At 64.7% G+C, this 56,523-nt stretch carries 50 protein-coding genes, 2 tRNA genes, 1 pseudogene and 1 riboswitch (1 of these 54 only partly in view); of the genes and pseudogenes, 34 read left to right on the top strand and 19 right to left on the bottom strand.

What is annotated here, in order from left to right; all coding sequences use genetic code 11:
• The 3 genes from ABLE86_RS02370 to ilvC form a co-directional block, all read left to right on the top strand.
• Positions 1-1,036, top strand: partial view of a potassium transporter Kup gene (locus tag ABLE86_RS02370; RefSeq protein WP_348777302.1) — the 3' portion only. It extends 881 nt beyond the left edge of the window; only the last 1,036 of its 1,917 coding nucleotides appear in the window; its start codon lies off the left edge, out of view; it ends in the stop codon at positions 1,034-1,036.
• A 246-nt stretch (positions 1,037-1,282) separates the two neighbouring features.
• On the top strand, positions 1,283-1,888 hold the full coding sequence (locus ABLE86_RS02365) for a TetR/AcrR family transcriptional regulator C-terminal domain-containing protein (protein WP_348777727.1): 606 nt from the start codon (positions 1,283-1,285) through the stop codon (positions 1,886-1,888).
• 26 nt (positions 1,889-1,914) lie between these two features.
• Positions 1,915-2,934 (top strand): ketol-acid reductoisomerase, encoded by a 1,020-nt coding sequence (gene ilvC / locus ABLE86_RS02360; protein WP_348777301.1) that lies wholly within the window; start codon positions 1,915-1,917, stop codon positions 2,932-2,934.
• Between the two features lie 125 nt (positions 2,935-3,059).
• Here ilvC and ABLE86_RS02355 read toward each other — a convergent pair whose 3' ends face one another.
• Together ABLE86_RS02355 and ABLE86_RS02350 are read right to left on the bottom strand one after the other, a co-directional pair.
• Positions 3,060-3,353 carry a PilZ domain-containing protein gene (locus ABLE86_RS02355; protein WP_348777300.1) on the bottom strand — a complete coding sequence of 98 codons (294 nt, stop codon included), beginning with the start codon at positions 3,351-3,353 and terminating at the stop codon, positions 3,060-3,062.
• Between the two features lie 135 nt (positions 3,354-3,488).
• Positions 3,489-4,400 (bottom strand): BA14K family protein, encoded by a 912-nt coding sequence (locus ABLE86_RS02350; protein WP_348777299.1) that lies wholly within the window; start codon positions 4,398-4,400, stop codon positions 3,489-3,491.
• A gap of 329 nt (positions 4,401-4,729) precedes the next feature.
• Between ABLE86_RS02350 and ABLE86_RS02345 the strand changes: the two genes are divergently transcribed.
• The 5 genes from ABLE86_RS02345 (at position 4,730) to ABLE86_RS02325 (ending at position 9,646) form a co-directional block, all read left to right on the top strand.
• Positions 4,730-5,446 (top strand): hypothetical protein, encoded by a 717-nt coding sequence (locus ABLE86_RS02345; protein WP_348777298.1) that lies wholly within the window; start codon positions 4,730-4,732, stop codon positions 5,444-5,446.
• Between the two features lie 129 nt (positions 5,447-5,575).
• A complete protein-coding gene (locus tag ABLE86_RS02340) occupies positions 5,576-6,487 on the top strand; it encodes a PhzF family phenazine biosynthesis protein (RefSeq protein ID WP_348777297.1) in 912 nt (303 codons plus the stop codon).
• A gap of 109 nt (positions 6,488-6,596) precedes the next feature.
• Positions 6,597-6,672: transfer RNA gene (locus ABLE86_RS02335), tRNA-Lys, on the top strand.
• Positions 6,673-7,604: 932 nt separating this feature from the next.
• Entirely contained in the window at positions 7,605-8,786 is a 1,182-nt protein-coding gene (locus ABLE86_RS02330; RefSeq protein ID WP_348777296.1) for an NAD(P)/FAD-dependent oxidoreductase, read from the top strand.
• 68 nt (positions 8,787-8,854) lie between these two features.
• A complete protein-coding gene (locus ABLE86_RS02325) occupies positions 8,855-9,646 on the top strand; it encodes an SH3 domain-containing protein (RefSeq protein WP_348777295.1) in 792 nt (263 codons plus the stop codon).
• Between the two features lie 21 nt (positions 9,647-9,667).
• On the opposite strand, the gene ABLE86_RS02320 is transcribed toward ABLE86_RS02325, so the two are convergent.
• From ABLE86_RS02320 to cobA, 5 genes are all read right to left on the bottom strand, one after another.
• The gene (locus tag ABLE86_RS02320; protein ID WP_348777294.1) at positions 9,668-10,003 is read right to left on the bottom strand and encodes a hypothetical protein; all 336 of its coding nucleotides are present in this window, start codon (positions 10,001-10,003) and stop codon (positions 9,668-9,670) included.
• Between the two features lie 87 nt (positions 10,004-10,090).
• Entirely contained in the window at positions 10,091-11,101 is a 1,011-nt protein-coding gene (gene cobT / locus ABLE86_RS02315) for a nicotinate-nucleotide--dimethylbenzimidazole phosphoribosyltransferase (protein WP_348777293.1), read from the bottom strand.
• Positions 11,102-11,120: 19 nt separating this feature from the next.
• A complete protein-coding gene (gene cobS, locus ABLE86_RS02310) occupies positions 11,121-11,885 on the bottom strand; it encodes an adenosylcobinamide-GDP ribazoletransferase (protein WP_348777292.1) in 765 nt (254 codons plus the stop codon).
• Positions 11,886-11,888: 3 nt separating this feature from the next.
• Positions 11,889-13,202, bottom strand: coding sequence for a cobyrinate a,c-diamide synthase (locus ABLE86_RS02305; RefSeq protein WP_348777291.1), 1,314 nt, complete (start codon positions 13,200-13,202; stop codon positions 11,889-11,891).
• Complete coding sequence (gene cobA, locus ABLE86_RS02300; RefSeq protein WP_348777290.1) at positions 13,199-13,984, bottom strand: uroporphyrinogen-III C-methyltransferase; 786 nt, start codon at positions 13,982-13,984, stop codon at positions 13,199-13,201. Before cobA ends, ABLE86_RS02305 begins: the two co-directional genes overlap by 4 nt.
• Positions 13,985-14,037: 53 nt before the next feature.
• On the opposite strand from cobA, the gene ABLE86_RS02295 reads away from it, so the two are divergent.
• Positions 14,038-15,168 carry a cobalt-precorrin-5B (C(1))-methyltransferase gene (locus tag ABLE86_RS02295; RefSeq protein ID WP_348777289.1) on the top strand — a complete coding sequence of 377 codons (1,131 nt, stop codon included), beginning with the start codon at positions 14,038-14,040 and terminating at the stop codon, positions 15,166-15,168.
• Here the strand turns inward: ABLE86_RS02295 and cobM are convergent.
• From cobM to cbiE, 3 genes are read right to left on the bottom strand one after another with little or no spacing between them, the layout of a single operon-like run.
• Entirely contained in the window at positions 15,135-15,899 is a 765-nt protein-coding gene (cobM, locus tag ABLE86_RS02290) for a precorrin-4 C(11)-methyltransferase (RefSeq protein WP_348777288.1), read from the bottom strand. The two genes, ABLE86_RS02295 and cobM, sit on opposite strands and share 34 nt — an antisense overlap.
• Positions 15,896-16,300 carry a cobalamin biosynthesis protein gene (locus ABLE86_RS02285; protein WP_348777287.1) on the bottom strand — a complete coding sequence of 135 codons (405 nt, stop codon included), beginning with the start codon at positions 16,298-16,300 and terminating at the stop codon, positions 15,896-15,898. The genes cobM and ABLE86_RS02285 overlap by 4 nt, the downstream gene beginning before the upstream one ends.
• On the bottom strand, positions 16,279-17,514 hold the full coding sequence (gene cbiE, locus ABLE86_RS02280; protein WP_348777286.1) for a precorrin-6y C5,15-methyltransferase (decarboxylating) subunit CbiE: 1,236 nt from the start codon (positions 17,512-17,514) through the stop codon (positions 16,279-16,281). Before cbiE ends, ABLE86_RS02285 begins: the two co-directional genes overlap by 22 nt.
• Before the next feature lies 1 nt (position 17,515).
• Here cbiE and ABLE86_RS02275 point away from each other — a divergent pair, with 1 nt between their 5' ends.
• Entirely contained in the window at positions 17,516-18,283 is a 768-nt protein-coding gene (locus ABLE86_RS02275) for a cobalt-precorrin-6A reductase (protein WP_348777285.1), read from the top strand.
• Here the strand turns inward: ABLE86_RS02275 and ABLE86_RS02270 are convergent.
• From ABLE86_RS02270 to ABLE86_RS02235, 8 genes are all read right to left on the bottom strand, one after another.
• Positions 18,247-19,011, bottom strand: a complete 765-nt coding sequence (locus ABLE86_RS02270) for a precorrin-3B C(17)-methyltransferase (RefSeq protein WP_348777284.1) — start codon at positions 19,009-19,011, stop codon at positions 18,247-18,249. The genes ABLE86_RS02275 and ABLE86_RS02270 overlap by 37 nt on opposite strands.
• Entirely contained in the window at positions 19,008-19,745 is a 738-nt protein-coding gene (locus ABLE86_RS02265; protein WP_348777283.1) for a precorrin-2 C(20)-methyltransferase, read from the bottom strand. Before ABLE86_RS02265 ends, ABLE86_RS02270 begins: the two co-directional genes overlap by 4 nt.
• Positions 19,742-20,374: a precorrin-8X methylmutase gene (locus ABLE86_RS02260; RefSeq protein ID WP_348777282.1), complete on the bottom strand. Its 633-nt coding sequence runs from the start codon at positions 20,372-20,374 to the stop codon at positions 19,742-19,744. Before ABLE86_RS02260 ends, ABLE86_RS02265 begins: the two co-directional genes overlap by 4 nt.
• 2 nt (positions 20,375-20,376) lie before the next feature.
• Positions 20,377-21,732, bottom strand: a complete 1,356-nt coding sequence (cobG, locus tag ABLE86_RS02255; protein ID WP_348777281.1) for a precorrin-3B synthase — start codon at positions 21,730-21,732, stop codon at positions 20,377-20,379.
• 44 nt (positions 21,733-21,776) lie between these two features.
• Positions 21,777-25,502 (bottom strand): cobaltochelatase subunit CobN, encoded by a 3,726-nt coding sequence (cobN, locus tag ABLE86_RS02250; protein WP_348777280.1) that lies wholly within the window; start codon positions 25,500-25,502, stop codon positions 21,777-21,779.
• 15 nt (positions 25,503-25,517) lie between these two features.
• Positions 25,518-26,555: a cobalamin biosynthesis protein CobW gene (gene cobW / locus ABLE86_RS02245; protein ID WP_348777279.1), complete on the bottom strand. Its 1,038-nt coding sequence runs from the start codon at positions 26,553-26,555 to the stop codon at positions 25,518-25,520.
• On the bottom strand, positions 26,552-26,950 hold the full coding sequence (locus ABLE86_RS02240) for a DUF1636 family protein (protein WP_348777726.1): 399 nt from the start codon (positions 26,948-26,950) through the stop codon (positions 26,552-26,554). The genes cobW and ABLE86_RS02240 overlap by 4 nt, the downstream gene beginning before the upstream one ends.
• Positions 26,951-27,014: 64 nt before the next feature.
• Positions 27,015-27,217: riboswitch (cobalamin riboswitch) on the bottom strand.
• Between the two features lie 29 nt (positions 27,218-27,246).
• Positions 27,247-28,446, bottom strand: a complete 1,200-nt coding sequence (locus tag ABLE86_RS02235; RefSeq protein WP_348777278.1) for a winged helix-turn-helix domain-containing protein — start codon at positions 28,444-28,446, stop codon at positions 27,247-27,249.
• A gap of 343 nt (positions 28,447-28,789) precedes the next feature.
• On the opposite strand from ABLE86_RS02235, the gene ABLE86_RS02230 reads away from it, so the two are divergent.
• The 21 genes and pseudogenes from ABLE86_RS02230 to ABLE86_RS02130 all read left to right on the top strand — a co-directional run bounded on the left by ABLE86_RS02230 (position 28,790) and on the right by ABLE86_RS02130 (position 50,957).
• Complete coding sequence (locus ABLE86_RS02230; protein ID WP_348777277.1) at positions 28,790-29,155, top strand: NADH-quinone oxidoreductase subunit A; 366 nt, start codon at positions 28,790-28,792, stop codon at positions 29,153-29,155.
• Positions 29,146-29,727, top strand: a complete 582-nt coding sequence (locus ABLE86_RS02225) for an NADH-quinone oxidoreductase subunit B family protein (RefSeq protein WP_348777276.1) — start codon at positions 29,146-29,148, stop codon at positions 29,725-29,727. The genes ABLE86_RS02230 and ABLE86_RS02225 overlap by 10 nt, the downstream gene beginning before the upstream one ends.
• 6 nt (positions 29,728-29,733) lie before the next feature.
• Positions 29,734-30,339 (top strand): NADH-quinone oxidoreductase subunit C, encoded by a 606-nt coding sequence (locus ABLE86_RS02220; protein ID WP_348777275.1) that lies wholly within the window; start codon positions 29,734-29,736, stop codon positions 30,337-30,339.
• A gap of 9 nt (positions 30,340-30,348) precedes the next feature.
• On the top strand, positions 30,349-31,539 hold the full coding sequence (locus tag ABLE86_RS02215) for an NADH-quinone oxidoreductase subunit D (RefSeq protein WP_348777274.1): 1,191 nt from the start codon (positions 30,349-30,351) through the stop codon (positions 31,537-31,539).
• Between the two features lies 1 nt (position 31,540).
• Positions 31,541-32,176 (top strand): annotated as a pseudogene (nuoE, locus tag ABLE86_RS02210) (NADH-quinone oxidoreductase subunit NuoE); the annotation flags it as partial.
• A gap of 28 nt (positions 32,177-32,204) precedes the next feature.
• On the top strand, positions 32,205-33,509 hold the full coding sequence (nuoF, locus tag ABLE86_RS02205) for an NADH-quinone oxidoreductase subunit NuoF (RefSeq protein WP_348777273.1): 1,305 nt from the start codon (positions 32,205-32,207) through the stop codon (positions 33,507-33,509).
• Positions 33,510-33,676: 167 nt separating this feature from the next.
• Positions 33,677-35,758 carry an NADH-quinone oxidoreductase subunit NuoG gene (nuoG, locus tag ABLE86_RS02200; RefSeq protein ID WP_348777272.1) on the top strand — a complete coding sequence of 694 codons (2,082 nt, stop codon included), beginning with the start codon at positions 33,677-33,679 and terminating at the stop codon, positions 35,756-35,758.
• Between the two features lie 7 nt (positions 35,759-35,765).
• Positions 35,766-36,809 carry an NADH-quinone oxidoreductase subunit NuoH gene (gene nuoH, locus ABLE86_RS02195; protein WP_348777271.1) on the top strand — a complete coding sequence of 348 codons (1,044 nt, stop codon included), beginning with the start codon at positions 35,766-35,768 and terminating at the stop codon, positions 36,807-36,809.
• Positions 36,810-36,993: 184 nt separating this feature from the next.
• Complete coding sequence (gene nuoI, locus ABLE86_RS02190; protein WP_348777270.1) at positions 36,994-37,485, top strand: NADH-quinone oxidoreductase subunit NuoI; 492 nt, start codon at positions 36,994-36,996, stop codon at positions 37,483-37,485.
• 133 nt (positions 37,486-37,618) lie between these two features.
• Positions 37,619-38,233, top strand: a complete 615-nt coding sequence (locus ABLE86_RS02185; protein WP_348777269.1) for an NADH-quinone oxidoreductase subunit J — start codon at positions 37,619-37,621, stop codon at positions 38,231-38,233.
• Positions 38,234-38,235: 2 nt separating this feature from the next.
• Entirely contained in the window at positions 38,236-38,544 is a 309-nt protein-coding gene (nuoK, locus tag ABLE86_RS02180) for an NADH-quinone oxidoreductase subunit NuoK (protein WP_348777268.1), read from the top strand.
• Positions 38,545-38,556: 12 nt separating this feature from the next.
• Positions 38,557-40,551, top strand: coding sequence for an NADH-quinone oxidoreductase subunit L (gene nuoL / locus ABLE86_RS02175; RefSeq protein WP_348777267.1), 1,995 nt, complete (start codon positions 38,557-38,559; stop codon positions 40,549-40,551).
• A gap of 3 nt (positions 40,552-40,554) precedes the next feature.
• Positions 40,555-42,060: an NADH-quinone oxidoreductase subunit M gene (locus tag ABLE86_RS02170; RefSeq protein ID WP_348777266.1), complete on the top strand. Its 1,506-nt coding sequence runs from the start codon at positions 40,555-40,557 to the stop codon at positions 42,058-42,060.
• 13 nt (positions 42,061-42,073) lie between these two features.
• Positions 42,074-43,510, top strand: a complete 1,437-nt coding sequence (gene nuoN / locus ABLE86_RS02165) for an NADH-quinone oxidoreductase subunit NuoN (RefSeq protein ID WP_348777265.1) — start codon at positions 42,074-42,076, stop codon at positions 43,508-43,510.
• A 4-nt stretch (positions 43,511-43,514) separates the two neighbouring features.
• The gene (locus tag ABLE86_RS02160) at positions 43,515-44,339 is read left to right on the top strand and encodes a biotin--[acetyl-CoA-carboxylase] ligase (protein ID WP_348777264.1); all 825 of its coding nucleotides are present in this window, start codon (positions 43,515-43,517) and stop codon (positions 44,337-44,339) included.
• A gap of 96 nt (positions 44,340-44,435) precedes the next feature.
• On the top strand, positions 44,436-46,106 hold the full coding sequence (locus tag ABLE86_RS02155) for a ribonuclease J (protein ID WP_348777263.1): 1,671 nt from the start codon (positions 44,436-44,438) through the stop codon (positions 46,104-46,106).
• Between the two features lie 20 nt (positions 46,107-46,126).
• On the top strand, positions 46,127-46,531 hold the full coding sequence (gene mce / locus ABLE86_RS02150) for a methylmalonyl-CoA epimerase (RefSeq protein ID WP_348777262.1): 405 nt from the start codon (positions 46,127-46,129) through the stop codon (positions 46,529-46,531).
• Positions 46,532-46,535: 4 nt separating this feature from the next.
• The gene (locus ABLE86_RS02145; RefSeq protein WP_348777261.1) at positions 46,536-46,805 is read left to right on the top strand and encodes a DUF1467 family protein; all 270 of its coding nucleotides are present in this window, start codon (positions 46,536-46,538) and stop codon (positions 46,803-46,805) included.
• Positions 46,806-47,665: 860 nt separating this feature from the next.
• Positions 47,666-48,991: a proline--tRNA ligase gene (proS, locus tag ABLE86_RS02140; RefSeq protein ID WP_348777260.1), complete on the top strand. Its 1,326-nt coding sequence runs from the start codon at positions 47,666-47,668 to the stop codon at positions 48,989-48,991.
• On the top strand, positions 48,991-50,274 hold the full coding sequence (locus ABLE86_RS02135) for a lipoprotein-releasing ABC transporter permease subunit (protein WP_348777259.1): 1,284 nt from the start codon (positions 48,991-48,993) through the stop codon (positions 50,272-50,274). Before proS ends, ABLE86_RS02135 begins: the two co-directional genes overlap by 1 nt.
• Positions 50,274-50,957 (top strand): ABC transporter ATP-binding protein, encoded by a 684-nt coding sequence (locus ABLE86_RS02130; RefSeq protein ID WP_348777258.1) that lies wholly within the window; start codon positions 50,274-50,276, stop codon positions 50,955-50,957. Before ABLE86_RS02135 ends, ABLE86_RS02130 begins: the two co-directional genes overlap by 1 nt.
• A gap of 859 nt (positions 50,958-51,816) precedes the next feature.
• Here the strand turns inward: ABLE86_RS02130 and lipB are convergent.
• Complete coding sequence (gene lipB, locus ABLE86_RS02125) at positions 51,817-52,557, bottom strand: lipoyl(octanoyl) transferase LipB (protein WP_348777257.1); 741 nt, start codon at positions 52,555-52,557, stop codon at positions 51,817-51,819.
• Between the two features lie 211 nt (positions 52,558-52,768).
• Here lipB and ABLE86_RS02120 point away from each other — a divergent pair.
• From ABLE86_RS02120 to ABLE86_RS02110, 3 genes are all read left to right on the top strand, one after another.
• A tRNA-Leu gene (locus ABLE86_RS02120) sits at positions 52,769-52,853 on the top strand.
• 85 nt (positions 52,854-52,938) lie between these two features.
• Positions 52,939-54,624 (top strand): hypothetical protein, encoded by a 1,686-nt coding sequence (locus tag ABLE86_RS02115; RefSeq protein WP_348777256.1) that lies wholly within the window; start codon positions 52,939-52,941, stop codon positions 54,622-54,624.
• A gap of 951 nt (positions 54,625-55,575) precedes the next feature.
• Positions 55,576-56,496 (top strand): Shedu immune nuclease family protein, encoded by a 921-nt coding sequence (locus tag ABLE86_RS02110; RefSeq protein ID WP_348777255.1) that lies wholly within the window; start codon positions 55,576-55,578, stop codon positions 56,494-56,496.
• Positions 56,497-56,523: the final 27 nt, after the last annotated feature.

The raw sequence follows: 56,523 nt of genomic DNA, 5'->3' as shown, positions 1-56,523 counted from the left end.
CGAGATGACGGAAGGCTGGGCGCTGGTGCCGATGGTGGCGCTGGCGACTGTCGCCACAGTGATTGCCAGCCAGGCGGTGATATCCGGCGCCTTTTCGCTGACCCGTCAGGCGGTGCAATTGAACCTGCTGCCGCGCTTCACCATTCTGCATACGTCGGAAACGCAGTCCGGCCAGATCTATATGCCGCGGGTCAACTTCCTGCTGGCAATGGGGGTGATGCTGCTGGTGCTTGGCTTCGAGCAATCCAGCAACCTGGCCTCAGCCTATGGTATCTCGGTGACCGGCAACATGCTGGTGACGACGACGCTGCTGTTCGTCGTGATGCGGCGCATCTGGAAATGGCCGCTGGGCGTGGTGATTGGCCTTACACTGGTGTTCGGCCTGATCGATCTTGGTTTCTTCGCCTCCAACGTGGTCAAGGTCAGGGAAGGCGGCTGGGTCTCGCTGGTGGTCGCCAGCGTGGTCATACTGGTGATGTGGACCTGGGTGCGCGGCAGCCATCTGCTGTTTGAAAAGACACGGAAAAACGAGGTGCCGCTCGATTTCCTGGCGGATAATATGGCCAAGCACCCGCCGCAGATCGTGCCCGGAACTGCGGTGTTCCTGACCAGCGACCCGCACAGCGCGCCCACCGCAATGATGCACAGCCTCAAGCACTACAAGGTGCTGCACGAGAACAATGTCATCCTGTCGGTGGTTACCGCTCAGGCACCCTACGTACCGCCGAGCGCACGGGTGAAGATGGAAAGGATCAACGACCTGTTCATGCGCGTGTCGTTGACCTTCGGCTATATGGAGCAACCCAACATACCCAAGGCCCTGGCCATCTGCCGCAAGATGGGCTGGAAGTTCGACATCATGGAAACCTCGTTCTTCCTGTCGAGGCGCTCGCTGAAGGCTTCGCCAAGTTCGGGCATGCCGCTATGGCAAGATCGGCTTTTCATCAAGCTGGCGCGCTCGGCTTCCGACGCGACCGAGTATTTCCAGATTCCCACCGGGCGTGTGGTGGAAATCGGAACGCAGGTGGCGGTGTAGGCGCCTTCGGCGCAGCCCGCCGGCTGGCCGCCGCGCCGGCCGGCCGACGCGTCTCCTCGAGCCCGCGTGGTTGAGGCCCCCGCGCGCGAATAGCTGATGATGCCCGGGAAATGCGCTTGCCAAGACCGCGGCGTTTGGCCATAACTACCGAACCGTAACGTACGGTACGGTTCCTGAGTGGAAGAGCGGATCAGGTTGCAGACGGGCCTCGACATCAATGGCGGCGAAGAGCTGACGGAGCGTCAGATGGACGTTCTGAACGCGGTTCTGCGCCTCTTGGTGGAGGAGGGCGACCGGCTGACGATGACCGCTGTCGCCCGCCGGGCCAGTTGTTCGAAGGAAACGCTGTACAAATGGTTCGGCGATCGCGACGGGCTGCTGACCGCCACGGTGCAGTGGCAGGCTTCCAAGGTGCGCGTCGCCCCCGTCGATCGGGCCAGGCTGGACATGGCCTCCCTGACGGCAAGCCTTGAGCGCTTCGCCTCGGACTGGCTGCATGTGATTTCCAGCGACACCTCGATTGCGCTGAACCGCGTGGCGATCGCCCATGCGGGCGAGGAGAAACGCAATCTCGGCGCCATTGTGCTCGAGAATGGGCGCTTGGCCATGGGCCGCCGCCTGAAGCCGGTGCTGCTGGCCGGCCGCGAGGCAGGGCTGCTTGCCTTCGGGGACGATGAGCAGGCCTTCAGGACCTTTTTCGGGCTCGTCGCCCGGGATGTGCAGATCCGGTTGCTGCTTGGCGACCGGGTGAAACCGACTGACGCGGAGATCGGCCGGGATGCGGCCGAGGCGACGCGGCAGTTTCTCGCTCTTTACGGAGCACAAACCGGGGCGGCCACAGCCGGCCTCTGAAACACCCCATGGGAAGGAAGACCGCAATGCGCGTTTATTACGATCGTGACGCCGATCTCAATCTGATCAAGGGCAAGAAGGTCGCCATCATCGGCTATGGCAGCCAGGGCCGTGCGCACGCCCTGAACCTGAAGGATTCGGGCGCCAAGGAAATCGCCATCGGCCTCAAGGCCGGTTCGGCGACCGCCAAGAAGGTCGAGGCCGATGGCCTGAAGGTCATGACGGTTGCCGAGGCTGCCAAGTGGGCCGACCTGATGATGATGGCGACGCCCGACGAGCTGCAGGCCGACATCTACAAGGACGAGATTGCCCCGAACATCCGCGACGGTGCTGCGATCGCCTTCGCCCACGGCCTCAACGTGCATTTCGGCCTGATCGAGCCGAAGGCGACCGTCGACGTCGTCATGGTCGCGCCGAAGGGCCCGGGTCACACCGTGCGCGGCGAATACCAGAAGGGCGGCGGCGTGCCGTGCCTGGTGGCCGTGCATCAGGACGCCTCGGGCAACGCTCTCGACCTCGCGCTCTCCTACGCCTGCGGCGTGGGCGGCGGCCGTTCGGGCATCATCGAGACCAACTTCCGCGAGGAGTGCGAGACCGATCTGTTCGGTGAGCAGGTGGTTCTGTGCGGCGGCCTGGTCGAGCTCATCCGCGCCGGCTTCGAGACGCTGGTGGAAGCCGGCTACGCGCCGGAAATGGCCTATTTCGAGTGCCTGCACGAAGTGAAGCTGATCGTCGACCTCATCTACGAGGGCGGCATCGCCAACATGAACTACTCGATCTCCAACACCGCCGAGTGGGGTGAGTACGTTTCCGGCCCGCGCATCATCACCGCCGAGACCAAGGCCGAGATGAAGCGTGTGCTGAAGGACATTCAGTCCGGCAAGTTCACTTCCGAGTGGATGCAGGAATACCGTTCGGGCGCGGCCCGCTTCAAGGCCACCCGCCGCCTCAACGACGAGCATCCGATCGAGCAGGTTGGCGAAAAGCTGCGCGGCATGATGCCGTGGATCTCGAAGAACAAGCTGGTCGACAAGGCCAAGAACTAAGCCGGTTGCTGCGGCGCCTGCCTTGCGCAGGTGCCGGAGCCGACTTTGGACGAAACGCAAAAGGCCGGCGGAGCGATCCGCCGGCCTTTTGATTTTCCGAAACCGTTCAGGAGGAGGCGATCTGCCTAGCCGTAATGCCAGCTCGGCTTTGGCCTGGTGCCGGTGAACTGGACGCCGATGCGGTCTTGCTTGCGCCAGCGCACAGTCGCTTCGTAGCCGATGCCGTCGACCGGGACGTAAAGCAGGAATTCCTGCGGAACATGGGCGTCGATCGAGACCTTCAGCTCCGCGCCATTCTTGTGCATGTTGCGAATGGTGCATTTGACCTCGGAATTCGAGATGCCGGTGAGGATCGAAGCTCCCTTCAGGACGCGCTGGCGATGTTCCCTCCGCTGTTCGGATGGTTCTTGTTCCGCCATGCGCCACTCCCAAGTCTCTTGCCGGGCGCAGTCATAAGCAGGTCAGGTCAAGAAAATCTTTAAAGGCTGGGACAAAAGGCGGATGGAAAAAGGGCGCCGCGTGGCGACGCCCTTCCCAAATCTCAGTTCTGCCGCTCAAGGCGATACGCACTGACGACGCGGTCCATTGAAAGGCTGGAACGTGTTGTCGGAAACGCGATACGACCGATAGCGCGCGGCGCACCAGGCGACGTGCGACGAGGGAGAGTATGCGGCCGGGTAGTAGGCGGGGTTGTACGCGCCGTAGAAATTCCCGCCGTAGTAGTCGTCGTAGTAGGGATATAGGAGAGGCAGTCCTATGCCCCACCAGCCGCCGTCGCCACCGCCCCAGCCGCCATTCCAGGCACCCATCCCATGCCAGCCGCCGCGCCATACGCCGCCGCGCCAGCCTGGGCCGCGCCAACCAGCGCCCCGCCACACGCCGCCGCGCCAGCCGGGCCCGCGCCAGACACCAGCGCCGCGCCAGCCGCCGCGCCAGACGTTGCCGCGCCAGACGCCGCCATTCCAGGCACCCACGCCATGCCAGCCGCGGCCGCGCCACACGTTGCCGCGCCATCCGGCGCCGCGCCAGACTCCGCCGGCGCCATGCCAACTGCTACCTCGGAAGCCGCCCATGCCATGGAAGCCGCCACCTATGCCGTGGAAGCCGCCGGCGCCATGCATGAAGCCGCCGCCACCGCCGCCATGGCCGCCGCCGCCGCGAGCAAGCTGGAAATTGCCGTCAGTCGAGACGGAGCCGCCGGCCGATTGGCGCCTTATCAGAACGCCACTCTGAAAGCCGGGGTGGCCATAGCTGCAGCTTACGCCAAAGCCGCAGCTAGCCTTCCAGTCATCCTTGATGGCCTGAACATCCGGAAGAGTACGAAACGCCTGGCCTGCAGCATCGACCGTGGGTGCGATGTCGCTGATGTTTCCGCCTGCGTCCGCCATAGCCGGCGCGGAAAAGCCGGTCAGCGTGCCAAGGACGAACAGCCCCGAACACGCGAAAGATGTGAGGTAGGGTCTCATTGTCGTCTCCAAAGGAAAAACCGTCCTTGAGGCTCAAGCCTGCGGTGGTGGCCAACAAGATGGGCCCGACCGGACGTCGCGTGAGAACGCATGCTGAACAGAAAGGTTCCAAATGTTCCGCTTTGCTATTTTGCGTTGCATGAGGGCCTTGTTTTCGTCCGAAGAGCAGGCGAACTTCGATTCGAATTCCCGCCCATGAGGGGGCGGAAGTTGGCGCGCGAAAACTTCGATAACGCGAACCATATCTTCAAGGTCGGCACCCGCCGGGCCGGCGATTGTGATTGCCCCAACCCCGGCACCGACGCTGCCGGAGCAGAAATCAGAGCCCCATGAGCATCGACATTCCACGTAACGTCATCCTGCCCGTCGAAGTGGTCGACGTGAGACTCGATCCGGCGCCGCATCCGTTCGAGAGCGGAAACGGCGAGGCAATCGAACGCAATTGGCTGGACGAGAAGACCGCAAATCCGGCGCTGTTCGACGGCACCGTGGTGTTGCTTTCAGAGCTTTCATACGCGCAGGGCAGGCTGAAAGGACGCTGCCATGCAATCCGCTTCGCCACCTTCATGCTGTGGCGACGCCAGCAGGCGGTGCCCAATACCGAGCACGCCTATGCCCATGCAGTGCTGGTGTCGCGGGACAACGCCCTGGTAGCGATTCGCATGGGCCGGCATACGGTGAATGCCGGCAGCGTCTATTTCGCGGCCGGTTCCTTCGAGCCCTGTGACTTCCGGGAAGGGGTTGCCGACGTCGACTTCAACATGATCCGCGAGGTGAGGGAGGAAACCGGGCTGGATATAAGCGGCTTGCGCCGGGGGCGGCGCTATCATGTCTTTTCCACTCCAGCCGGCACCGCGATCTTCCGTCGCTATCACCTCGACGCCGATGCCGACGAGATTGCTGCCCGGATTCGCGAGTTCGTGGCCGGCGACACCGACCCAGAAATTGACGGACCGGTGATCATTCGCAGCCCGAACGACCGGCCTCAGGGGCTGAAGCCGCATATGTTCCCGATTCTCGACTGGCATTTTTCCGGGGCCGAATAGGCTCCGGCCAGCGGCTGCGGTGTCGACACTTGCCGTATCGATTGACAATCCTGCCAATAGCGAGGTCATCATTGGGCGGCCGCGAGCGTCTCGCAGGTCCGGGGGCACCGGCGGCAAGGAAAGGGTGCCATGCAGGGCAGGAAATACCTCGTCTACGACGTATTCACGCAAGTGCGCCTGGCCGGAAACCCGCTGGCGGTGGTGCTTGATTCGCAGGGGCTGGACACCGCGGCGATGCAGCGAATCGCGCGCGAGTTCAATCTTTCCGAGACGGTCTTCGTGACCCCGTCGCAAAACCCGAAGCACAAGGCGCGGCTGCGCATCTTCGCTCCCGACCATGAGATGCCCTTTGCCGGCCACCCGACCGTGGGCACGGCGATCGCCCTGGCCGAACTGCAGCCGGAAGACGGCACCGACCGCATCTTCGTGCTGGAAGAGAATATCGGCCCGGTGCGCTGCGCCATTTCAAGAACGGACGCCGGCGTTTTCGCGGAATTCGACCTGCCGGAATTGCCGCGCGCGGCAGAACTCGCCGTCGAGCCCGAGGTGGTGGGTGCCGCTCTTGGGCTCGGACCGCACGAGATCGGCTTCGAGAATCACCGCGTCGGCCTGTGGTCGGCGGGCGTTCCCTATCTGACGGTGCCGGTGTCGGGCCTCGAGGCGATCGGCAGGGCCAGGCTCGACAATCCGGCCTGGGCGGAGTTTTCACCCCAACTCACCGGCGGCAAGGCGGCCAACGCCTATCTCTACACGCGTGACACCGTGCATCACGACAGTTCCTTCCATGCCCGCATGTTCGTGGCAGGCGAGCTTTCCTATGAGGACCCCGCGACGGGATCTGCGGCAGCGGCATTGACCGGCGCGATCTGGCGATTCGACGAACTGGCCGAGGGGCCGACTCGAATCTGGATCGAACAGGGCATGGAAATGGGGCGCCCGTCGCGGATTCGGCTGGAAATTGACGTCGACGGTGGAAAAATGATCACCGCGCGGATCGGCGGCCATGCCGTGAAAGTGGCGGAAGGCCTGCTTTTTTCGTGAGACGCCGGGAAATGATTTGAATCTTTTGCGACAATCGCGAAATTGAGGGCTGGACAGCGCCAAAACCTATGGCTATATCGCGCCCATCACCGGCGGCGACCGGTGCGGTGGGTGTGTAGCTCAGTTGGTAGAGCAGCTGACTCTTAATCAGCGGGTCCACAGTTCGATCCTGTGCACACCCACCAAATAACTTCCTGAAATCGTTTATCTTCGCTGATTACGGCATCGCGGCTGCCAGGCGGTTTGCGTTCCATTCCCATTCCAATTCAGGCTGCCGGACTCGGGGCAGCCCAGTTGCCGCTCAAACCGTGTGGAACCCCGGTCCTGCGTCCTATGGGCGTGAAGCGATGAGAGACGTAACCGGAAGTCGATCTGTCGGTATCCCAAGAACCTCAGTCGCCCAAACGCGCATTTCTGGAGAAGCATCACCGGATTTGAGTATCGACACGGCCAGCTTGGTCGTATCGGCGTTTGGCTTGGTATTGGCGATCACATAGGAGAAATATCCTGCCGCGGTCGCGCCACCTATCGAAGCGAGAGGCAAGGCGACTACCAGTAACGTCCACGTCAATGAGCGCCAGCGATGAAACCTTCTGGAACTATCAAGTGGAGCAGGATCGAAAGCGTCTATCATTCCACCCTCCATGATCAGGCTTGCAGAAAAATACTTCGTGAATAAGGGCGTGTATCTATTAAGAATAAGCTAAAGTCTTATCTATTCGTGGCGAGAGAGATCTTCTTTGCCAGACCGCTATAGACTTGGTGCCCGCCACTCTCTCATGATTATCGCTGCCGCTCGCATCTGGACGGCTAAAGCACTCACAGAACTGTTTTCTCCATGTCAGGGACCCCAGCCCGCTTTCAAAAAGGCCTCATCGAGGCGGCGGGTTCTTTTCTTGCGGCACTTGGCAAGCGATTCGTGACGCGCTAGAACGAATCCCAATGGGTCCACAGTTCGATCCTGTGCGTGCCAATCAAATAAATCACTGATTTTATTTGTCTTTCTACGCTTTGCGCGGATTGGGTGCGGCGATCCTCTGGCAATTGGTTCAGGCGCGGCGGCAGGCTTTGCCCGGTTGCCAAGATCTGTTGAGGGCCGAGAGCGGAGCAAGGCAAGTTGAACATGTTCGATGTAGTTGTGATCGGTGCAGGCGCCGCCGGCATGATGTGCGCGATCGAAGCGGGCAAGCGCGGCCGCTCGGTGCTGGTCATCGACCATGCCGCGGCGCCCGGCGAAAAGATCCGCATCTCCGGCGGCGGGCGCTGCAACTTCACCAATATTCACGCCAGCCCGAAGAATTTTCTCTCGCAGAACCCGTATTTCTGCATCTCGGCGCTCAGCCGCTACACGCAGCGCGACTTCATCGCGCTCGTCGAGCGCCACGGCATCGCCTATCACGAAAAGACGCTCGGCCAGCTTTTCTGCGACGGTTCGGCCACGCAGGTCATTGCCATGCTGGTGGCAGAGATGAAGCGCCACGGCGCCGAATTGCGGCTGGCCACTGCCGTCGAGCGAATCGAGCGGACTGGTGACGGATTTTCTCTCGCGCTCTCGGGCGGCAATGTGCGCTGCTCGTCGCTGGTGGTGGCATGCGGCGGCAAGTCGATCCCCAAGATGGGCGCGACCGGCTTGGGCTATGACATCGCCGCTCAGTTCGGTCTGCGCGTGGCGGAGACGCGCCCGGCGCTGGTGCCGCTGACCTTCGACCAGAACACGCTGGCGCGGCTGAAGCCGCTGGCTGGCGTGGCGGTGGAGGCGGCGGCAGTTTCCTGCGGCAAGGCTCGCTTCGAGGAGGCGATGCTGTTCACCCATCGCGGCATCAGCGGGCCGTCGATCCTGCAGATCTCGTCCTATTGGCGCGAAGGCGAGGAGATCGGCATTTCCATGCTGCCGGGAACCGACATGTTCGAAGCGCTGCGGCAAGCCCGCGCCGCCAACGGCCGCCAGGCCCTGCAGACGGCGCTTGGCGCGCATCTACCCAAGGCGCTGGCGCAGTCGATTGCTGAGGAGGCGCGTATGCCGGGCAACATCGCCGACCTTTCCGACAAGCAGCTTCGCCGCGTTGCCGAGATGGTCAATGGCTGGCGAATCAAGCCGGCGGGCTCCGAAGGCTACCGCACCGCCGAAGTGACCCTCGGCGGCGTCGACACGCGCGACCTGGATTCGAAGACCATGGCGGCCAGGGCCGTGCCGGGCCTCTATTTCATCGGCGAGGTGGTGGACGTGACCGGCTGGCTCGGCGGCTACAACTTCCAATGGGCCTGGTCTTCGGGCTGGTGCGCGGGGCAGGCGGCTTGAGCGGTCGGGCGAAGGCAAAGGGCCGGCGCGTCAACCGCGTCTTAAAATCTTCGCGCCATGGTGCGCGCATGGTTGGATTTGCACTTCCCAAACTGAGATGGCTGGTGCTGGGCGCCGTCGGCGCGGGCGTCTGGGCGATGACCCAGGAGCCGCCCACGCCGCGCAAGGCGCAGACGCCCTCGCGCCCGGCGGCGACGGTGCAACGCAAGGCCGAACCGCCTGTTGCGCCGCCACGGCAAGCCGCCGCCCCAAGCGCGCCGAAGCAGGGTGACGCCACGCCGGCAACTTCGCCGAAGGAGATCGTGGCGCTGGCCGCGCGTCCGTCACAGATGGTCACCAACTCGGTGGCAAAGCCACAGCATCCGCTGCCGCAGCGCGCGCCCGACAAGATTCTCTACACGACCACGCGGGTGAACATGCGCGGCACCGCAAACGCCAGCGCGCCGCTGGTTGCGACGCTGAGCGTCGGGGAGGCGGTAAAGCCGATCGTGCGGGACGGCAAATGGCAACTCGTGTCGGCGCGTGGCCACAAGGGTTGGATACTGGCCGAATATCTCCGAGCCGCAAGCCCCGAGGCGCCGCGCCCAGCGACGGCGGTGCCGGGCAGGGCAGGACCGACCGCTGCGGTGGCTCGTGCCGAAACGCCTGCCAGCAGGCCGCAGCCCTATACACCGCCGCGTCCCCAGACCACCGGGCTGCTTTCATCTGCCAAGGCGCTGTTCGGGGGCAGGCGCCCGCTGCGCGCGCCGCAGCCAGGCGACTGCCAGTGCCCATACGATCTGATGATCGACGGCTCGCAGTGCGGCGATCGCAGCGCCTATAGCCGCCGCAGCCGCCGAAACGTGCAGTGCTACATGTGAGCGCGGACGCGACGGCAACGCCTATCGACGCGCGAGCAGGCCAATCAGCAGGCCTAGAACCGCAAGACCCACCACCGTTGTGGCCACTGGGTTCTCGCGTGCGGCCTGCCGCACCTCACGGGTGCGCCTGGCGATGTGAGGCATGGCGTCCTGCATCCGCGACATGACCTCGTCGTAGATCTCGGATGCGCTGTGGTGCGTATCCTCGAGCGCGGCGGCTCCGCGCTTCGACAGGCTCTTTTTCAGCGACAATACCTCGCGGCGCAGTGCCGAGATCTGATCCTCAAGATCGTCGGTCAGGTCATTGCGAAGCCTGGAAAACGAGTCGTCGCGAAGCCGGGAAAATGTGGAAGCCATTCGGGAAATCCTCGTTAGCGTGATGGAGCCAGAACGGCCGCTGCCGTCTTTGGTTCCACCCGCTGAACGGGGCCTGCCGCCTCCGAGCTATTTCTCCGAAACGCCTGCCTCGACGAAGCTCGCCATGCCGGTGTGGCATTCCAGCGCCGAGCGCACGACGTTGACCGCCAGGCACGCGCCTGAGCCTTCGCCGAGCCGCATGCCGAGATCGAACAGCGGCTTCAGCTCCAGCGCTTCCAGCAGCGACCGGTGGCCGGCTTCGGCCGATACATGGGCGGCGAGCACATGGTCGAGCCCGGCGTCATGCAGCCTGGCCAGCGGCGCCACCGCTGCGGTGCAGACAAAGCCGTCGAGCAGCACCGGCACGCCATGCCGGCGCGCGGCAAGCGTGGCGCCGAAGATGGCCGCAAGCTCGCGTCCACCGAGGGCGGCTGCGACCTTGAGCGGGTCGGAGAGGGAGCCGGCATGCAGCGCGAGGCCCTTGTCGATGGCCGTCACCTTGCGCTTCAGGCCCGCATCGTCCACGCCCGTGCCGCGACCGGTCCACTTTTCCCCGCCGCCGCCGAAGAGGGCAGCGGAGATGGCAGCTGCCGGCGTGGTGTTGCCGATGCCCATTTCGCCGAAGCAGATCAGGTCGGTGTCCTTGCCGACCGCCTCATAGCCGGCGGAAACTGCGGCGAGGAATTCTTGTTCGCCCATCGCGGGTTCCTGCGTGAAGTCGCCGGTCTGGCGTTCGATCTCGAGCGGAATCACCGCAAGTTCTGCGCCGGCCACGCGGGCGAGCTGGTTGATCGCGGCGCCCCCGCCGGCGAAATTCGCCACCATCTGCACCGTGACTTCCGATGGATATGCCGACACGCCTTGCGCAGTGACGCCATGCGAGCCGGCAAAGACGATCACTTTCACCTTGTCCAGCTTCGGCATGTCGCGGCCCTGCCAGCGGGCCAGCCAGGCGGCGATGGTTTCGAGGCGGCCGAGACTGCCCTGCGGCTTGGTCAGTGTATCCTGACGGCGGGCGACGGCCTCGGCGGCCGAATCGCTGCCCATGGGCAGGCTCTCGCAGGCGGCGCGCAGGTCTTCGAACGAGGTGAAGGTCATCGTGGGGAACTCCGATAGGTCAAATCAGGATTGCGCTTGCCGCAAGCAGAACGAGGATTTCCGCGCCCTGTTGCAAAGCGCCAATGGTGTCGCCGGTGTGGCCGCCGATCTGGCTGAGGCACAGCCAGCGCAACAGGAGGAACCAGAGCGCGAGCATGGCGGCGATGGCCACCGCGCCGGACAGGCCGAGCAGGACGAGCGCGAGTGCGGCCAGCGCAGCGGCGATCACAGCTACTTCGGCTGATGGCGCGCCCGCATCGGCCGCAAGGCCCTGGGTGCGGGCGGAAGGCAGCAGGTGCATGAAGCCGGGGATCAGCCCGCGAGAGGCGGCATGAGCGGCGATGAGCGCGCTGAAGACCTGCGGCGCGCTCGCCAGTTCGGACAGCGCGGTCCAGCGCAGCAGGACGGAAAGCGCCAGCGCGGCCACACCATAGGTGCCGACGCGGCTGTCGCGCATGATTTCCAGCTTGCGCTCGCGCGTTCGGCCGCCGCCAAAGCCATCGGCGGTGTCACCGAGCCCGTCCTCATGCAGGCAGAAGGTGACGAGCATGGTGGCGGTCAGCGCGAGCGCGGCGGCCGGGCCCGATGCGAGGCCGAGCCATGTTGCCAAGGCAAAGACGCTGCCGCCGATCAGAGCCACCACGACGCCGACGAGCGGTGCGGCCCAGAGCGCGGACGAGAGGCTGCGGCCTGAAAAGTCGAGATGCGGCAGGGGCAGGCGGGTCAGGAAGACGAGCGCAAGGGCAAAGTCCTTGCCGAGCTTGTCGAGCAACTCGCCGCCCATGGCTCAGCCCCTCGCAATCGCATGGAAGAAAGTGCCGCTGACATGGCCGCGCCGGCCGCCGGCAGCGCCTAGCGGGTTGCCCTGGCCGTCGGCCAGCTCGGCAAGCTTGTCGTCCGTGCCGGCCGAGATCACCTGAGCGTAATGGAATTCGTGGCCGCGCACGAGCGCACCCTTGCTTCCCAGCGGGCAGTCAGCCAGCAGCGTCGCCTGCCGATAGCCGAGGTTCATCTTGCGCTTGGCGAAGCTTGTGGAATGGCCGAGCAGGCCGAGCATTTCGTGCGTGACGCCGTCGGCGTCTTCCAGCGTTTCGCCCAGCGTCATGAACCCGCCGCACTCGCCATGGACCGGCCGCGTCTCGGCAAAGCGGCGCATGCCTGCACGGAAATTCGTTGCGGCGGCAAGCTTGCCGGCATGGAGTTCCGGATAGCCGCCGGGCAGCCAGCAGACGTCGCAGTCCTCGCGCGGCGCCTCACTGGCCAGCGGCGAGAAAGGCACGATCTCCGCGCCGGCCTTTTGCCAATGCGCGGCGACATGCGGATAGACGAAGGTGAAGGCGGCGTCCTGCGCCAGCGCGATGCGCTGGCCGGGCGGCGGGAGCGCATCGGAAAAGTTCGCGCCTTGCGGCTCCAGTGGCGTCATCAGCGCCATGATCGCGTCGAGATCGAGCGAGCGTTCGGCCATGTCGGCGAGGCGGTCGAGATGCGCCATCAGGTCGGCATGTTCGCCCGCCTGCACGAGGCCGAGATGGCGTTCGGGCAGGGCGAGCGCGGTATCGCGCATGACGGCGCCGACGACCGGCAAGCCGAGCGCCTCGATGGCATCGCCCGCAAGCCGCCTGTGGCGCTCGCTGCCCAACCGGTTTAGCACCACGCCGGCAATGCGCACCTGCGGATCGTAGGTGGCAAAACCCTTGGCGATGGCCGCGGCCGTCTGCGACTGGCCCGAAACGTCGAGCACCAGAAGGACTGGCAGGCCGTAGAGGCGCGCGAGATCAGCCGCCGAACCGGAACGGCCGGGCGCGCTCGGAATGCCGTCGAACAGGCCCATCGCGCTTTCCAGCACGATCATGTCGGCCTGCGACGCGGCTTGGCTTGCCAGCGCGTTGAGCAAGGCGGGCGACATTGCCCAGCTGTCAAGATTGACGCCCGGCCGGCCGGTGGCGGCATGGTGAAAGCCGGGGTCGATATAGTCCGGGCCGGATTTCGCGCCGCCGACGCTGAGGCCACGCCGCGCCAGCGCACGCAATATGCCGATGGTGACGCTGGTCTTGCCCGAGCCCGAGCGGGGCGCGCCGACGATCAGCCCGCGTGCGCTCATGCTTCACCCAGCAGCTCGGCGCGCTTCGCCACGATGCCGCCGACGACGATGAGGGCCGGCGACACCACATTTTCGCGGGCGGCGGTTGCGACCAGCGTGCCTAGCGTTGCGGTAACGGTGCGTTCCTGCGGCAGCGAGGCGTTCTCGACCAGCGCCGCCGGCGTATCAGCCGGCAGTCCGCCCGCCAGAAGCTCGGCAACCGTCTCTTCCATATGCGTCAGTCCCATATAGATCACGATCGGCTGGCCGGTGCGGGCAAGTGCTGCCCAGTCAGGCCGGTCGTCGGAGACGGCGGCAAAGCCGGTGGCCAGGATGATCGCGCCGTTGACGCCGCGCACGGTGGCCGGAATGCCCGCCGAGGTGAGGCCGCCGAAGGCCGAGGTGACACCGGACAGCGCCCGCCAGGGAATGTTCTCGCGGGTCAGCACCAGGGCTTCTTCCGCGCCGCGACCGAAGACGAAGGGGTGTCCGCCCTTCAGCCGCACCACCTTGCGGCCCTCGCGGGCCAGCTTCACCAGCAGCGCATTGATGTCATCCTGAGGGATCGACAGCCTGCCGCCGCGCTTGCCGACGAAGAATTTTTCGGCCTGCTCGGCAACGGCGACGATTTCGGGCGACACCAGCGCGTCGTGCACCAGCGCATCGGCCTGTGCGAGCGCGGACAGCACGTCGAGCGTCAGCAAACCCGGGTCGCCCGGGCCGGCGCCGGCCAGCCAGACATGGCCGGGTTCGAGCACCTGTGGCTCATGATTTAAACGGGCGATAGCTTTTTCGAGACTCATGAATGCCGCTTTCGACGATGACGCGGAGCGTCGCCAAGCCTATAGATTGCGCCATGACTGCCGAACAGACTGCCTCCGAAGAAGCTCCCCTGCGCCGTGGCTGGACCACGGGCGCCTGCGCCACTGCGGCCACCAAGGCGGCCTGCGCTGCGCTTTTGACCGGCAATTTCCCCGATCCGGTGGAGATCACGCTGCCCGGCGGCAATGTGGTCGGTTTCGCGCTCGCGGTTTGGGAACTGGGCGAGGGGCAGGCGATGGCCGGTGTGCTCAAGGATGCCGGCGACGATCCGGACGTGACGCATGGCGCGCTGGTGAAAAGCACGGTCCGCCGGGGCGCGCCGGGCAGCGGCATTGTCTTCCGCGCGGGCCCGGGCGTCGGCACGGTGACGCGGCCGGGCCTGCCGATCCCGCCGGGTGAGCCGGCGATCAACCCCGTGCCGCGCAAGATGATCGCGCAGGCGGTGCATCAGGTTGCCGGCGAAAATGCCGATTTCGAGGTCGAGATTTCCGTCGTCGGCGGCGAGGAGATGGCGCAGCGCACGCTCAACCCGCGCCTCGGCATTTTGGGCGGCATCTCGATCCTGGGCACCACGGGCGTGGTCATTCCCTATTCCTGCTCGGCCTGGATCCACTCCATCCATCGCGGCGTCGACGTCGCGCGCGCCATGGGGTTTACCCATGTCGCCGGCTCGACCGGTAACGCGTCCGAAATGGCGGTCCAAAAATTCCACGGCATGCACGAGGTTCAGCTCATCGACATGGGCGACTTTGTCGGCGGTATGCTGAAATACATCCGGGCGCACCCCGTGCCGCGCGTCACCATCGCCGGCGGCGTCGCCAAGATGACCAAGCTGGCGCAGGGCATGCTGGACGTGCATTCGAGCCGGGGCAGGGCTGATCTCGAAGGCCTTGCGGAAGTGGCGTTGGAAGCCGGCGCCCGCGAGGAACTTGCCGCGCGTATCCGGGGCGCCAACACCGTGGCCGAGGCCTTTGCGCTCGCCGTGGCCGAGGGCGTGCCGATTGGCGACGCGATCGCCGCCGGCGCGTGGCGCACCGCCGCGCCCGCACTCAAGGGCACGGACATCGAACTCGAAATCCTGGTCTTCAACCGCGAAGGCGAGTTGAGAGGGCATGCGCCCTTCGCACCGGCTCATAGCGTATCGCGCCCCCTGAACCGACGCTGATAGTCGGGATCGTAGAGCGAGCTTTCGCGAAAATCCTGCGCGGCCAGCGACGGGCCGACAAAGATCAGCGCCGTGCGCTCGATGGGGTCTTGCGCCAGCTTCGCCGCAATCGTGCCGAGCGTGCCGCGCAGCACGCGCTCGTCCGGCCAGGAGGCGTGGAACACGATCGCCACCGGGCAATCCGTGCCATAGAGCGGCGTCAGTTCCTCCACCACGCGGTCGATGGCGTGGATGGCGAGATGGATGGCGAGCGTGGCGCCGGTCGCGCCGAAGGCGGCCAGGTTTTCCTTTTCCGGCATGGGCGAGGCACGGCCCGAAACGCGCGTCAGCACCAGCGACTGCCCCACAGCCGGAATGGTCAACTCGCGGCCCAGAGCCGAGGCGGCAGCGGCAAAAGAGGGCACGCCGGGCGTCATCGTATAGGGAATGCCATGGCGCTCGAGGCGGCGGATCTGCTCGGCCACAGCACTCCACACCGAAAGGTCGCCCGAATGCAGGCGCGCGACGTCCTTGCCCTCGTCGTGTGCTGCCAGATACTCGGCCTCGATCTCGTCGAGAGACATGGGCGCGGTGTCGACCAGCTTTGTCCCTGGCGCGCAATAGTCGAGCAGCTCGGGCGCGACGATCGAACCCGCATAGAGGCAGACCGGGCAGCTTGCGAGCAGGTCGCGGCCGCGAACGGTGATGAGGTCTGCCGCGCCCGGGCCGGCGCCGATGAAGTGAACCGTCACGCTTTGTCTCCGCTGATGGCTATGGCGCAGGTGACCGATTGGAGTGCAATGCGAGGGCCAAGCAGCCGCGAATCCGGGCCCGCTGCCGCAAGTGCGGCCGCTTCCGAAAGCGAGGGCGCGCCGGTCTTTTCCAGCGACAGCGCCGAATGGCTCTTTGTCCGCTTGCCGGCCTCGGCCAGTTCAGTGTCGCCGATGATGATGACCGCGCGGCGCAGCTGCCGCCCGACCTGAAAAATCGCCTCTTCGTGCTGCTTCAGCTTGCCGGTCGCCAGCGCGTCGAGATGCGCGAGGTCGAGGTCGTGCGCGCCGAGTGCTGCGTTGATCGCGCCCAGAACCTGCTCCTTGCTGACGCCCTTGCGGCTGCCAATACCCGCCACGATCATGGTTTTGCCCACGACCATTGCGTCACCGGCATGGCCGGGCGCCAGCCCTGCATGGTGCCGACCGGAACCGCGCGCGATACGGAAAGGCGAATCAATTCGCCGCCGAGCCGTGCTTGAAGCGATAGCAGCAGCGTCTCCATTTCGAGCGTCACCGCATTGGCCACAAGCCGTCCGGCGGAGGGCAGGGCGGCAATCGCCGCGTCCATGACGCCGGGCTCCGAGCCGCCGCCGCCGACGAAGATGGCATCGGGCGTCGGCAAGCCGGCGAGCACTTCCGGCGCGCGGCCCTCCACGACCGTCAGGCCGGGCACGCCGCAGGCGCTGGCATTGCGGGCAATGCGGGCGGCGCGTTCGGAATTGGCCTCGATGGCGATGGCGCGCATGGAGGGATCGCGCAGCATCCATTCGATGGAGATGGAGCCCGAGCCACCGCCGATGTCCCACAATAGCTCGCCCCGGCGCGGCGCGAGTGTTGACAGCGTGACGGCGCGGATCTCGCGTTTTGTCAGCTGGCCATCATTCTCGAACAATTCGTCCGGCATGCCGGTCGCCAGCGGCAGGAGGCGGGCTTCGGAATTCGATTCAACCTCGACCGCCAGAACGTTGAGCGGATTGATGTTTTCGAGATCGAAGGCACCGGCGCTTGTCGTCGTCAGGCGCTCCGAGCGGCCGCCCAGCGCTTCCAGCACCGTCAGCCGCGAGGGGCCGAAGCCGAGTTCGGTAAGAAGCTTCGCCACCGCCGCCGGGCCATCGCCATCCGAGGTCAGCGCCAATATGCGTGCCTTCGGATGCAGCAGCGGGCGGATGAGGTCGATGGGCTTGCCGTGCAGCGACACTGTCTTGGTGTCCGGCAGCGCCCAGCCCAGGCGCGATGCGGCGAGGCTGAAGGCGGAAGGGGCGGGCAGCACGCGCATTTCGGCCACCGGCACGTGCCGGGCCAGCGTGGTGCCGACGCCGTGACAAAACGGATCGCCCGAGGCGAGCACGCATACGGGGCGGCCGGACAGCGCCAGCACGGCGCGCATGCCGGCGTCGAACGGCGTCGGCCATGGCTCGGCGGCGCCCGTCACCAGCCCGTCCACCAGCGCCAGATGCCGCTTGCCGCCGAATACGACTTGCGCCGTCGCAATGCAGCGCTTGGCCTCGTCGCCAAGACCCTCTACACCATCCTCGCCGATGCCGACGATGGTCAGCCAGCGGGCAGCGGCGGAGTTTTCTCGTTCAGCAGGCATGATGACCCACCGCGTTCTGATACTTGGCGGCACCACGGAAGCCCGGCAGCTTGCCGGCAGGCTGGCCGCCCGCGCCGATCTTTCGCTCACTCTGTCGCTCGCCGGCCGCACGGTCGATCCCGTGGCGCAGCCCGTGCCGGTGCGCAGCGGCGGCTTCGGCGGCGCTGAAGGGCTGGCGCGATATCTGCGCGACGAGCGCATCGAGCTGCTGATCGACGCCACGCATCCCTACGCGGCCAATATTTCGCGCAACGGGGCGCAAGCCGCCACGCTTGCCGGCGTGCCGATCCTGGCGCTGCGCCGGCCGGGCTGGGAGGCGGTCGAGGGCGACCGCTGGAGGCTGGTCGAAAATGCCGAAGAAGCGGTTGCCGCGCTCGGCCAAAAGCCGCGCCGCGTGTTCCTGGCGCTTGGCCGGCAGGAGATCGCCGCCTTCGAGGGCGCGCCGCAACACGCCTATGTCATCCGCAGCGTCGACCCGGTCGAGCCGCCGCTTGCCGTGCCGAACGCGACTTACATCCTCGCGCGCGGCCCCTTCGCCGAGGCCGACGAGCGCGAGTTGCTGGCCAGCCACCGCATCGACGCCATCGTTGCCAAGAACAGCGGCGGGGCCGCCACCTATGGCAAGATCGCGGCCGCCCGCGAACTCGGCATCGAGGTCATCCTGTTCCGCAGGCCGGACCTGCCGCAGGTGCCTCATGCGCAAAGCGTCGCGGAGTTGGCCGGCATGGTCGATCATTGGCTGGCACCTGCCGAAAAGCGCGGCGTGTAGACCAGCGGGCGTTTTTCGCCGCGCTCGATGATGCGCGTCTCGGGCGAGCCGATCATCACGCAGGTGGCCATGTCGGCCTGCTCGGCGCGGGCTTCCGCCAGCGGCGTGATTTCGATGCGCTCGTCGGGCCGGCCGGCGGCGCGGCCGAAAATGACAGGCGTGGTGCCGGGCAGGATGGAACGCAGCTTGTCCAGCGCTTCGCCCAGCTGCCAGGGGCGCGCCTTGCTGATCGGGTTGTAGAGCGCGATGACAAAACCCGCGCCCGCCGCCGCCTCCAGCCGCCGCAGGATCAGGTCCCACGGTTTCAGATTATCCGAAAGCGAGATGGCGCAGAAATCGTGGCCCAGCGGCGCGCCGATACGGGCGGCCACCGCCAGCATGGCAGTCACGCCTGGAACGATGGTCAGCTCAATGTCGCGCCATTCGGCGGGGCCTGCCTCGATCGCCTCGCACACGGCCGCCGCCATGGCGAAGACGCCGGGATCGCCGCCCGAAACCACCGCGACGCTGGCACCGCCTGCGGCCTGTTCAAGGGCGGCATTGGCGCGCGAAATCTCCTCGCGATTGTCGGAGGCGATGCGGGTCTGGTCGGGCCGCAGGTTCAGCCGGTCGACATAGGGGGCGTAGCCGTAGAAGAACTGCGCCTCGGCTGCCGCTGCACTCGCCTCCGGCGTGATCTGGCCGGGATTGCCGGGGCCGAGCCCGATGACGAAAAGACGCCCGCTCATGGCCGTCCCTCCCAGCCGGGCACCAGCACGATGGCGAAATAGGGCGCGGTGTCGTCGGCCTTTTCGGCCAGCGGCATGGAGGCGGTATTGGCCATGGTGCCGCGCTCGACATACATCGCCCGCTCCAGTTTGCCGGTGGCGGCCAGCGCGCGGCGGATCTTCGGCAGGTTGCGCCCCACCTTCATGATGACGGCGGCGTCCGCGTCGGCCAGCCGCCGCGAAAGCTCGAACTCGCTCATCGTGCCGGGCAGCACGCTCAGCACGTCGTCGCCCTGCACGATCGGCAGGCCGGTCTGCGACCAGCAGCCGGACATGGCAGTCACGCCCGGGATAACCTCGGTTCGGTAGTGCTGCGACAGCCGCACATGCAGGTGCATGTAGGAGCCATAGAACAGCGGGTCGCCCTCGCTCAGCACGGCGACCGTTCGGCCCGCATCGAGATGCTCGGCCACGGCGCGCGCCGACTCCTCGTAGAAGCCGGTGATGGCGGCCTTGTAGTCGGCATGGTCCTTGTCGATCTCGGTTGTCACCGGATAGAGCAGCGGCAGTTCGACGATGCCGGGCTTCAGATGCGCCGAGATGATGGCTCGGGCATTGCCGTTGTTGCCGCGCTTGGCGAAATGCGCCAGCACGTCGGCCTCGCCCAGCGCGCGAACGGCCTTCAGGGTCAGAAGCTCGGGGTCGCCGGGGCCGGTGCCGACGCCGATGAGGCGGCCTTTGGGTTCAGCGCTCACAGTCCGGGCCTCGCCAGCGCGTTGAGGGCGGCGGCCGTCATGGCGCTGCCGCCGAGGCGTCCGCGCACGATGGCATAGGGCACGCCATAGGAATTTTCCGCCAGCGCATCCTTGGATTCGGCAGCACCCACAAATCCCACCGGCATGCCGATGATGGCCGCAGGCTTCGGCGCGCCGTCGCGCAGCAGTTCGAGCAGGTAGAAGAGGGCGGTCGGCGCATTGCCGATGGCCACCACCGAGCCCGCCATGCGGTCGAGCCAGAGTTTTATCGCGGCGGCGGAGCGGGTGTTGCCGATCTCTTGCGCCAGCCCGGGCGTGCGCTCGTCGCGCAGGGTGCAGATTACTTCGTTGTCGGCGGGCAGGCGGGCGCGGGTGACGCCGCGCGACACCATCTCGGCATCGCAGAAGATCGGCGCGCCGGCCTTCAAAGCGGCGCTGGCGGCTTCCACGAAGCCCGGCCCGAACTCGAACTTTTCCGCTGCCTCGACAAGGCCGCAGGCATGGATCATGCGCACGGCGACATCGGCCTCCGCCTCGGAAAAGCGCGACAGGTCGGCCTCGGCGCGAATGATCGCGAAGGAGCGTTCGTAGATCGCGTTGCCGTCGTGAATATAATCGTATCCCGCCATCTTCATCCCTGCTGAAAAGCCGCTGCGAGCCGGCTTTCGCCGAGCCGCTCGATGCACTGTGCCGCGGTCTCGCCGGGGTGGCGCTCATTCATAAAAAGCGCCGCGACCCGGCCGAAACCGCGAGCGAGTTCATAGCCCGGCGTGTACGCGGCCGGAAGTGTCTTCGCCGTCCCGTCAACGACAAGTCCGGCTCCTTTTTCGTCGCCCACCAGAGTGAGTGCGGCGCGTGCCGGATGCGCGCAGCCCTTGGCGCAGCCGGAAATGTGTAGCGTGACGGACGGATCGAGTGCCGAGCCGCTTTCGCGGGCGATTTCTTCAGCCAATTCGCGCGCGGCAATGCGGCCGGATGCGCAGGCCGGCGCGCCGGGGCAGGCGGCGATCATGCGGCGCGGGTCGAGTGGGTCGGTGACGAAGCCGAGCTTTTCGGCTTCGGCCAAGAGGGGAGCGCAGGCGGACTCCGCGAGGCCGAGCAGGATCAGCGAGCGTTGCAGGGCAGGGCGAATCTCGGTTGCGCCAAAGCCTTCGGCTATTTTCGTCAACTCGATCAGCCGCGCCGCCGGCATGCTTCCAAAGGGCAAGCCGAGGATCAGGGCGTGACTGTTATTGGCGAGAGCAAGGGCACCGAGCGGGACCTTACCCTCCCCCTTGTGGGGAGGGTCGGCGCATAGCGCCGGGGTGGGGGTAGCCGCCGGTGCAGGGGAAACACCCCCACCCCGTCTCTCGACATCCGCTCCGCGAATGTCGCTCGCCGACCCTCCCCACAAGGGGGAGGGTAAGGCGCTCAAATCCAAATCCCGCGCCCGCGCCTCGCGGCCACGATCCGCGATCGCGTGCAATATCGCCAGTACCGCATCGCAAGCATCGGTCTCGGCAACCGCGCCAACTAGCGTCGCGGTGCGCGCATCGCCGGCGACCGCCAGCAGCCATTGGCAGGGCGCTAGCGCGGTCAGCCGCACATCGGCCTGCACCGTGCTCATGTTGAGTTGGCCGCCGCCATCGACCACCACGGACACTTTTGGCCCGAGGCGAGCGCCCAGCCCGGCCGCGTCGATGGCCTCGCGGATGCGCGCGGCGAGTGCGGAGGGGTCAGAAATTTCCTCAGGGTCCAAACCCGCGAGCGGCCCCGTCTCCACCGGCACGCCGGTGCGGACGGCGATGCCCAGCACATCGACCTCGGCCGCCAGCATTGTCGCGCTTTCGGCGGTCAGCCCGCGAATCTGCAGGCTGCCGCGCGCCGTCACCTCGACCACGCCATTGCCGTGCCTCAGGGCGGATTCGCAGAGTCCGATCAACTCCTTGGGCGAAACTCCTCCAGCGACCGGATTGAGCCGCACGAGCAGCCCGTCGCCGGTCTGCATGGGGGCCGAGAGGGCCGGGCAGGCGCCCCTGCGCGAAAAGCCGCTCATGCCGCCGCCCCCAGCGCTTCGGCCTCGGCGATCAGGCTGGCGAGATCGTCATCGGTCGAGTTGCGCAGCGGATGCCACAGCCCGCGCCGCCGCGCCGAGGCAAAGCGCTCGGCGATCACCTTGGCTGCGGCCGGGTTCTCGCGCAGCAGGAAGGCGCGCACCGCTTCGTCGCCGAGATAGGCGTCGTGCACGGCCTCGATCAGTGCGCCGGGAATGGCATGGGTGGTTTCGGCAAAGCCGACCAGCCGGTCCACCGTCTCGGCGAATTCGGAGGCGCCGCGCGGTCCGTGGCGCATCTGGCCCTCGATGAAGCGCGGATTGACCGCGCGGGCGCGCACCACGCGCGCCACCGCTTCGGTGACCGAGCGCGGGCGAGGCCGCGCCGGATCGGTGGTGTCGAGCACGATCACGTCGGCATTGTTGCCGAGTGCGGCAAGTGCGGCCGAAAAGCCGCCGATGAAGGCGACGTCGGCCGAGCCTTCAAGGATGTCGCGGCCGGGGTCGTCGCCGCTGTGCACCAGCAGGTCCGCCTCGGCAATACGCTGGGCAAAAGCGCCGGGCGCGGAAACTCCTTCGCCGGAAGCACCGCCATAGGCGTGCGAAGTAGCGTCGAGATAGGCGCGGCCGAGCTCGGCGCGGTCCTGCCATTCGCCGCGGGCCAGCATGTCCTCGAGCCCCGCGCCATAGGTGCCGGGCGACGAGCCGAAGATGCGCGGCGGCGTGCGCCCGCTCGCGCGCGCTTCGGCGGCCAGCGGGTTTTCGGACGCCTCCTCGTCGCGTGCGGCGACGGCCGCGGCTGCGGCGTCGATCAGCGCGATCTGGGTCGGGAACATGTCGCGGAACAGGCCGGAAATGCGCCATGTCACGTCCACGCGCGGCCGGCCCACCGTTGCCGGCGGCAGCACCTCGATGCCGGTCACACGGCCGGTGGCGGCGTCCCACTGCGGGCGGCAGCCCATCAGGAACAGGCCCTGCGCGATCTCCTCGCCGCCGGTGCGCAGCGAGGCGCTGCCCCAGAGGTCGATGACCAGCGAACGCGGCCAGTCGCCATGGTCCTGCAGATAGCGCGTCAGCACCTCCTGCGCCGCCGCGCGGCCGAGGTCGAAGGCAGTCGGCGTCGGCATGGTGCGCGGATCGGCGGTGAACAGGTTGCGGCCCGTCGGCAGCACGTCGATGCGGCCGCGCGCCGGCGCGCCCGAGGGGCCGGCAGTGATGTGGCGGCCGTCGAGGGCTGCGATCAGCGCCGTGCGCTCGCTTTCCGCGCTCTTGCGACGCATCTCGTCCGTCTCGCCCTCGGCAGCGCGGCCATAGACGTGCAGCCCGTCCTTGACGGCAAAATCCTTGAGGTCGCAGAGCCAGGCGTCGATGCGGCGCAGGGCCTCGTCGGGCGCGTCGGTCCTGGCGACGCCGGCCTCGGCGGCAAGGCCGGTCTGCGCGGCAGTGTCTACGATCAGCTTTGCGAGCCGGTCGCGGCGGCGGCGGTCGAGACCATCGGCCTGCGCATATTCGTCGACCAGCCGCTCCAGCGTCTGCTGGTTCTCGTCCAGCCCGGCATGGGAAAGCGGCGGGGGCAGGTGGCCAAGCGTGACGGCGGCAATGCGCCGCTTGGCCTGCGCGGCCTCGCCCGGATTGCTGACGATGAAGGGATAGACCACCGGCAGGCCGCCGGTGACGATTTCCGGAAAACAGTTTTGGCCCAGCGCCACCGTCTTGCCGGGCAGCCATTCCAGCGTCCCATGCGCGCCCACATGCACCAGCGCATGGCAGCCGAGGCCTTTGCGCAGCCAGAGCCCGAAGGCGACCAGCGCATGCCGCGGCGGCAGCGTCGGGTCGTGATAGTCGGCCCGGCGGTCGGCCGAGCGCCCGCGATCGGGTGCGAGGGCGACGGTGATGTTTCCGAAGACCGCGGCGCGGAAGGGAAATAATGGGCGGGCGTCGTGCTCTACGTTGCCCCCCTCTGTCCTGCCGGACATCTCCCCCACAAGGGGGGAGATCAGCCGGCCGCGGTTATCCTGCTCATTCTGCGAAGTTGGCGATTGGCGAAGGTCGCGAAGACAGCCAATCTCCCCCCCTGTGGGGATGTCCGGCAGGACAGAGGGGGGCGCTTCGCAGAAACCGATCTCGGATTTCGCATCACCCCACGCCGCCTCAACAATCGCCCGCGCTTCTGCCGGCAGTTCGGCGGAAAGGCGCACATAGTCTTCAATGCTGATGCCGTGGTCGCAGCGCGCCAAAAGGTCGAGCAGCTCGCGCGGCGATTCGGGAATCCCTTCAACCCGATAGCCCTCGGCCTTCAGGTCATGCAGCATGGCGAGCACGCTGGAGGGCACGTCGAGGCCGACGGCGTAGCCGGTGCGGCCGGGCGCGCTCGGATAGTCCGGGATCAGGATCGCCACCTTGCGCGTCGCGCGCGGCTCGCGCTGCAGGCGCAGGAATGCGGCGATGCGGCCAGCTACCTGCTCGACTCGGTCGGGCTCGGGGCGGTTGGCTAGGCCCTTGAACGCAAGGGCGGCGTCCGTCTCCATTTCGGCCTTGAACGAGATCGCGCCGGCCAGAATGCGCCCGTCGAGTTCGGGCATCACCACATGCATGGCGAGGTCGGCGGGCGCCAGCCCGCGCTGGTTTTCGGCCCAGGCGTCGCGGCGCGTCGTGGCGACGATGACCTGGAACACTGGCGCACCCGCGCGGTCGAACAGCGTCTCCACGCCCGGCTCGGCGCTGCTGGCGAAAGCCGTGGCGGTGATGATGGCCACGGGCTTCAGGTCGGCCAGCGCGTTTTCCACGAAGGCGAGGGAGGTGGTGTCTTTCAGGCTGGAGACGAAGATGGGGACAGGCGCGATGCCGTGCGCGCGCAAGGCTTCGACCAGCGCATCGACGGGCGCGACATCGGCTGCCAGCAGCATCGAGCGGTAGAAGAGGATCGGGACGATGGGGGGAGTTTGAACTTCGGCGTCGAGTTCTGTCGCACCCCCCTCTGTCCTGCCGGACATCTCCCCCACAGGGGGGGAGATTAGCAGCTCGGCCGATGGCGCATTCTTGTGAGCGTCAACGGTTGGCGAGAGCGCCGACACAGCCGATCTCCCCCCCTGTGGGGGAGATGGCCAGCAGGCCAGAGGGGGGCGTGAAGAAACTGAAACCTCTCCGAAAAGATGCGGCCGCTCCACCACGCCTCTGCCGGGCTCATAAAAGCCCGCCTTCGGCACCGCGACGGGCTCTGCTGCCGCACCCTGTCCGCCGGCAAGTCCGGCTAACTGGTGCATCAGCGCGCGCATATTGTCCGGGCCACCCTCGCGGAAATAGGCGAGCAGCAGGTCGAGCTTTTCGCGCGGCAAGGTCGAGCATTCGATCAGCCGCTGGTCCTCGTCGTGGCTTTCGCCGGGCAGCAGCGCGAGGTGGATTTTTTTGTCCCGGCAGATGGCGGCCAGCCGGTCGCAGCCATAGCGCCACCAGTCGTAGCCGCCGAGGATGCGCACCAGGATGATCTTTGCGTGCGCGGCCACGCTGTCGATCCAGAGGTCCACCGACATCGGGTGGCGCAGGTCGCGCAGCGCCGCCAGCCGCATTGAGGGCAGGGTGTCCGCCGCCTGCCGCCACGCCGCCGCCAGCCCGGCCAGATCGCTGTCGGTGAAGGACAGCGCCACGACATCCGCCGGCGTCTGCCGCAGGTCGACCGGCTCGATCAGATCGTCGAGCGAGGCGGATGTCGTGGTCAGTATGTGCATGGCCGCGCGCCTGGGTCAGTTCGCCAGAATGCGCTCGATGGCCTCGCGGTTCAGGCCCTTCAGCCCGATGACGACGAGACGCGAACGACGCTCCTCGGCCGGCGTCCAGGCGCGATCATAATAGTGGTTCACGCGCGGGCCGACGGCCTGCACCAGAAGCCGCATCGGCTTGCCGGCTACATCGACAAAACCCTTCACGCGCAGCACGTTTTCCTGCTCGGCGGCGGCCGCCACGCGGTTTGCCAGTTCCTCGGGGCTGGCGATGGCTGGCAGTTCCACGATGAAGCTGTCAAAATCGTCGTGCTCATGGTCGAGCATGCCGTCATGCAGCGTCTTGCGGTTTTCGATGTCGTCCTCGACGGCAAGGCCGAGGCCGAGCATCACGGACGGATCGACCTTGCCGTGCGCGCTCGGCACCACCTTCACCGCGCGCGCAAGATGCTCGCCGATTGTCGCATGGGCGCGGGCGCTGCCGTCCGCGTCGATCAGGTCGCTCTTGGAAAGGATGATGAGGTCGGCGCAGGCCACCTGGTCCTGAAACACTTCCTCGACCGGATCGTCATGGTCGAGCGTTTCGTCTTCCTCGCGCTGCGCCTGCAGGGCGTCCATGTCGGAGGCAACCTGACCGGCGGCGAGAGCGGCACCGTCCACCACGGCAACGACGCCGTCCACCGTCACGCGGCTCTTCACCGAAGGCCACTGGAAGGCCTGCACCAGCGGCTTGGGCAGCGCCAGGCCCGAGGTCTCGATCAGGATGTGATCCACCTTCGGCTCGCGCGACAGGATTTCATCCAGCGCCGGCACAAAATCGTCGGCCACGGTGCAGCACAGGCAGCCGTTTGCCAGCTCGACGATGTTTTCCTCCGGGCAGGCGTCGATGCCGCAGCTTTTCAGAATCTCGCCGTCCACGCCGACATCGCCGAATTCGTTGACGATCAGCGCCAGGCGCTTGCCATTGGCGTTTTCGAGGATGTTGCGGATCAGCGTGGTTTTGCCGGCGCCGAGAAAGCCGGTGACGACGGTGCAGGGAACGCGGGTCGCGGAGGCGGTCATGGAATGTCCTTCACTATGGCAAGAGGGGGAATGCGGGCGACAAGGCCGCGCTTGAGGCTGTCGGGGCGGCCGCGCCAGGGCAGTATGCCGTCTGTGGCGGTCGCGAAAAGCTTGGCGCCGGCAATCAGGTCCGGGCCGCTTTCAGGCGTCAGGTCGCCAAAGACGTAGCTCCAGCAGCCGTCGCGCAGCAAAGCGGCGCTGAGGCGGCGTTTGCAGTTGCCGAGGCATTCGACCTGCTGGACACGGATGTTTTCGTTGGAAGCGGCGCGCAGCGTGGCCTGCGCCAGAAATTCGCCGGCGCGGGGGCGGACGTCGGAGCCGGTTTCGTCCCGGCAGGAGGAACAGACGATAACGGTGACGTCGGAGACATCCAGATCACGGACATCCTCGGCCAGCGCTGTCGGATCAGCTTCGGTCTTCACTAGAATCATGCTCCTTGCCCAGGACACCCGCCGGGCGGTCGGATTTCGTTTAGACGGCAGGTCTCCTGGCTCGCGCCTCGTCGCCTCGCGCCGCCTTCCCGGAAAAATTCCAGTGGCTGTCGGCTTTGGCTCTTCGCTTACAGTTGCGGGTACAGCTGCGGAATTGGGATTTGTCCCCGCACCGCATTCCCTCTTGGCCCCTCCCTTTGCGGAGAGGGGACCGTCGCGGGCGAATTTAGGCGGGGGCGCGTTGTCCTGTCAACGCGCGGTTACGACGCGAGGATGTCCGTCAGCGCCGGTGCGAGGTCGCCGGCAGGCACGACCTCGATGCGCTCCAACTCCAGCCATTGCGCCATCAGGCGCAGTTCATCGGCCAGGGCTTCGGCGGTGTGGGCGGGCGCGCAGGGTTCGGCATAGGCGGCCTGCACGCGCAGCACGCCGGCGGGCCGGTCGGCCTTGAGGTCGATGCGCGCGGCAATCGTGTCACCGAGCAGGAACGGCAGGACGTAGTAGCCGTATTGCCGCTTGGCGGCCGGCGTGTAGATCTCGATACGATAGCGGAAGCCGAACAGGCGTTCGGCGCGTGAGCGTTCCCACACCACCGGGTCGAACGGGGCCAGCAGCGCGCGGGCTTCCACCTTGCGCGGCATGCGTGCGCCCGTGTGCAGATAGGCCTGCTGGCTCCAGCCCTCCACGCGCACCGGCAGAAGCTCGCCCGATTCGACCAATTCTTGCACGCGGCCCTTCACGTCGGCGGGCGAGAGACGAAAATAGTCGCGCAGGTCGCCCACCGTCGCGATGCCGAGCGCGCGGGCCGAGATGCGCAGCAGTTCGCGATGCGCATCGGCGGCGGTCGGCGTCGGCGCGGAAAAGACCGATGACGGCAGCACGCGTTCCGGCAGGTCGTAGAGGCGCTCGAAGCCGCGGCGCGAGGCGGTGGTGATGCGGCCGGCCCAGAACAGCCATTCGAAGGCGTGCTTCTCGTCGCTCCAGCCCCACCAGCCACCGAATCCCTTTGCGCCGTCGATATCCGAGGCGGCGACGGGGCCGCGGGCGACGACCTCGCTGTAGATGTCATCGATGAGACGCGTGTTCTGTTGCGCCCATTTGGCCAGGCCGGTGTACATCTCTTCGTGGCGCTCGGCGCGCTGCATGCGCCAGCGCAGCAGCGGATAGGTTTCCACGGGCAGGAACGAGGCCTCATGCGCCCAATATTCGAACAGCGAGCGCTTCTTCGAGTTGGCCGCCTTGTCGAGCAGGTCGCGCGGGTAGGGGCCGAGCCGAGAGAACAGCGGCATGTAATGCGCGCGCACGACCACGCTCACGGAATCGATCTGCAGCAGGCCGATGCGCGAAAGCACCTTGTTGAGATGCCTGCGGTCGATGGGGCCGGCGGGGCGGGCATCGGCGAAGCCCTGCGCGGCCAACGCAATGCGCCGCGCCACCTTGAGCGAGATCCTTTCCTTCATGTTCGTTCGCTCCGCGGGGTCCTGTTGCGACTTCCGGTTTGGTCCGGGAATCGGATTGGCACCTCACGCTAGCAATGTTGCAACCCGAATTGTGTCAGGAGGAAAAGTGGAGTAAAAGAGTATAGATATCAAATTCGGGTTCTGAGCCGCCAATCGCGCAAAAGCGATGGACGCAGCCGCCCTTTGGCCAAGGTTTGACTTGCTTCGCCGAAGCGCCTGCGCTAACCCTCGCCGCGTTGCAGCATGGGTTTTCGGCGCCATCTGACCTGCGCATGTGTCGCGGTCCTGAGGCTCGATTCAGTGCTATAATTTGGTCGGTTGGCCGCCAACGGAAAGTCGGAGCATGAGTGGGCTATTAAGTTCATATCTTCCCATTGTCATTTTCATCGGTGTTGCCCTGGTGATCGGTCTCGCGCTGATCGCCGCGCCATTCATTATTGCCTACCGCAATCCGGACCCGGAGAAGCTGTCGGCATATGAGTGCGGCTTCAACTCCTTCGATGACGCACGGATGAAGTTCGACATCCGCTACTATCTGGTGGCGATCCTGTTCATCATCTTCGACCTCGAGGTGGCGTTCCTGTTCCCATGGGCCGTGTCGTTCGGCGAGATCGGCATGCTGGGCTTCTGGTCGATGATGGTCTTCCTGGCGGTGCTCACGATCGGCTTTATCTACGAATGGAAGAAGGGAGCGCTGGAATGGGATTGAATCAGGCATCCCCCACGCTTGTCGCGGCCAAGCCCAAGGGCATTATCGATCCGAATACGGGCAAGCTGATCGGCGCTGACGATCCGTTCGTGGCCGACATCAATAACGAGCTTTCCGACAAGGGCTTTCTGGTCACCTCTTCCGAGGCGCTGATCACCTGGGCGCGCACCGGCTCGCTGATGTGGATGACGTTCGGCCTTGCCTGTTGCGCGGTGGAGATGATGCACATCTCGATGCCGCGCTACGACGCCGAGCGCTTTGGCATCGCGCCGCGCGCTTCCCCGCGCCAGTCGGACGTGATGATCGTGGCGGGCACGCTGACCAACAAGATGGCGCCTGCGCTGCGCAAGGTCTACGACCAGATGCCGGAGCCCCGCTACGTCATCTCCATGGGCTCCTGCGCCAATGGCGGCGGCTACTACCACTATTCCTATTCGGTGGTGCGCGGCTGCGACCGCGTGGTGCCGGTGGATATCTATGTGCCCGGCTGCCCGCCCACGGCGGAAGCCCTGCTTTACGGCATTCTTCTCCTGCAGAAGAAGATCCGCCGCACCGGCACGATCGAACGGTGATTTTCCATGAGTGAAGCCCTCAAGGACCTTGCGGTCTATCTGGCCGAGAAGCTCGGTGCCCGGATCGGTGAGACGGTTCTGGCCTATGGCGAGCTGACCATCTCTGTCGCGCCGGAAGACATCGTCGCCGTTGCCGGCTTTCTGCGCGACGACGTGCAGTGCCAGTTCGTCTCGATGATCGACATTTGCGGTGTTGACCACCTGGCGCGCGAAAAGCGCTTCGACGTGGTCTATCACCTGCTGTCGCCGCGCCAGAACCTGCGCATCCGCCTGAAGGTGCAGACCGACGACGAGACCCCGGTGCCGTCGCTGACCGGCATCTATCCCGGCGCCGACTGGTTCGAGCGCGAAGCCTACGACATGTATGGCATTCTGTTCTCGGGTCACCCCGATCTGCGCCGCCTGCTGACCGACTATGGCTTCGAAGGCTATCCGCTTCGCAAGGACTTCCCTCTGACCGGCTTCGTGGAGGTTCGCTACGACGATGCGGCCAAGCGCGTCGTTTACGAGCCTGTCGAACTCAGGCAGGAATTCCGCAATTTCGATTTTCTCTCGCCGTGGGAAGGGACCGACTACGTCCTGCCGGGCGACGAGAAGGCCAAGGGAAATTGAGGCGCCAGAATGGCTGAAACCTCCGTCCGCAATTTCAACATCAACTTCGGCCCGCAGCATCCGGCCGCGCATGGCGTGCTGCGCCTGGTGCTCGAGCTCGACGGTGAAGTGGTCGAGCGCGTCGATCCGCATATCGGCCTGCTGCACCGCGGCACCGAGAAGTTGATGGAGCACAAGACCTATCTGCAGGCTCTGCCCTATCTCGACCGCCTCGACTACGTGGCGCCGATGAACCAGGAGCACGCCTTCGCACTCGCGGTCGAGCGTCTGCTCGGCATCACGGTGCCGAAGCGCGGCAAGCTGATCCGCGTGCTCTATTCCGAGATCGGCCGCATCCTCAACCACCTGCTCAACGTCACCACGCAGGCGATGGACGTTGGCGCGCTCACCCCGCCGCTCTGGGGCTTCGAGGAGCGCGAGAAGCTGATGGTCTTCTACGAGCGTGCTTCCGGTGCGCGCATGCACTCGGCCTATTTCCGGCCCGGCGGCGTCCACCAGGACCTGCCCGAGAAGCTGGTCGAAGACATCGGCAAGTGGTGCGATCCGTTCATGAAGACGCTCGACGCGCTCGATGAGCTGCTGACGGAGAACCGTATCTTCAAGCAGCGCAACGCCGACATCGGCGCGGTGTCGCTGGAAGACGCATGGGCCTGGGGCTTCTCCGGCGTGATGGTGCGGGGCTCGGGCGCCGCCTGGGACCTGCGCAAGAGCCAGCCCTACGAGTGCTATTCCGAAATGGAATTCGACATTCCGGTCGGCAAGCACGGCGACTGCTACGACCGCTATCTCATCCGCATGGAAGAGATGCGCCAGTCGGTTCGCATCATGCGCCAGTGTGTTGAGCGCCTGCTGAGCACAGAGAAGGTCGGGCCGGTCTCCAACACCGATGGCAAGGTCGTGCCGCCGAAGCGCGGCGAGATGAAGCGCTCGATGGAAGCGCTGATCCATCATTTCAAGCTCTATACCGAGGGCTACCACGTGCCGGCCGGCGAGGTTTATGCCGCCGTCGAGGCGCCCAAGGGCGAGTTCGGCGTCTATCTCGTCTCGGACGGCTCCAACAAGCCTTATCGCTGCAAGCTCAGGGCCCCTGGCTTCGCACACCTGCAGGCGATGGACTTCCTGTGTCGCGGCCACATGCTGGCCGACGTCACCGCCGTCCTCGGCTCCCTCGACATCGTCTTTGGTGAGGTTGACCGCTAATATGTCCGTTCGTCGTCTCGCAGATGCCAGCGTCCAACCCGCGTCCTTCGCTTTCAACAGCGAAATGGCCGCGCAGGCCAAGACCTGGATCCAGAAGTACCCGAAAGGCCGCGAGCAGTCGGCCGTCATTCCGCTGCTGATGCTGGCGCAGGAACAGGAAGGCTGGGTAACCCGCGCCGCGATCGAATACGTGGCCGAGATGCTCGACATGCCGCTGATCCGCGTGCTCGAGGTCGCCACCTTCTACACGCAGTTCCAGCTCAAGCCGGTTGGCACCCGCGCGCACATCCAGGTCTGCGGCACCACGCCGTGCATGCTGCGTGGCTCGGAAGCGCTGATGGATGTGTGCCGCTCCAAGATTCACCACGACCAACTCCACCTCAACGAGGCCGGCACGCTGTCCTGGGAAGAGGTGGAATGCCAGGGCGCATGCGTGAACGCGCCCATGGTCATGATCTTCAAGGATGCCTATGAGGACCTGACGCCCGAACGGCTGGCCGAGATCATAGACCTGTTCGAGGCAGGCAAGGGCGACACCGTTCAGCCCGGTCCGCAGAATGGGCGCTTCTATTCGGCTCCGGCTTCGGGCCAGACCACCCTTCAGGACGAGAAAGCCGTCCTGAAGTCGACGCGCGACGGCAAGAAGCCGGTCTGAGGGACGAGAAATGCTTCAGGACAAGGACCGTATCTTCACCAACATCTATGGCCGCTTCGACAAGTCGTTGAAGGGGGCCATGGCGCGCGGCTGCTGGGATGGCACGGCGGGCATCATCGAAAAGGGCCGCGACTGGATCATCAACGAGATGAAGGCGTCGGGTCTGCGCGGCCGTGGCGGCGCGGGCTTCCCGACCGGTCTCAAGTGGTCGTTCATGCCCAAGCAGAGCGACGACCGTCCCTCCTATCTCGTTGTCAATGCCGACGAATCCGAGCCGGGCACCTGCAAGGACCGCGACATCCTGCGCCATGACCCGCATACGCTGGTCGAGGGCTGCCTGATCGCCGGCTTCGCCATGAATGCCGTCGCGGCCTACATCTATGTGCGCGGCGAGTTCATGCGCGAGCGTGAAGCGCTGCAGCGCGCCATCGACGAGGCCTATGCCGCCAAGTTGATCGGCAAGGGCAACAAGAACGGCTACGACTTCGACATCTACGTCCACCACGGCGCCGGCGCCTATATCTGCGGCGAGGAAACCGCGCTCCTGGAGAGCTTGGAAGGCAAGAAGGGCCAGCCGCGCCTGAAGCCGCCGTTCCCGGCCAATGTCGGCCTCTACGGCTGCCCGACCACGGTCAACAACGTCGAGTCGATCGCGGTTGCCCCGACCATCCTGCGTCGCGGCGCTGCCTGGTTCTCGTCGTTCGGCCGCCCGAACAACGCCGGCACCAAGCTGTTCTGCATCTCCGGCCACGTCAACAATCCGTGCACGGTCGAAGAGGCCATGTCGATCCCGTTCCGCGAACTGATCGAGAAGCACTGCGGCGGCATTCGCGGCGGCTGGGACAACCTGCTGGCGGTCATTCCGGGCGGCTCTTCGGTGCCGCTGGTGCCGGCCGAGCAGATCATGGACTGCCCGATGGATTTCGACGCCCTGCGGGACCTCAAGTCGGGTCTGGGCACTGCTGCCGTTATCGTCATGGACAAGTCCACCGACATCGTGAAGGCGATCGCGCGGCTTTCCTACTTCTACAAGCACGAAAGCTGCGGCCAGTGCACGCCGTGCCGCGAGGGCACCGGCTGGATGTGGCGTGTGATGGAGCGTCTGGTGCGCGGCGAAGCGCAGAAGCGCGAGATCGACATGCTGCTCGACGTGACCAAGCAGGTGGAAGGCCACACGATCTGCGCCCTTGGCGACGCTGCGGCGTGGCCGATCCAGGGCCTGATCCGGCACTTCCGTCCGGAGATCGAGCGGCGCATCGACGAGTTCACCCGCAATGCCCATCGCGCCGAGCCGGCGCTGGTGGCAGCGGAGTAAGGACGAAGGAAAACGCCGCGCAGGGAGCCGTGCCTGCACTGTCCGTCAACGGCGCCGGCGCGGCATCTGCGGCGACGGTTGAGAAGAAGCATTGAATTGGGTCGGCCGGGGTTCGGCAAGAACATCCGGCCAAGGAATTGCGGATACACCGCAGGGGTTTGAAGCGTATGGCTAAACTCAAGGTCGACGGCATCGAGATCGAGGTTCCCGATCACTACACGCTCTTGCAGGCGGCTGAAGAGGCCGGCGCGGAAGTGCCGCGCTTCTGCTTCCATGAGCGTCTGTCGATCGCCGGCAACTGCCGCATGTGCCTGGTCGAGGTGAAGGGCGGGCCGCCGAAGCCAGCGGCTTCCTGCGCCATGGGCGTGCGCGACCTGCGCCCCGGCCCCAACGGCGAACTTCCCGAGGTGTTCACCAATACGCCGATGGTCAAGAAGGCCCGCGAAGGCGTGATGGAGTTCCTGCTGATCAATCATCCGCTCGACTGCCCGATCTGCGACCAGGGCGGCGAGTGCGACCTGCAGGACCAGGCCATGGCCTATGGCGTGGACTCCTCGCGCTACAAGGAAAACAAGCGCGCGGTCGAGGACAAATATATCGGCCCGCTGGTCAAGACGATCATGACGCGCTGCATCCACTGCACGCGTTGCGTCCGCTTCACCACCGAAGTGGCCGGCATTTCCGAGCTTGGCCTGATCGGCCGCGGCGAGGATGCCGAAATCACCACCTATCTCGAGCAGGCGATGACCTCCGAGTTGCAGGGCAACGTGATCGACCTGTGCCCGGTCGGCGCGCTGACCTCGCGCCCCTATGCGTTCCAGGCGCGTCCGTGGGAGCTGACCAAGACCGAATCCATCGACGTGATGGACGCCGTCGGCTCGGCCATCCGCGTCGACAGCCGCGGTCGCGAGGTGATGCGCATCATGCCGCGCGTCAACGACCAGGTGAATGAGGAGTGGATCTCCGACAAGACCCGCTTCATCTGGGACGGCCTCCGCACGCAGCGCCTCGACCGGCCCTATGTGCGCCGCAACGGGCGCCTGAGCCAGGCGACCTGGGCGGAAGCATTCGCCGCCATCAAGGACGCCGTTGCGAAGACCTCCGCCGACCGCATCGGCGCGATCGCCGGCGATCTCGCCGCGGTTGAGGAAATGTATGCGATGAAGCAGCTCATGGCTTCGCTCGGCTCGGCCAATATCGACTGCCGCCAGGATGGCGCCGCGCTCGATCCGGTGCTCGGCCGCGCCAGCTACATCTTCAACCCGACCATCGAGGGCATCGAGCACGCGGATGCGGTGCTGATCATCGGCTCCAACCCGCGCTTCGAGGCATCGGTGCTGAACACGCGCATCCGCAAGCGCTGGCGCATGGGCGACCTGCCAGTCGGCGTGGTCGGCGACATGGGCGACTTGCGCTATGAATACGAGATGCTCGGCGCTGGTCCCGAGACGCTCAAGGAACTGGCCGACGGCAAGGGCAACTTCTTCTCCGTGCTGAAGAAGGCGCAGCGCCCGCTGATCATCGTGGGGCAGGGGGCTCTGGCGCGCGAAGACGGCGTTGCCGTTCTCGGCCTTGCTGCCAAGCTGGCGACCGCCGTTGGCGCCGTCAGCGACGAGTGGAACGGTTTTGCCGTGCTACACACGGCTGCCGCGCGCGTCGGCGGCCTCGACATCGGCTTCGTGCCGGGCGAGGGCGGCCTGAGCGTAGGCGAGATGCTCGGCGGGACTGATGTCCTGTTCCTGCTCGGCGCCGACGAGTTCGACATGAACACGGCCGGCTCGGCCTTCGTGGTCTATATCGGCACCCATGGCGATGCCGGCGCGCACCGCGCCGACGTCATCCTGCCGGCCTCGGCCTATACCGAGAAGTCGGGCACTTATGTGAACACCGAAGGCCGCGTCCAGCAGACCAACCGCGCCGGCTTCGCGCCGGGCGAGGCGAAGGAAGACTGGGCGATCCTGCGGGCGCTTTCCGAGGTGCTTGGCCATCGCTTGCCGTTCGACTCGCTGGCGCAGCTTCGCGCCAGGCTCTACGCGGAATACCCGCATCTGGCCGAAGTCGACGAGATTGCCGCCGGCAACCCGGCCGACATCGCCAATGTCGCCAGGCTCGGCGGCGCGGTGAGCAAGGAGGCCTTCGTCTCCCCTGTCGCGGACTTCTATCTGACCAACCCGATCGCGCGTGCCTCGGCCGTCATGGCGGAATGCTCGGCCCTCGCGAAGGACGGCTTCAAGCAGGCAGCCGAGTAGGACGACCATGGACACTTTCTTCTCATTCTACGTTCTGCCGGGGCTGATCATCCTCTTGAAGTCGGTGGCGATGCTCGTCATCCTGCTGGTCTTCGTGGCTTACATTCTCTACGCCGACCGCAAGATCTGGGCGGCGGTGCAGATCCGTCGCGGCCCGAACGTGGTCGGCCCGTGGGGCCTACTGCAGTCCTTCGCCGACCTGCTGAAGTTCGTGGTGAAGGAGCCGATCATCCCGTCGGGCGCCAACAAGGGCGTGTTCCTGCTTGCCCCGCTGGTTTCGGCGGTGCTGGCGATGGCGGCCTGGGCGGTCATTCCGGTCAATGAGGGCTGGGCGGTCGCCAACATCAATGTCGGCATCCTCTATGTCTTCGCCATCTCCTCGCTCGAGGTCTATGGCGTGATCATGGGTGGCTGGGCCTCAAACTCGAAATATCCGTTCCTCGGCGCGCTTCGTTCGGCCGCTCAGATGGTGTCTTATGAAGTCTCCATAGGCTTCGTGATCGTCACCGTTCTGCTGTGCGTCGGCTCGCTCAACCTCAGCGACATCGTTCTTTCGCAGCGCGACGGCATCGGCACCATGCTCGGCATGCCGAACTCGTTCCTCGATTGGCACTGGCTGGCGCTGTTCCCGATGTTCGTCATCTTCTTCATCTCGGCGCTGGCCGAGACGAACCGCCCGCCCTTCGACCTGGTGGAAGCCGAGTCGGAGCTGGTGGCCGGCCACATGATCGAATATTCCTCGACGCCTTTCCTGCTCTTCTTCCTCGGCGAATATGTCGCGATCGTGCTGATGTGCGCGCTCACCACCGTCCTGTTCCTGGGCGGGTGGCTGCCGCCGTTCGACTTTGCGCCGTTCACCTGGGTGCCGGGCGTGGTGTGGTTCGTGCTCAAGGTGTGCTTCGTCTTCTTCATGTTCGCCATGGTGAAGGCGTTCGTGCCGCGCTATCGCTACGACCAGCTCATGCGCCTGGGCTGGAAGGTGTTCCTGCCGATCTCGCTGTTCATGGTGGTGGCCACCGCCGCCTTCCTGAAGCTGACGGGGCTGGCATGACGGCCACGGGCATGACCGGCAACCTGGCGGGGTTGGCTGCGCGGTTCGCGCAGCCGCAGTCTCCCGCCGCGCCTGCCGGGCACGCCGCTACCGCTCGAGTTTTCAACATTGCCGGCCTGCGCCACTGCGCGCTTTCGCCGGTCGTCGGCTACGCCGTAGCCAGTTACGCTTTTGGAGATTGACGATGTCAGCTCTAGCCCAAGCCGCCAAGTCGCTGCTCCTGAAGGAGTTCGTGCAGGCGTTCTTCCTGTCGATGCGGATGTTCTTCTCGCCCAAGCCGACACTGAACTACCCGCACGAGAAGGGCCCGGTCAGCCCTCGCTTCCGCGGCGAACATGCGCTGCGCCGTTATCCCAACGGCGAAGAGCGCTGCATCGCCTGCAAGCTGTGTGAGGCGATCTGCCCGGCGCAGGCCATCACCATCGAGGCCGGCCCGCGCCGTAACGACGGCACCCGCCGCACGGTGCGCTACGACATCGACATGGTGAAGTGCATCTATTGCGGCTTCTGCCAGGAAGCCTGCCCGGTCGACGCCATCGTCGAGGGGCCGAACTTCGAATTCGCGACCGAGACGCGCGAGGAGCTTTACTACGACAAGGAAAAGCTGCTCGCCAACGGCGACCGGTGGGAGCGCGAGCTCGCCCGCAACATCGCGTTGGATGCGCCGTACCGGTGAGACGAGAATCATGGACGAGCCGAAGCTGCTCGTCTAAGGAACACGCGGCCTTGCCCGCCGAAAGCGGCGCAAAGGCCAGGAATGGGGTCGGGTGCATGGCGCCGCGGCCCGTGAAGGAAAACTGGGGGAACCCATGCTGAGTGGATTAGAGGCGGCCTTTTTCTACCTCTTTGCCTTTGTTGCAATTGCGTCGGCCTTCATGGTCATTTCGGCGCGCAACCCTGTGCATTCGGTTCTCTTCCTGATCCTCACCTTCTTCAATGCGGCAGGCCTGTTCCTCCTGACGGGCGCCGAGTTCCTGGCGATGATCCTGCTGGTCGTTTATGTCGGCGCCGTGGCGGTCCTGTTCCTGTTCGTGGTGATGATGCTGGACGTCGACTTCGCCGAGCTCAAGTCGGGCGCGCTGCAATATGCGCCGATCGGCGCGCTGGTGGGCCTGGTGCTTCTGGCCGAGCTGATCGTGGTCACGAGCGGCTATGTGTTCTCGCCGAAGCTGGCGGAGACCGTGTCCGCGCCGATGCCTGATCTGGCCACGCGCCACAACACGGCCGCGCTCGGCGACATCCTGTACACGGATTACATCTTCTACTTCCAGGTGGCCGGGCTGATCCTGCTGGTCGCCATGATCGGTGCGATCGTGCTGACGCTGCGCCACAAGCAGGGCATCAAGCGGCAGAACATCGCGGCGCAGGTCGCCCGCACGGGCACGATCGAAATCAAGAAAGTCGAAACTGGCAAGGGAATCTGACGATGGAAGTCGGCATCGCACATTATCTGACCGTTTCGGCGATCCTGTTCACGCTTGGCGTGTTCGGCATCTTCCTGAACAGGAAAAACGTGATCGTCATGCTCATGTCGATCGAGCTCATCCTGCTCGCGGTGAACCTCAACTTCGTAGCCTTCTCGGCGACGCTGCACGACATGGTCGGACAGGTGTTCGCGCTGTTCGTGCTCACGGTCGCCGCTGCCGAGGCAGCCATCGGTCTTGCCATTCTCGTCGTCTTCTTCCGCAACCGCGGCTCCATCGCGGTCGAAGACGTGAACATGATGAAGGGTTGACGGAACAAAACTATGTATCAGGCAATCGTCTTCCTTCCGCTTCTTGGCTTCCTGATCGTCGGCCTGTTCGGCACGTCGCTGGGCGCCAAGGCGTCTGAATACATCACCTCGGGCTTCCTGGTGATCGCGGCAGTGCTGTCGTGGGTCGCCTTCTTCTCCGTCGGGTTCGGAACGACCGAGGCCTTCAGCGTACCGCTGCTGCGCTTCATCGATTCCGGCACGCTGCAGTCCGACTGGGCGTTGCGCATCGACACGCTGACGGTGGTCATGCTCGTCGTCGTCAACACGGTGTCGGCGCTCGTGCACATCTACTCGATCGGCTACATGCACCACGACCCGCATCGGCCGCGCTTTTTCGCCTGTCTGTCGCTGTTCACCTTCGCCATGCTGATGCTGGTGACGTCGAACAACCTGGTGCAGATGTTCTTCGGCTGGGAAGGCGTGGGCCTGGCGTCCTACCTGCTGATCGGTTTCTGGTACAAGCGCCCGTCTGCCAACGCCGCCGCCATCAAGGCCTTCGTCGTCAACCGCGTCGGCGACTTCGGCTTCCTCCTCGGCATCGCCGGCGTGTTCCTTCTGTTCGGGTCGGTCAACTTCGACACGATCTTCGCCACAGCCGCCACTTACGTGCCGGTTGAAGGCGCGGCCGAGAACACCGCCGTCGTGTTCAAATTCCTGGGCTATGAGCTGGACCGCGCCGGGGCGCTGACCGCCATCTGCCTGCTGCTCTTCATGGGCGCGATGGGCAAGTCGGCGCAGGTTCCGCTGCACACCTGGCTGCCGGACGCCATGGAAGGCCCCACCCCGGTTTCCGCACTGATCCATGCGGCGACCATGGTCACCGCCGGCGTGTTCATGCTGGCCCGCCTGTCGCCGATCTTCGAACTGTCGCACACGGCGCTCATCGTCGTGACCATCATCGGTGCGATCACCGCCTTCTTCGCGGCGACCGTCGGCCTGGTGCAGAACGACATCAAGCGCGTGATTGCATATTCGACCTGCTCTCAGCTCGGCTACATGTTCGTGGCGCTGGGCATGGGCTTCTATTCCGCGGCCATCTTCCACCTGTTCACGCACGCCTTCTTCAAGGCGCTGCTGTTCCTGGGCTCGGGCTCGGTCATCCATGCCGTTTCCGACGAGCAGGACATGCGCAAGATGGGCGGCTTGAGAAAGCTGATCCCGACCACCTACTGGATGATGATCATCGGCACGATCGCGCTTACCGGCGTCGGTATCCCGGCAACCATCATCGGCACCGCCGGCTTCTTCTCCAAGGATGCGATCGTCGAAGGCGCCTTCGCCGGCATCGGCCACAACCCGGCCGCCGGATTTGCCTTCATCGCCCTGGTCGTGGCGGCTGTGTTCACCAGCTTCTACTCCTGGCGCCTGATCTTCATGACCTTCCACGGTCAGCCGCGCGCAACCGCCGACGTCATGCACCACGTGCATGAATCGCCGCCGGTGATGCTGGTCCCGCTGTTCCTGCTCGCCGTCGGCGCACTGTTTGCCGGCGTGGTGTTCCACGACCAGTTCATCGGCGAGGGCTACGACGCGTTCTGGAAGGCCGCGCTCTACGTGCTGCCGGAGAACCACATCCTGCACGAGATTCACGACGTGCCGATGTGGGTGAAGATGTCGCCCTTCGTGGCCATGATCATCGGCTTCGCGTTCGCCTGGCAGTTCTACATCCGCTCGCCGGAGACGCCGAAGTACCTCGCGGCCCAGCATCGCGGCCTCTACGCCTTCCTGCTGAACAAGTGGTACTTCGACGAACTGTACGACTTCCTGTTCGTGCGAACCGCCAAGCGGCTCGGCACCTTCTTCTGGAAGAAGGGGGATGGCGCGATCATCGACGGGCTCGGACCGGACGGGGTTTCCGCCCGCGTGATCGATGTCACCAACCGCGTCGTCAAGCTTCAGACCGGATATCTCTACCACTATGCATTCGTCATGCTGATCGGCGTCGCCGCCCTCGTCACCTGGATGATGCTCGGGAGCTCGTTTTAGACCATGACCGATTGGCCTATTCTTTCTACGGTCACATTCCTGCCGCTCGTCGGCGCGTTCCTGATCCTTCTGATCCGGGACGACAGCGAGGCTGCGCGACGCAACATTCGTAACGTCGCACTGCTGACGACCGTCTTCACTTTCATCCTGTCCATTTTCATCTGGACCGGCTTCGACAACACCAATCCTGGCTTCCAGATGGTGGAGAAGGTCGCCTGGCTCGACAGCGGCATCTCCTATCACATGGGCGTCGACGGCATCTCGATGCTGTTCGTCATCCTGACGACCTTCCTGATGCCGATCAGCATCCTGGCCAGCTGGGACTCGATCCAGACCCGCGTCAAGGCGTACATGATCGCGTTCCTGATCCTGGAAACGCTGATGATCGGCGTGTTCTGCGCGCTCGACCTGGTGCTGTTCTACGTCTTCTTCGAAGGCGGCCTGATCCCGATGTTCATCATCATCGGCGTGTGGGGCGGCAAGCGGCGCGTCTATGCCAGCTTCAAGTTCTTCCTCTACACGCTGCTCGGCTCGGTGCTGATGCTGCTGGCCATCATGGCGATGTTCTGGCAGGCCGGCACCACCGACATTCCGACGCTGCTTACGCACAGCTTCCCGGGCAACATGCAGACCTGGCTCTGGCTGGCCTTCTTCGCCTCGTTTGCGGTGAAGATGCCGATGTGGCCGGTACACACCTGGTTGCCGGACGCGCACGTGGAAGCGCCAACCGCCGGCTCGGTCATCCTGGCGGCCATCCTCCTGAAGATGGGCGGCTACGGCTTCCTGCGCTTCTCGCTGCCGATGTTCCCGGAGGCTTCGCTCTACTTCCAGCCACTGGTCTTCACGCTTTCGGTCATCGCCATCATCTACACCTCGCTGGTGGCGCTGATGCAGGAAGACATGAAGAAGCTGATCGCCTATTCGTCGGTCGCGCACATGGGCTACGTCACCATGGGCATCTTCGCCATGAACACGCAGGGCATCCAGGGCTCGCTGTTCCAGATGCTGTCGCACGGCCTGGTTTCGGGCGCGCTGTTCCTGTGCGTCGGCGTCATCTACGACCGCATGCACACCCGCGAGATCGCGGCTTATGGCGGCCTGGTCAACAACATGCCGAAATATGCGGTGGTGTTCCTGATCTTCACCATGGCCAATGTCGGCCTGCCGGGCACCAGCGGCTTCATCGGCGAGTTCCTGACGATTCTCGGCGTATTCAAGGTCAACACCTGGGTCGCGCTGTTCGCCGCAACAGGCGTCATCCTTTCGGCCGCCTATGCGCTGTGGCTCTACCGCAAGGTGATCTTCGGCGCGCTGACCAAGGACAGCCTGAAGGGCCTGCTCGACCTCTCCGCCCGCGAGAAGGCGATCATCTATCCGCTGGTCGTGCTGACAATCTTCTTCGGCGTCTACCCGGCTCCGGTCTTCGACGTGACCGCTGCCTCGGTGCAGTCGCTGATCAACAACATCACCGTATCGCTCGAAGCCGCGCAGACCGCGGCTGCGAACTGACAGGGACGGGCAAATGACGCCGGAACTTTACTCGAGTCTTTCTCTGGCCCTGCCGGAGCTGATCATCGCGGTTGGCGCGCTTGCGCTGCTGATGGTTGGCGTGTTCTCGGGCGAGCGCGCCAATTCCACCGTCACCGGCCTCGCCGTGGCGGTGCTGATCGGCGCCGGCGCCTGGATGGTGTTCTTCGGCGAGCAGGGCAAGGCGTTCAATGGCGCCTTCGTCAGCGATCCGTTTGCGGAGCTGATGAAGATCCTCATGCTCATCGGCTCGGTGGTGACGCTGATCGTGTCTGTCGGCTTCGCCAAGGCGGAGAAGTTCGACAAGTTCGAGTATCCTGTGCTGATACTTCTGGCCACCGTCGGCATGATGCTGATGATCTCGGCCAACAACATGATCACGCTCTATATGGGCCTGGAGCTGCAGTCGCTTGCGCTCTATGTGGTCGCCGCGATCAACCGCGACAGCGTGCGTTCGACGGAAGCGGGCCTGAAGTATTTCGTGCTCGGCGCGCTCTCCTCGGGCATGCTGCTTTATGGCATCAGCCTCGTCTACGGCTACACCGGCCACACCGGCTTCGAGCAGATCGCCGCTGCGCTCTCTGGCGCCGAGCGTCAGCTCGGCCTCGTCTTTGGCCTGGTATTCGTGCTTACCGGCGTTGCGTTCAAGATCTCGGCCGTGCCGTTCCACATGTGGACGCCCGACGTGTATGAAGGCGCGCCCACGCCTGTGACCACCTTCTTCGCCTCGGCGCCGAAGATGGCAGCAATGGCGCTGATGGTTCGCGTGACCATGACCGCCTTCGAGCCGATCGCGGCCGACTGGCAGCAGATCGTCGTCTTCATTTCCATCGCTTCGATGCTGCTCGGCTCGTTTGCGGCTATCGGCCAGCGCAACTTCAAGCGCCTGATGGCCTATTCGTCGATCGGCCATGTCGGCTTTGCGCTGGTGGGACTGGCCGCGAATTCCGAGGCTGGCGTGCGGGGCGTCATCATCTACATGCTGATCTACCTGGCCATGACGCTCGGCACCTTCGCCTTCATCCTCGCCATGCGCCGCAAGGACGGCAATGTCGAGCAGATCGGCGACCTGGCCGGCCTTGCCACCACCAATCCGATGATGGCAACGATCCTCACCATCCTGATGTTCTCGCTGGCGGGCATTCCGCCGCTCGCGGGCTTCTGGGCCAAGTGGTACGTGTTCCTGGCCGCCATCAACGCCAATCTCTATGGGCTTGCGGTGATCGGCGTTCTGGCCTCGGTGGTGGGCGCATACTATTACCTGCGCATCATCAAGATCATGTGGTTCGACGAGCCGGTCGGCGGCTTCCTGCCGATGGCTGGCGAATTGCGCCTTGTCCTCGGCCTGTCCGGCGTCTTCATCCTGTTCTACGTGCTGATCGCCGGTCCGATCGGCCGCGTGGCCGAAGCCGCCGCCAAGACGTTCTTCTGACGGCATGGGCTTTCTGCTCGCTCCGACAGCGGCCGCCGAGGGCTTTCGGCTCGAGGCGCATGACAGCGTCGGATCGACAAATGCTATAGCGCTCGAAAGGGCGCGGGAAGGCGACCCGGGCAGGCTCTGGGTCGTTTCCAAGAAGCAGGAAAGCGGCCGCGGCCGCCGCGGCCGGGCGTGGGCGACGCCGGAGGGCAACCTCGCGGCGACGCTGCTTCTGATTACCGACCGCGACCTTAAGACCGCCGCCACTCTCGGCTTCGTGGCTGGGCTGGCGCTGGGCGACGCGCTGGATGCGGTCGTGCCGGGCCGTATCATGGCTGCCACGGGCGACGCCGGTGGCGCGCACGGCAACCGCTTCGAGCTGAAGTGGCCGAACGACGTGCTGGCAGATGGCGCCAAGATGGCGGGCATTCTGCTAGAATCTTCCATGCTTGCGGCCGACCGTTTCGCGCTTGCGATCGGCATAGGCGTCAACGTGGTTGCATATCCTGAGGACGTTCCATATCCCGTGACCTCGCTCCGGGCGCTGGGTTCTTCCTGCGATGCCGAGACGCTGTTTCTTGCGCTTTCCGACGCATGGAGCGTAAACATGCGGCTCTGGAACCAAGGGCGGGGGTTGGAAAACATCCGTCGCCGCTGGCTCTCACGCGCTGCGGGCCTCGGCGGGCAGGTTGCGGTGCGTGTCGAAGGCGAGGTCATTCGCGGCGTGTTCGAGACCATCGACGAGGACTGTCGCTTCGTCATTCGCGATGACAGCGGCGCGACCCACAAGATCGCAGCCGGCGACGTGCATTTCGGGGCCGTGGCTTCGGCGGGCGCAATCTAGGCTAACTGGTAAAGCGCCGAGCGGGCCCATGACCTGCGCAGGTGTCCGATGCGGCAAATCGGGACGCCCGGCGAGAAGAATTGAAAAGGAAAAGACATGGCGAAATCGAGGGAAGCTGAGCTCGTGTTCGTGCCGCTGGGCGGCGTGGGCGAGATCGGCATGAATTTCGCGCTCTATGGCTATGGTCCGGTCGACAACCGCGAATGGGTGATCATCGATGTGGGCGTGACATTCCCCGACCCGACCCTGCCCGGCGTCGACCTTGTGCTGCCGGACACGCGCTTCATCGAAAACGAGCTGCACAACCTGCGTGGCATCGTCATCACCCATGCCCATGAAGACCACTATGGCGCGCTGCTCGACCTGTGGCCGCGCCTGAAGGCGCCGGTGTGGATGACGCCGTTCTCCGCCGGTCTGCTGGAAGCCAAGCGCCAGGCCGAGGCTGGTGCCGCGAAGGTGCCGGTGAACGTCTACCGCGCGGGAGAGACCTTTACCGTCGGGCCGTTTTCCATCGAGGCAGTGGCGGTCACGCACTCCATTCCCGAGCCGGTTTCTTTGGCCATTACCACGCCACTGGGCACGGTCGTCCATACCGGCGACTGGAAGATCGACCCCGCGCCGGAAATCGGCCCGATGACGGACGAGGCGCGTTTCCGCGCGCTCGGCGAACGCGGCGTGCTGGCGCTGGTCTGCGATTCCACCAATGCCATGCGCGACGGCGACTCCCCGTCGGAGCAGGCGGTGGGCGAGGGGCTGCGCGGCGTCATCGAGAAAGCGCCGGGGCGTGTTGCGGTCACCACCTTTTCCTCCAATGTCGGGCGCATCCGCTCCATCGCCGAAGCCGCGCGCGACACCGGCCGTCAGGTGCTGGTGCTTGGCCGCTCGCTCAAGCGTGTCATCGATGTAGCCACCGAACTCGGCTACATGGACGGCCTGCCGGAATTCGTCAGCGAGGAAGACTACGGCTACATCCCGCGCGAGAACCTTGTCATCATCTGCACCGGCAGCCAGGGCGAGGCGCGCGCCGCACTTGCCAAGCTGGCGCGCGACGAGATGAAGAGCGTGGGCCTGTCGCCGGGCGACATCGTCGTCTTTTCATCGCGCACCATTCCGGGCAACGAAAAGGCCATCCTCGAGATCAAGAACCAGCTCATCGATCAGGGCATCAAGATCATCGAGGACGGCGACGCGCTGGTGCACGTCTCGGGCCATCCGCGCCGCAGCGAGTTGCGCCGCATGTATGAGTGGGTGCGGCCGCGTATTGCGGTGCCGGTGCACGGCGAGGCCGCGCATCTGGTTGCCCATGGTTCGCTAGCCGCCGAGGCCGGCGTTCCCGAGGTTGCGCAGATCCGCAACGGCGACATGCTGCGGCTGGCGCCGGGTGCCGCCGAGATCGTCGACCAGGTGCCGTTCGGCCGCATCTACAGGGATGGCAAGCTGATCGGCGACGAAGAGGCCGTGGGCATACGCGAGCGGCGCAAGCTCTCCTTTGCCGGCCATGTGGCGGTTAACGTGGTTCTGGATGACCGTTACGAGATTGCCGGCGACCCGGACATCGTGGCGATCGGCGTTGCCCAGGTGGACGCACGCGGCGACGACATGGAAGAGTTGATGCTTGATGCGGCAATCGGCGCGGTCGACAGCATACCCCGTGCGCGTCGAAAAGATCTGGACCTTGTCCAGGAAGCCGTGCGACGCGCCGTGCGTAGCGCCGCCAACGAAGCATGGGGCAAGAAGCCGCTCGTGACCGTTTTCGTCACGCGCTGAGCAAGGGATCGGTGAGGACAATGCTGGGTCGCCTCAATCACGTCGCCATCGCCGTGCCGGACCTCGCCGCCGCGAGCGCCGTCTACCGCGACATGCTGGGCGCGAAGCTGACCGAGCCGCAGGCATTGCCCGAGCATGGCGTGACCGTCGTGTTCATCGACACCGGCAATACCAAGATCGAGCTGCTCGAGCCGCTGGGCGAGGGCTCCCCGATCGCGGCATTCCTGGAGAAGAACCCCGCCGGCGGCATGCACCATCTCTGCTACGAGGTGGAAGACATCATCGCCGCCCGCGACCGCTTGAAGGCGGCCGGCGCGCGCGTGCTGGGCGACGGAAACCCCAGGATCGGCGCACACGGCAAGCCGGTGCTGTTTTTGCATCCCAAGGATTTTTTGGGTACCTTGGTCGAACTGGAACAGGTGTAGTCCCATGAGCTGGATTTCGGCAGCTGCAGTCTTCTTCATCATCTGGTGGACGGTGCTGTTCGCAGCGCTGCCGGTCGGCCTGAAGACGCAGGACGACGACCGCGCGGTCACGCTCGGCACAGAGGCAAGCGCGCCGCGCGGACCCCATATGCTGCGTGCCGTGATCCGGACGACGATCATTTCGGTCATCATCTGCGGTCTTTTCTACTACTTGACCAAGGTGCTCGGGTTCGGCTTCGACGACTTCCCGAATTTTCTCCCGCCACTGGACTGACCGGGCAACTTGCCGCTGGGAAGGGGAGCGAGTTTCCGCCCCCTCCGAGGCGTGACAGGGAAACTTGGGCTGGCGAGCGCCGCGCGCCGAGGCTGAACATCGCCAGCGCGGCGCGCGTACGAGCCCGAATTTGAAGCCGGTCCAGGCTTATTCCGATTGCGCTTCCTGCCGCGGCTTCGCGAGCGCGACGACCACATGCATGGCGTGAAGCGATTTCATGCCGGCGCCGCCTGTGGAAAGGCACCAACTGTCAGGCGAGGGGATGCCTGGCAGGCCGTGTATCTTTCCAAAAAGATATACTGAATTTCTCGACTGAATACGTTATTTAGTCTAGTGATTTAGTATAAATAGGAATATAGAACAGCCGATGGCGCTTGCCCTTCGCATTCGGACGAGCGGGAGGAAAAAGAGCTATGCTGTTGATATCGCAAAAAAAATGCAAGGCACAAGGCCTTGCAATTGAACGCGTCCGATCTGCTTTCCGTCACCGGCGGCTGCGTATTATCGCGCCTAGATCGCATCCTCCCAAGACTTTGACCGCGTAGGAGAGCAGATTTTGCTTCGCTCTCTCGATTATCTGAGCACACTAGACCAAGCTGCGATGAATTGTCACTAACAATTTTGCGTCTCAAGCCCGGGAGATGTGCTGCACTGCACAAAAGCCGCGCGCGGCTTGGCTCCGTCAGCTTCGGCGGTTCGCGTGGCCGGGCCGGGGCAGCATGCCGGCCAGCGCGCAGTGGCAGGAAAAGCTGGCTTGGGTTCCCATCGCGCCTTGAAATGGCTATGAAGCGCGGGCAGGCAAATCTGCGCCGGTGCCGATTCCGGTTCCGGTTCCTCTTTCTTCTTTGACGGAACTCCCCATGCGTCTATCGCGCTACTTCCTGCCCATCCTGAAAGAGAACCCGCGCGAGGCCGAGATCATCTCGCATCGCCTGATGCTGCGCGCCGGCATGATCCGCCAGCAGGCGGCCGGAAGCTTCTCTTGGCTGCCGCTGGGCAAGCGCGTTCTCGACAAGGTTTGCCAGATCATCCGCGAGGAACAGAACCGCGCGGGCGCGCTGGAGATCCTGATGCCGACGATCCAGTCGGCCGACCTGTGGCGGGAAAGCGGTCGCTATGACGACTATGGCGACGAGATGCTGCGCATCAAGGACCGCAACAAGCGCGACATGCTGTTCGGCCCCACCAACGAGGAGATGGTGACGGAAATCTTCCGCTCCTACGTCAAGACCTACAAGGACCTGCCGCTCAACCTCTATCACATCCAGTGGAAGTTCCGCGACGAGCGGCGGCCGCGCTTCGGCGTGATGCGCTCCCGCGAGTTCCTGATGAAGGACGCCTATTCCTTCGACCTCGACTACGAAGGCGCCAAGGCTGCCTACAACCGCATGTTCGTGTCCTATCTGCGCACCTTCACGCGCATGGGCCTGCAGGCCATCCCGATGCGCGCCGACACCGGCCCCATCGGCGGCGACCTCAGCCACGAATTCATCATCCTGGCCGAGACCGGCGAGAGCCAGGTCTATTGCGCGCGCGAGTTCCTGAGCCTGCCGGTTCCGGGCGAGAACACCGATTTCTCCAACGACGCGCAAATCGCCGACATCGTCAAGGAATGGACCACGCCCTACGCGGCCACGGATGAAATGCACGACGAGGCGGCCTGGAGCGCCGTGCCTGCCGGCGACCAGCTCTCGGCGCGCGGCATCGAGGTCGGCCATATTTTCCATTTCGGCGAGAAATATTCGAAGCCGATGGAAGCCAAGGTCGCCGGTCCGGACGGCAAGGAGCACTATGTCTCCATGGGCTCCTACGGCATCGGCCCCTCGCGCCTCATCGCGGCCATCATCGAGGCCAGCCACGACGAGAACGGCATCATCTGGCCGGAGGCAGTGGCGCCGTTCCAGGTCGGCATCATCAACATGAAGACCGGCGACGCCGAGTGCGACCGCGTTTCCGAAGAGCTTTATGAAGCGCTTACCGCCGCCGGCAAGGAAGTGCTCTACGACGACACCGACCAGCGCTCGGGCGCCAAGTTCGCCTCCGCCGACCTGATCGGCCTGCCGTGGCAGGTCATCGTCGGTCCTCGCGGCGTGGCCGCGGGCGAGGTCGAGATCAAGAATCGCCGTACCGGCGAACGGGAGACGATGTCGATCCCCGCCGCAATCGCGCGCTTCGGTAAGGCCTGATGGCGAAGGCGGCGGCCAAGCCGGCTGGCGCCGGACCGTTTTCCGTCTTCGAACGGATGGTGGCGTGGCGCTATCTGCGCTCGCGCCGCAAGGAGACGGTCATCTCGGTGATCGCCTCGATCTCCTTCGTCGGCATCATGCTTGGCGTGGCCACGCTCATCATCGTCATGGCGGTGATGAACGGCTTCCGCGCCGAGCTGCTCAACCGCATCCTCGGCATCAACGGTCACCTGATCGTGCAGCCGATGGACACGCCGCTTGACGACTACGAAGCCGTGGCAGGCCGCATCAACGGCGTGCGCGGCGTCAAATATGCCATTCCGCTCATTGACGGACAGGCGCTGGCGCAGGGCGAAGTCGGGGCCGGCACTGGCGCACTGGTGCGCGGCGTTCGCGGCGAAGACCTGGGCAGGATCCCGCTTGTGGCCAACAACATCAAGCAGGGCTCCCTTGTCGGCTTCGACACCGGCGAGGGCGTGGCGATCGGCAGCCGCATGGCCGACAATCTGGGCCTCGTTCTCGGGGACACGGTTACCCTGATCGCGCCGGAAGGCGAGATCACTCCGATGGGCACCACGCCGCGCATGAAGGGCTATCCGATCACGGCCATCTTCGAGGTCGGCATGTCGGAATACGATTCCTCGATCGTCTACATGCCGCTTTCCGAGGCGCAGCTGTTCTTCAACATGGAAAACCGCGTCCAGACGATCGAGATATTCGTCGACAACCCCGACGCGGTCGACGCGCTGAAGCCAGCGGTGGAGGAGGCGGCGCAGCGGCCGGTCTTCGTTTCCGACTGGCGCCAGCGCAACCAGACCTTCTTCTCCGCGCTCCAGGTAGAGCGCAACGTGATGTTCATGATCCTGACGCTGATCGTGCTGGTGGCGGCGCTGAACATCATTTCCGGCCTGGTCATGCTGGTGAAGGACAAGGGGCGCGACATCGCCATCCTGCGCACCATGGGTGCCACGCGCGGCGCGGTGATGCGCATCTTCATGATGACGGGTGCCGCGATCGGCGTCACCGGCACCATCGCCGGCGTCGTCCTGGGTATCGTGGTATGCCTCAACGTGGAGTCGATCCGTCAGTTCTTCTCCTGGATCTCGGGCACCGTTCTGTTCAACCCCGAGCTCTATTTCCTCAGCAAACTGCCGGCCAAGATGGACATGGGCGAAACCATCAGCGTTGTCGCCATGGCGCTTGTCCTGTCTTTCCTGGCAACGCTGTTCCCAGCTTGGCGTGCCGCCAAGCTCGATCCGGTCGAAGCCTTGCGATACGAATGATGGCCAGCGAAAGAATCCTAGAACTCAAGGGCGTCGACCGGCACTACGTCCAGGGGCCGCGCAAGCTCACCATCCTCAACGGTGCCGAATTTTCGCTGCGGCGCGGCGAAATGGTGGCACTGGTGGCCCCGTCCGGTGCCGGCAAGTCCACGCTGCTGCACACGGCCGGCCTGCTGGAGCGGCCCGACGCCGGCGAGGTGATACTGGCCGGGCGCAATTGCGGCCGCCTTTCCGACGACGAGCGCACGGCCATTCGCCGCAATGACATCGGCTTCGTCTACCAGTTCCACCATCTGCTGCCCGAGTTCTCGGCCATCGAGAACGTGATGATGCCGCAGCTCGTCAAGGGGCTTGCACCGGCGGAAGCGCGGGCGCGCGCAAAGCAGCTTCTCGAATACATGCAGATCGGCAAGCGCGGCGAACATCGCCCGTCCGAGCTTTCGGGCGGCGAACAGCAGCGCGTGGCGATAGCCCGCGCGGTGGCCAATGCGCCGCTGGTGCTATTGGCCGACGAGCCGACCGGCAACCTCGACCCGAACACCGCTTCCTATGTCTTCGGGGCGCTCTCGGCCCTGGTGCGGCAGTCCGGCCTGGCGGCGCTCATCGCTACCCACAACCACGAGCTTGCCGCGCGCATGGACCGCCGCGTCACGCTCTCCGAAGGCAAGATCGTGCCGCTCTGAGGTGGGGGGCGCTCCTGGCGTGGCGCCCATTCTTCGCTCGGAACTTGCGACGCCGGCCGTGATTGGTGGCGGCCGCTCCCACCCCGCCGTCATCCTCGGGCCGGAGCACGAGCGAAGCGAAGTGCGAAGGTTCCGGGGATCCATGCCGCTCCGCCAAAGCTGCTGCAGCGGTGCGAGAGGAACATGTCGCACCTCCAAACGTAAGCACTTGCGACGCCGCCCGTGATTGGTGCCGGCCGTCTCCCACCCCCGTCATCCTCGGGCCGGAGCACGAGCGACGCGTAGTGCGGAGGTTCCGGGGACCCAAGCCGGCCGGCCGAAGCTGCCGCAGCCGTGCGAGAGGAACATGTCGCACTTCCAAACGTAAGCACTTGCGACGCCGCCCGTGATTGGTGGCGGCCGCTCCCCACCCCCGTCATCCTCGGGCCGGAGCTCGAGCGAAGCGAAATGCGGAGGTTCCGGGCACCCATGCCGCTCCGCCAAAGCCTCCGCAGCGGTGCAGGAAGTGCATGCCGCACTTCCGACGGCAACACTTTGTTTTTCAAACGACGAACGCTCTCAAGGGAGAGGTAAAGCCTCGCGCTGCACAGCGGTGCACGCGCCGCGTTAACGCTCGCTTAACCCTGCCGCCACCTCAGCCGCAAGGGCGCCATTGTCGATCGCTTCACCCGTTGACGCGAGAACAAAAATAGAACAAACTAAAAACATATCAAATACACGAGGGAATCATGACCGATCTGTTCCAGGATGTCATCTCGCTGATTTGCATGAGCGCGTTTCTGGTCACGATGGCGATGTGGATCGGCGCGATGTGACGATCCATTTTTGAAATGGGGCGCAAGAGTTTTGCGGGGCGGCATCAACCGGCCTTGCTGTCCGCCTCGCGCGTGATCTCGGCCGGACCGAAGACGGTCTCGAAGGAGGCCTTCAGCGCCACATCGAGATCGGACATCGTCACGGGCAAGCCGAGGTCCACGAGGCTGGTGACGCCGTGCTCGGTCACGCCGCATGGCACGATGCCACTGAAATGGCTGAGATCCGGCTCGACGTTGATGGCGATGCCGTGAAAGCTCACCCAGCGCCGCAGCCGGATGCCGATTGCCGCGATCTTGTCCTCCGCGGGGGTGCCGTCGGGCATGGGCGGCCGATCCGGCCGGACAACCCACACGCCAACCCGGTCCTCGCGCCGCTCGCCGCGCACGTTGAAGCGGTCCAGCGTGTCGATGATCCATGCCTCCAGTGCTGCCACGAAGGCGCGGACGTCCTCTCGCCGGCGCTTGAGGTCGAGCATGACATAGGCCACCCGCTGGCCGGGGCCGTGATAGGTGTATTCGCCGCCGCGGCCTGCGTCGAAGACCGGGAATCGATCCGGGTCGACTAGGTCCGAAGGCTGGGCGCTGGTGCCGGCGGTGTAGAGCGGCGGATGCTCCACCAGCCAGACCAGTTCGCTGGCCGCGCCGTCGCGAATCGCCGCGGCGCGTGATTCCATGAACGCCAGGGCATGTTCGTAGTCGGTCAGGCCGGGCTCGATTCGCCATTCGACCGGCGGCGATTCCACTGCCGGCAGGAACGAGGTCTCGATCTGGCTGCGCTGCATCATGTTAGGCTCCGCAAAAACGTCTTCATTCATATGGCCGGGGCCGCGCCAAAGGTCCAGTTTTCTCGTTTTCGCGCGGCGTTTCCCGGGCCTCTGCAAGGGGTTCCGCAAGAGAGTTCACAAAGACGCCAATTATTCGCCACAGCGCACTTGTTTCGCCGAAAGCGATTTGCTACATGCCGCTGGCCGATGGAGATCGGCCCTTTCGTGACGTGCGGTCGTGGCGGAATTGGTAGACGCGCAGCGTTGAGGTCGCTGTGGGGCAACCCGTGGAAGTTCGAGTCTTCTCGACCGCACCATCACTCCCCGAAAGTCTTTTCGGTTCAGATAGTTGATTGATTTCATGAGCTTGTAGTCGCCCACCTGCTACAAAGGGCGCTACAAATGACTGTTACGATGGCTAGCTTGAGGCGAGCTAAGAACGGCGATTGGTTCTCCCGCAAGGCAATCCCCGATGATGTCCGGGACTCCTACCAGCGCGCTTATGGGATTCGGCGGGAAGAACGCTTCCGCCGCGCCGCAAACACACTCCACAGTGAAGCCAAGGCAGCTTGGGCCGAATGGCTGGCGGATATAGAAGGCCGAATCACTGCGCTTCGTGCTGTGGCCACGGGCAAGCCGCTGGAGCTATCGCATCGCAAACTCCATGACCTCATAGGCCGCTGGTACGACTGGTTCATCCTGCAGCACGCGGACGATCAAGAATCAGTCGAGGCTTGGGATTTCAAGTATGAACGGTACCAGGACGCCGTAGAGTCGGTTGACGGGGATTGGCCCGAGCATGACGAGGCGCGTACTCGAAGTCCGAGACGCGCGGCGATAGTCAGGGCCGTGGTGCTGGAGCTTTCGCGCCTTCAAACGTTCCTCGCCAGCGAAGGCATTCGCCTAGCAGCCGATACCCTCGACCACCTTGTGGACACGCTAGAGGCTGACCTTGTGGCAGCCATGGCGCTGCTCAGGAGACGAGCCGGTGGTGACTATCGTCCCGACACCCACAGGGAACGCTTCCCGCAATCCATGCCCATCATCCCCAGTAACGTGAAGCTGTCCGGCTGGAACGTACAGGACGCCTTCGAGGCATACGTCCGAGAACGGAAGCCCCAACCCGCGACCGTGAATCGCTGGCGTGTGGTCTTCATTGACCTCAACGGCTTTCTGGACGGACGAGACGTTTCGCTGGTGACGGACGAGGACGCCATTGGCTGGAAGGACAAGCTGGTCGGAAGGGGGGACATGGCCGCGCGCACCATCAACGAGATATGGATTTCCTCTGCGCGGGCCGTATTCAATTGGATCAAGCGTCAAAAGAAAATCGCCTCCAATCCATTCGACGGAGTGAAGGTGGCGACTGGCCGGAAGCGACCGACGAGGGGCGAGTTCAAGCCCGAGGACATAGAAACCATCCTGACGGCGGCCTTGCAACCGCTCAGCCCACGCATGTCGCCCCATCGCCGTGCGGCCATCCGCTGGGTGCCGTGGATATGCGCCTATACTGGCGCACGCTCCGGCGAGGTCACGCAGTTGCGCAAGCAGGACATCAAGCAACACCGAAACGGCTTTTGGACAATGCACATCACGCCGGAAGCGGGAACGGTGAAGGGAGCCATGCCGCGCACGGTGCCCCTGCACGAGCACCTTATCGAACAGGGGTTCATCGAGTTCGTGAGACAGGCGAAGGACGGGCCGCTGTTCTATGACGCCCAAGCCAGAAGGAAAGCCGGGGACTTGGACCCGCTCAATCCGCCTCGCCCCCCGTATGTGCAGGTGAGGCAGAAGCTGGCGGACTGGGTTCGGGACATAGGCGTGACGGACGAGAACGTCAGCCCCAACCACGCCTGGCGGCACACGTTCAGGCGGCGGGCGGCGGGGGCCAAGATCGAGGAACGTATCCGGGATGCCTTCTGCGGCCACAGCGACCCAAAGGTTGGTCGCCTTTATGAGTTGCCGTCGATTGAGGATTTGGCCGAGGCTCTCAAAGAGTTCCCGCGCTACGAGATAGACACGCGGTCAAGATGCTCGCCGGTGCATTTACCTGATCATCCCGTTCCGCCTCACAAACCCTATGAGTGACTTAGGGCTCGCTACGTGGGACGGCCATGTTGGCATTGCCACCGCGAGCAGAATCGTCGCGTTCTCTCGGTTCTGGTCAGGCTCGCCGATTATGGCCAAACATGAGCATTGCCAAACGTCGCCAAGTCGCCGAGCACGGGCTTGTCTGCGGTTCAGCGCTTTGGGGTCGAGGGGGCAGCGCACACTTACCTAGCGGTACCGGTCGTCAGGCGAACAAGGAGAGGTCGGGCAATGTCCCGGCCTTTTCCATTTGAGGAAGGACGATGGATGAAGAAGATATCTGGCGGCATTTTTTTTAGCCAAAGCCGACAACTCGCGAATTCAAAGTCGATACAACCGCGAGTGTTGCACGACAGATCGTCGAGGCGGAAAAGCTTGCCCGCGAGGTGAAAACCGAACGGCTGCGATTGGCCCATTTGGCCAAGGCGGCTGCGGAGCCTGCAATCACGAAGTCAAAAGTCAATCTGGGGTCAGCCAAGCGGTAGGCTTTGCTCCCTAAGCGAACAACATTAACGTCCCGACCATTGCCGCAGAATTTCACCCATCATCCGGCAATGCGCCTAGCTCTTCTGTAGTTTCGGGCGCGAGGGCCGAATTCTCTTGCTTTATGAAGTGCGAACGGCCATATGAGGGTCATCGGTCGCTGACCGGCTGGGAACGCTCGCCGAGATACGGTGTTGGGTTTCCCTGTTTAGCAACTGTATTTGCTCTGATTGATGGTGTATCGACCACGAAGGTACCGGCGGTTCACACGTCTCAGGATTGAAGGGGAAGCGGGCATCACGGCCCGCTTTTTTCATTTAGAACTGCAACCGCTGACATCACATCTGTTTTTTTCCGACCATATTTTACATCAAAGCCCGCGGCTAAAGCTTCGCGTGTAATGGCGCTAACCAAGTCCGCGTCCGAAATGTCCAGGTCCGGAAAAACACGTCGAACTGCGCCAAGAGCTTGCGAGATCGCAAACGGCCGAGCCTCTTTCTGGCATGCAGCCAAGAATTCACTCTCTACCCTGAGCAGATCACGACCCTGCTACAGTTTGTGGCCAACATCCGGCGGATGCATTTTTCTAGTGAGAAGGGGCTGAATATCAGCGATGGTGAGCTTCAGGAACTGCTGTTGTCTCCGGAGCAGACTCGCAGAATGATGGCCGCTAACGGGCCGTTGCTGGCAGCACTGGCCCGAACTGAAATAACCACCGAAGACGTAGTTGCTTTGGGGTATCGGAAGACCCAACTCCAGCGTTTCGAGCGTTTGCTAGATGACCAGGAGGCGTTCGCAGCCGAGTTAACGGAGTGCGCTGGAGGGCCTGAGGCTGTCTGGCAGCGGTTCTTCGAGCAGAACCAGTGGGTCTTCGGCTATGGCCTCTCCTACGTCTTCATGACGGGGCTGGAGGATCGAAAACTGGAGCAGGTGGTCAAGGGCTTTGACGTGTCCGGTCATGGCAAGCGAGTTGATAGCCTGCTGAAAACCCGAGCCGAGGTTAGCTCCCTTTGCTTTGTGGAGATCAAACGCCACGACACCGCGCTCCTGGCCTCTAGCAGCTACCGGCCCGATGTCTGGCAACCGTCCAAGGAACTGACAGGGGCAGTTGCGCAGGTTCAAGCATCCGTGCACTCTGCGCTGGCAGTGATCGGAGATGAGCTGCGCCCCGAGTTGGAGGATGGAAGTCCCTCGGGAGAGCTGCTGCAAGCAGTCCAGCCCCGGTCCTTCGTGATTGCCGGAAGACTTTCGGAGCTTATGACGGAAGGTGGGTTGCACAGGCCGAAGTTCCGGGCCTTCGAGCTTTACAGGAGAAACCTCTTGCAGCCCGAGGTTCTCACCTTCGATGAGCTATTTCATCGAGCCAAGTACATAGTGGAGAGCGCATGACGCGACAGATCTTCTCTGCGTCCACTG

The sequence above is a fragment of the Mesorhizobium sp. KR2-14 genome (genome assembly GCF_040049255.1).
Taxonomy (GTDB): Bacteria; Pseudomonadota; Alphaproteobacteria; order Rhizobiales; family Rhizobiaceae; genus Pseudaminobacter.
The sequence above is the reverse complement of the archived record's forward strand: the minus strand, read 5'-3'. Positions and strand labels throughout refer to the sequence as shown.

Coding starts and splice junctions, on each gene's coding strand:
- ABLE86_RS02185 (WP_348777269.1), top strand. CDS start 37,619: ATGCTGAGTGGATTAGAGGCGGCCTTTTTCTACCTCTTTGCCTTTGTT.
- ABLE86_RS02340 (WP_348777297.1), top strand. CDS start 5,576: ATGCAGGGCAGGAAATACCTCGTCTACGACGTATTCACGCAAGTGCGC.
- ABLE86_RS02220 (WP_348777275.1), top strand. CDS start 29,734: ATGAGTGAAGCCCTCAAGGACCTTGCGGTCTATCTGGCCGAGAAGCTC.
- ABLE86_RS02215 (WP_348777274.1), top strand. CDS start 30,349: ATGGCTGAAACCTCCGTCCGCAATTTCAACATCAACTTCGGCCCGCAG.
- nuoN (WP_348777265.1), top strand. CDS start 42,074: ATGACGCCGGAACTTTACTCGAGTCTTTCTCTGGCCCTGCCGGAGCTG.
- ABLE86_RS02365 (WP_348777727.1), top strand. CDS start 1,283: ATGGACGTTCTGAACGCGGTTCTGCGCCTCTTGGTGGAGGAGGGCGAC.
- ABLE86_RS02305 (WP_348777291.1), bottom strand. CDS start 13,202: ATGAGCGCACGCGGGCTGATCGTCGGCGCGCCCCGCTCGGGCTCGGGC.
- ABLE86_RS02295 (WP_348777289.1), top strand. CDS start 14,038: ATGACTGCCGAACAGACTGCCTCCGAAGAAGCTCCCCTGCGCCGTGGC.
- ABLE86_RS02355 (WP_348777300.1), bottom strand. CDS start 3,353: ATGGCGGAACAAGAACCATCCGAACAGCGGAGGGAACATCGCCAGCGC.
- ABLE86_RS02160 (WP_348777264.1), top strand. CDS start 43,515: ATGGGCTTTCTGCTCGCTCCGACAGCGGCCGCCGAGGGCTTTCGGCTC.
- lipB (WP_348777257.1), bottom strand. CDS start 52,557: ATGATGCAGCGCAGCCAGATCGAGACCTCGTTCCTGCCGGCAGTGGAA.
- nuoF (WP_348777273.1), top strand. CDS start 32,205: ATGCTTCAGGACAAGGACCGTATCTTCACCAACATCTATGGCCGCTTC.
- ABLE86_RS02275 (WP_348777285.1), top strand. CDS start 17,516: ATGACCCACCGCGTTCTGATACTTGGCGGCACCACGGAAGCCCGGCAG.
- ABLE86_RS02115 (WP_348777256.1), top strand. CDS start 52,939: ATGACTGTTACGATGGCTAGCTTGAGGCGAGCTAAGAACGGCGATTGG.
- nuoK (WP_348777268.1), top strand. CDS start 38,236: ATGGAAGTCGGCATCGCACATTATCTGACCGTTTCGGCGATCCTGTTC.
- ABLE86_RS02230 (WP_348777277.1), top strand. CDS start 28,790: ATGAGTGGGCTATTAAGTTCATATCTTCCCATTGTCATTTTCATCGGT.
- cobN (WP_348777280.1), bottom strand. CDS start 25,502: ATGCACATACTGACCACGACATCCGCCTCGCTCGACGATCTGATCGAG.
- ABLE86_RS02145 (WP_348777261.1), top strand. CDS start 46,536: ATGAGCTGGATTTCGGCAGCTGCAGTCTTCTTCATCATCTGGTGGACG.
- cobA (WP_348777290.1), bottom strand. CDS start 13,984: ATGAGTCTCGAAAAAGCTATCGCCCGTTTAAATCATGAGCCACAGGTG.
- nuoG (WP_348777272.1), top strand. CDS start 33,677: ATGGCTAAACTCAAGGTCGACGGCATCGAGATCGAGGTTCCCGATCAC.
- ABLE86_RS02285 (WP_348777287.1), bottom strand. CDS start 16,300: ATGGTCGTGGGCAAAACCATGATCGTGGCGGGTATTGGCAGCCGCAAG.
- nuoI (WP_348777270.1), top strand. CDS start 36,994: ATGTCAGCTCTAGCCCAAGCCGCCAAGTCGCTGCTCCTGAAGGAGTTC.
- ABLE86_RS02325 (WP_348777295.1), top strand. CDS start 8,855: ATGGTTGGATTTGCACTTCCCAAACTGAGATGGCTGGTGCTGGGCGCC.
- ABLE86_RS02225 (WP_348777276.1), top strand. CDS start 29,146: ATGGGATTGAATCAGGCATCCCCCACGCTTGTCGCGGCCAAGCCCAAG.
- cobG (WP_348777281.1), bottom strand. CDS start 21,732: ATGCAGACCGGCGACGGGCTGCTCGTGCGGCTCAATCCGGTCGCTGGA.
- cobT (WP_348777293.1), bottom strand. CDS start 11,101: ATGACCTTCACCTCGTTCGAAGACCTGCGCGCCGCCTGCGAGAGCCTG.
- ABLE86_RS02320 (WP_348777294.1), bottom strand. CDS start 10,003: ATGGCTTCCACATTTTCCCGGCTTCGCGACGACTCGTTTTCCAGGCTT.
- ABLE86_RS02135 (WP_348777259.1), top strand. CDS start 48,991: ATGGCGAAGGCGGCGGCCAAGCCGGCTGGCGCCGGACCGTTTTCCGTC.
- ABLE86_RS02350 (WP_348777299.1), bottom strand. CDS start 4,400: ATGAGACCCTACCTCACATCTTTCGCGTGTTCGGGGCTGTTCGTCCTT.
- ABLE86_RS02345 (WP_348777298.1), top strand. CDS start 4,730: ATGAGCATCGACATTCCACGTAACGTCATCCTGCCCGTCGAAGTGGTC.
- nuoH (WP_348777271.1), top strand. CDS start 35,766: ATGGACACTTTCTTCTCATTCTACGTTCTGCCGGGGCTGATCATCCTC.
- mce (WP_348777262.1), top strand. CDS start 46,127: ATGCTGGGTCGCCTCAATCACGTCGCCATCGCCGTGCCGGACCTCGCC.
- ABLE86_RS02235 (WP_348777278.1), bottom strand. CDS start 28,446: ATGAAGGAAAGGATCTCGCTCAAGGTGGCGCGGCGCATTGCGTTGGCC.
- cobS (WP_348777292.1), bottom strand. CDS start 11,885: ATGGGCGGCGAGTTGCTCGACAAGCTCGGCAAGGACTTTGCCCTTGCG.
- ABLE86_RS02270 (WP_348777284.1), bottom strand. CDS start 19,011: ATGAGCGGGCGTCTTTTCGTCATCGGGCTCGGCCCCGGCAATCCCGGC.
- ABLE86_RS02170 (WP_348777266.1), top strand. CDS start 40,555: ATGACCGATTGGCCTATTCTTTCTACGGTCACATTCCTGCCGCTCGTC.
- cbiE (WP_348777286.1), bottom strand. CDS start 17,514: ATGCCTGCTGAACGAGAAAACTCCGCCGCTGCCCGCTGGCTGACCATC.
- ABLE86_RS02130 (WP_348777258.1), top strand. CDS start 50,274: ATGGCCAGCGAAAGAATCCTAGAACTCAAGGGCGTCGACCGGCACTAC.
- nuoL (WP_348777267.1), top strand. CDS start 38,557: ATGTATCAGGCAATCGTCTTCCTTCCGCTTCTTGGCTTCCTGATCGTC.
- ABLE86_RS02260 (WP_348777282.1), bottom strand. CDS start 20,374: ATGGCGGGATACGATTATATTCACGACGGCAACGCGATCTACGAACGC.
- cobW (WP_348777279.1), bottom strand. CDS start 26,555: ATGACCGCCTCCGCGACCCGCGTTCCCTGCACCGTCGTCACCGGCTTT.
- proS (WP_348777260.1), top strand. CDS start 47,666: ATGCGTCTATCGCGCTACTTCCTGCCCATCCTGAAAGAGAACCCGCGC.
- ilvC (WP_348777301.1), top strand. CDS start 1,915: ATGCGCGTTTATTACGATCGTGACGCCGATCTCAATCTGATCAAGGGC.
- ABLE86_RS02155 (WP_348777263.1), top strand. CDS start 44,436: ATGGCGAAATCGAGGGAAGCTGAGCTCGTGTTCGTGCCGCTGGGCGGC.